This is a genomic window from Alicycliphilus sp. T452, assembly GCF_054512775.1.
The window spans coordinates 1-55507 of the sequence record NZ_JBTNEH010000007.1; the positions used below are offsets into that span (position 1 = coordinate 1).

Genomic DNA, 55507 nt, shown 5'->3' on the forward strand with positions numbered 1-55507 from the left:
ACGCCACGAATCGCAGATTTGAAAGTGAACAGGAAAGTCAATGAAATCAACGATCTACCAACACCACCTCCGCGCCAGTGCTAGCTTTTCGTACCGTCACTTATTGCACTGAAAACGAGGAGACCCCGTGCTCGAGGCCGTCCACCAGCTTCGCCAGGAGGCCGGTCGAAGGCAGTTGCCCAAGGCCCGGACCGCATTGGTCCACGCACCCGGCATGGTGTTCTCGGCCAACACCTCCATGATCCTCGGAGTCCAATGATGAGCAGCCCCATGAACGCGCCCGCACCGCGCCCTCTTCCCGCCGCCACCGACCTCACCGCGCCCTACTGGGCTGCCGCCAGGCGCGGCCAGCTCGTCATCCAGCGCTGCGCGCACTGCCAGCGCCACCAGTTCTATCCGCGCGGCTTCTGCATGCATTGCATGAGCGAAACGCTGGACTGGGTGCAGGCGTCCGGGCTGGGCCGCATCTACACCTTCACCGTCAACCGCCGAGGCGCCAACGCCTTCATGGCCGGGCGCACGCCGTACGCCGTGGCCATCGTCGAGCTGGAGGAAGGCGTGCGCCTGATGGCCAACATCGTCGATTCGCGCCTGGAGGACATCGCCATCGGCAAGCCCGTGAAGGTGGTCTTCGAGGCCGCGGGCGACGACGTCACGCTGCCCCAGTTCCAGCTCGTGGACGCGCCCGCCTCATGAGCGGCCGGAACAAGGGGCCGCTCGCAGGCGTGCGGGTGGCCGATCTCAGCACTGTCCTCTTCGGCCCGTACTGCACGCAACTGCTCGGCGACCTGGGTGCCGAGGTCATCAAGGTGGAAAGCCTGGACGGGGACACCTTCCGATCCGCAGGCGCAGCGCACCACCCCGGCATGGCGGGCGCCTTCGTGAGCACGAACCGCAACAAGCGCAGCCTGGCCATCGACATCAAGGCCCGCGAGGGGCGCGAGGTCCTGCACCGCCTGCTCGCCCGCTCGGACGTGCTGGTCACCAACATCCGCCGCAAGTCCCTCGCGCAACTGGGGCTGGACCATGCGAGCCTGGAACCGGCCTTCCCCAGGCTGATCCATTGCTCGGCCACGGGCTACGGCCAGGGCGGCCCCTATGAGGACGACCCGGCGTTCGACGACACGACGCAGGCCATGTGCGGCCTCGCCTCGCTGCAGACCGCCTTTTGCGGCGAGCCGCGGTATGTCGCCTCCGCCGTGGCCGACAAGATATCGGGCCTGACGCTGGCGCTTGCCGTCGTCGCCGCGATCCGCCACCGCGACGTCACCGGCCAGGCCCAGAGCGTGGATGTGTCCATGTACGAAACCATGGTCGCGTTCACCATGCTGGAGCACCTGTCCGGCGCGGCATTCGATCCCCCCGCCGGTCCCATGATCTACCCCCGGACGACCTCGCCGCACCGCCGCCCGTACCGCACCCGGGACGGATACCTGTCCGTCATGCCCTACACCGACCGCCACTGGGCGAGTTTCTTCCGGACCATCGCTCGGCCCGGGCTGGCCCATGACGCCCGCTTCAGCTCCATGGCCGCCCGAACGGCGAACATCGACGAACTCTACGGCCTGCTCGCGCAGGAAATGGCGCTGCACACGAGCGACTGGTGGCTGCAGACGCTCAAGGCCAACGACATTCCCGCCGTGAAGGTCCAGACGCCCCAGGACCTGCTGCACGACAGGCACCTGCTGGACACGGGTTTCATCCGCCGTGACCCGCACCCCACCGAAGGCACCGTCGTCGGTTTCGAGTCGCCCATGCGCTTTGGCCAGAGCCCGGCCCGGCCCACCCGGCTGGCGCCCAATCTGGGCGAGCATTCGGCCGAGATACTCGCGGAGCTTGGATACAATGAATCGGATATCGATGCATTTTCCCACCGGGGAATCATCAAACAGTTTTCCGCATAATAGCCATTGCATTTTCAGGTCAATCGGAGACGGCTGCAAAACCTCATCAATAATCGATTCTCCTGGAATTCCAATCAGAGTAGAGAATGAGCGAGCATTCATACAGCAATCATGGCGACTTTTCCACTCATGGCGTGATTGATTCAAAAAGACTACTCTATTTCGCCTGTGTTGCGCGCGTGGGAAGTTTCACCGTGGCAGAGGCCCAGCTGGGCGTCAACCAATCGACGCTGACGCGCAATGTCCAGCAGCTCGAGGCCGATCTGGGCGTTGCGCTCATGGAAAGAAACGGCCGCGGCGTCTCGCTCACGGTCGTCGGCAAGGTTTTTCTGGAGCATGCCGAGCGCATCCTGGGCGATATGCGCGACGCCATGGAGCAGCTCGCCCGGCTTCAGCGCAGCCCGGGCGGCGAAATATCCATTGCGGCGCCCAATATGTTCGCGACGATGTACCTGCCCCAGGTGATTCGCCGGATGGTCTTGAAGTACCCCAACCTGCGCATGAACATCATGGAGGGATCGACCGGCCACGTGCACGAGCGCCTGGCGTCGGGCGACGTCGATGTGGCCGTGCTGGTCGTTCCGCCCAAAACACCGAAAATCGTCGCCAAGAAAATCCTGGAGGAACCCCTCGTTCTCATCGTCCGTTCGGATCACGCAATGGCAGGCAGAAAATCCGTGGTGCGCGAAGACGTCAGAGACCTCGAACTGGTCTTGCCCGCCTCGGCCCACGGCTCCAGAAAACGCATCGACGAGTATTTTGAAGAAACCGACATACGCCTCGACATCAAGATAAATGCCGACAGCCTGGCCGTGACCAAAGCCCTCGTGTGCGAGTCGGACCTCTATTGCACTATTCTGCCTCCGCGTGCCTGCGAGCAGGAGATTGCAGCAGGGCAACTGATCAGCATTCCATTCACCCCCTCTTTGCAGCGTTCGGTTTTTATTGCGCGATCACGCGATCAAGGTCTCAGCCCGTACACGATGGATGTCATGCAGGAAATAGAGATGGCGGTTTGTGACGGACATGGCCATAGATCCGCCAAATCGTAGGAATGCCCTGAGGCCATTTTGGCGAGACGGGGAAAATCGCGCCGCATTCCATGGCGCAAATTCTCAGAACAGGGCGGCAACCGCAGGCATTTCCGCCCATCCGGAGCCGCCTGCGCCGGTCACCCCAGGTTCGGCGCCAGCCTGCGGCGCAGTTCCTCGACGTCCATGCCGCGGCGCGCGGCCATGTCCTGCACCTGGTCGTCGCCGATCTGCCCGACCACGAAGTAGGTCGCCTGCGGGTGCGCCAGGTAGAAGCCGCTGACGCTGGACGCCGGGAACATGGCCATGCTCTCCGTCAAGTCCATGCCGATCTCGCGCGCCTGCAGGGTGTCGAACAGGGCGATCTTGGCCGTGTGGTCCGGGCAGGCCGGGTAGCCGGGCGCGGGGCGTATGCCCTGGTATTTTTCCTTGATGAGGTCTTCGTTGCTCAGGCTCTCATCGGCGCCGTAGCCCCACAGGTCCTTGCGCACGCGCTCGTGCAGGCATTCGGCGAAGGCTTCGGCCAGGCGGTCGGCCAGGCCCTTGAAGAGGATGTTGCTGTAGTCGTCCAGCGCGTCCAGGAATTCCTTTTCCTTCTTCTCGGCGCCAATGCCGGCGGTGACGGCGAACATGCCGGCGTAGTCGGCAATGCCCGACTCCTTGGGCGCGACGAAGTCGGCCAGGCACCGGCTGGGGCGCAGCCGGCCTTCGGCATCCACCTGTTTTTCGGTCTGCTGGCGCAGGCCGTACCAGGTCATCAGGACCTCGGTGCGTGATTCGTCGGCATAGAACTCGACGTCGTCGCCCACGCGGTTCGCGGGGAACAGGCCCATCACGCCATTGGCCGTGAGCCAGCGGCCTTCGATGATTTTCTTGAGCATGGCCTGGCCGTCGGCGTAGACCTTGCGCGCCTCCTCGCCCACCACCGCGTCGTCGAGGATGGCGGGGAAGGGCCCGGCCAGGTCCCAGGTCTGGAAGAACGGCCCCCAGTCGAGGTACTTGGCGATTTCGGCCAGGTCGAAGTTGCTGAACACGCGCCGGCCCAGGGCGCGCGGCGCCACCGGCGCGTAGTCGAGCCGCGTGGCGTTGGCGCGCGCCTTGTCTATCGTCCACATGGGCAGCTTCTTGCGTTTGGCGTGCAGCTCGCGCACGTGGTCGTAGTCGGCCTGCACCTCGGCGAGATACGCGTTCTTGCCCTCGCCCAGCAGGCTTTGCGCCACGCTCACGCTGCGCGAGGCGTCGGGCACGTAGACCACGGGGCCTTCGTACTGCGGCGCGATCTTCACGGCGGTGTGCACGCGCGAGCAGGTGGCGCCACCGATCAGGAGCGGGATCTTCTTGATGCGGAAGTAGTCGTCCTTGTGCATCTCGCCCGCCACGTACTGCATCTCTTCCAGGCTGGGGGTGATGAGGCCGGACAGTCCCACGATGTCCGCGCCCTCGGCCTTGGCGCGCGCCAGGATCTCGTGGCAGGGCACCATCACGCCCATGTTGATGACCTCGAAGTTGTTGCACTGCAGGACCACGGTGACGATGTTCTTGCCGATGTCGTGCACGTCGCCCTTGACGGTGGCGATGACGATCTTGCCCTTGCTCGTCACGTCCAGGCCCGCGGCCTCCTGCTGGCGCTTTTCCTCCTCGATGTAGGGGATCAGGTGGGCCACGGCCTGCTTCATCACGCGCGCGCTCTTGACCACCTGGGGCAGGAACATCTTGCCGGCGCCGAACAGGTCGCCGACGATGTTCATGCCGTCCATGAGCGGGCCCTCGATCACGTGCAGCGGGCGGCCGCCGCCTTGCACCACGATCTGCTGGTAGGCCTCCTCGGTGTCCAGGGTGATGAAGTCGGTGATGCCGTGCACCAGCGCGTGCGACAGGCGCTCGCCCACGGGCCTGGGCGCCTCGGGCGTGCCGCGCCATTCGAGCTTCTTGCTGTCGTCCTTGGCCGCGCCCTTGGCAGCCTCGGCGATCTCCAGCAGGCGCTCGGCCGCGTCCGGGCGGCGGTTGAGCACCACGTCCTCCACGCGCTCGCGCAAGGTCGGCTCCAGGTCGTCGTACACACCCACCATGCCGGCGTTGACGATGCCCATGTCCATGCCCGCCGCAATGGCGTGGTACAGGAACACGGTGTGGATGGCCTCGCGCACCGGGTCGTTGCCGCGGAAGCTGAAGCTCACGTTGGACACGCCGCCCGAAACCTTGGCGCCCGGCAGGTGCTGCTTGATCCAGCGCGTGGCCTCGATGAAGTCCACGGCGTAGTTGGCGTGCTCCTCGATGCCGGTGGCGATGGCGAAGATGTTGGGGTCGAAGATGATGTCCTCGGGCGCGAAGCCCACCTCATCCACCAGGATGCGGTATGCGCGCGCGCAGATCTCGGTCTTGCGCGCGAAGGTGTCGGCCTGGCCCTGCTCGTCGAAGGCCATGACCACGGCGGCGGCGCCGTACCGCCTGATGAGTTTTGCCTGGCGCTTGAACTCCTCCACGCCCTCCTTCATGCTGATGGAGTTGACGATGCCCTTGCCCTGCAGGCAGCGCAGGCCGGCCTCAATGACCTCCCACTTGGAGCTGTCCACCATGACCGGCACCCTGGCGATGTCGGGCTCCGACGCGATCAGGTTGAGGAAGCGCACCATGGCGGCCTTGCTGTCGAGCATGGCCTCGTCCATGTTCACGTCGATGACCTGGGCGCCGTTCTCCACCTGCTGGCGCGCCACCGACAGGGCCTGCTCGTACTGCTCGCCCAGGATCATGCGCGCGAAGGCCTTGGAGCCGGTGACATTGGTGCGCTCGCCGACGTTGACGAACAAGGAGCCTTCGCCAATCAATACCGGCTCCAGGCCGGAAAGCTTCATGGGGGGGACGGAGACAGCGGGCATCGGACTCACCTGTGCAAACGGTTCGGGGGTACAGGTGAGCGTCGTTGCGAAGGGAAATGCGGCCCCAAGCCTGACGGTCCGCTGGCCGGCCCGCTGCAACGCTCCTTGGGGGAAAGGCGTGGATTTTACTGATTTGCCTTATCGCCTCGCGCCGCAGGGCCAAGCGCGGGGCCTTTTTCCCGGCGCCGGCGCGGGGGACTCGCCTCAGAACGTGTCCACGATCTCAGGCGCCTTGCCTTGGTGAGTGCGCCGCCCTCTTTCCGGGCGGGCAGCGGCTACCGCACCGGCAGGAACTGCATGAACGTGCCGCCCACCAGCCCCTGCACGTAGCCGATGACGGCGCGGCGGTATTTCTCGGTGGTGACCTGCGCCAGCAGGTCCACGCGCGCGATGATCTTGCCGAACTCGCGCTCGTAGCTCAGGTTGCGCTCGGCGGCGCTGATCTCGTCGGCCAGCAGCAAGGGCGCGCCCGTGGGGGTGCGCCGCTGCGCGAGCATCCACACGGCCACTTCCAGGTTGCGCGCGGCGTTGTGGAGGTGCTGCGCGTCCTGGCCGTCGACCAGGTAGAACTCGGTCTTGCCGCCGTGGGCGGCGATGAGCATGTCGGCCACGGCGTAGATGAAGCCCGCGACGCGGTCGCCCGCGTAGCCGGGCGACAGGGCCAGCGCCAGCGCGTCGATGTCGCGGCGCTGCTGCAGCGCGGGCCAGCCGCTGCGCTGGTCGATGGCGGCGCGCAGCCGCGCCACGGCGTCCTCGCGGCTGGCGGCTCCGCCCTTGCGCCACTCGGACGGGTTGCGGCGGTAGAGCTTGTCGGCCAGGCGAAGCAGGCCTTCCAGGTTCTCGCGCATGGCCACGGAGGCCACGCGATTCATGTCGGACTGGCCCCATTCCTGCACGCTGGCGTCCGCTCCCTGGACTTCGCCCTTGGGCGCGGGCGCGGGCGCCGCGCAGGCGGCCAGCAGCACCAGCGCCAGCACGGTGCTGGCGGCATGAATGGGGGTGCTCAGGCGGCGGCGGGGCATGGGCGCCATTATCGGCAAAAACCGGCCCCAGCCCTTTGCTGGCAAGCGCTGGCAGCTATCAGGGCTGCAGCGCGCGCAGCTTGCGGTACAGGGTGCGCGGGCTGATGCCCAGGTCCTGGGCCAGTTCGCGGCGCGTGCGGCCCGGGGTGTGCAGCGCGGTGCGCAGGGCGGCCGCCTCCAGGCTGCGCAGGTCGGTGCCGGGAGGGCCGTCGCCGCCGGCCTGGGGGGCGCGGGCGTCCTGGTCGAACGAGAGCGCGCGCGCCACGGCGGCGGCCGTGAGGGTGTCGCCGTCGGTCAGCAGCGCGGCGCGCTCCAGCACGTTGCGCAGTTCGCGCACGTTGCCCGGGAACGGGTGCTGCGCCAGGCAGCGCAGCGCGGCGGGCGCGAGGGCGAGGCGGCGCCCGGGCGCAACGCGCTGCAGCAGCGATTCGGCCAGCAGCGGAATGTCCTGCACGCGCTCGCGCAGCGCGGGCAGGCGGATGGGGAAGGTGCTGAGGCGGTAGTACAGGTCCTGGCGGAAGCGCCCCTCGCGCACCAGGGCGCGCAGGTCGCGGTGCGTGGCGGCCACCAGTCGGATGTCGGCGCGGCGCAGCTCGGTGTGGCCCACGCGGCGGTAGGTACCGCTTTCGAGCAGGCGCAGCAGCTTGACCTGCATGGTCAGCGGGATGTCGCCCACCTCGTCCAGGAACAGCGTGCCGCCGTGCGCCGCTTCCACCAAGCCGGCGCGGGCGGCGTGGGCCCCGGTGAAGGCGCCTCTCTCGTGGCCGAAGACTTCGCTCTCGAACAGCGTCTCCGGCAGGCTGGCGCAGTCCACCACCACCAGGGGATGGGCGGCGCGGGGGCTGGCCTGGTGCACGGCGCGCGCGGCCAGTTCCTTGCCCGTACCCGATTCGCCCAGCAGCAGCACGCTGGCCTGCGACGGGCCCACGCGGGCGATCAGCTCCAGCAGGGCCTTGAAGGGCGCGGCCCGCCCGATCATGCCCTGGGCGCCGGATTGGCCCTGGGCGATGCGCAGCGGCTCCATCTTTTCCAGGAAGAACATGGGCTGGCCGGACTCGCCGCGCAGCGGAACGAGCTCGATCTGCACGTATTCCTCGCCCGCCGGCGTGTGGTGCAGGTGCAGCACGCGCTCGCGCTGGCCGCTTTGCAGCGAGCGCGCCAGCGGGCAGGTCTCGCCCGCCTGGTCGCAGGGCACGGCCGAGTGGTGCGACACCGCATGGCAGGTGCGCCCCACGACCTGCGCGCCCCGGCCGAACTGGCGCCGGTACGCGGCATTGGCGGCCACGATGCGGTAGTCGCGGTCGAACAGGATGTGCGGCTCCGGCAAGGCCTCCAGCCAGGAGGCCAGCAGTGCCGGCTGCGCGGGCGGGGCTGCGTCGTCGAGGGCTTCGGTCATGGTGACGGATGGTGCCATATATGACACATGCTGGCAGCAAAACTTGCCATCCATGGCGCATGGCCCGGCGGCGCAGGCCGCTAACTACCTGCCAGCACGGCATTTTTTCTTCCGGGCAGGCTGGCACGAGTCTTGATTCATGACAAGCAACAAAGTCCTCCGCGCCGCAACACCTGCCCACGCACACAACCATGTCCACACCCCCGCCCCCGTCCACGCCCGCCAAGTACATCCGGCTGTACGCTGCCAAGCAGAAGGTCTACCCGCGCGCCATCGACGGGGCGTTCAACCGCTGGCGCTGGGCGCTGCTGATCGCCACCCAGCTGGTGTTCTACGGCCTGCCCTGGCTGCAGTGGGGCCAACGGCAGATGGTGCTGTTCGACCTGGGGGCGCGGCGCTTTTACCTGTTCGGCCTGGTGCTGTACCCGCAGGACTTCATCTACCTGACCGGCCTGCTGATCATCTCGGCGCTGTCGCTGTTCCTGTTCACCGCCGTGGCCGGGCGCCTGTGGTGCGGTTTTGCCTGCCCGCAGACGGTGTACACCAAGCTCTTCATGTGGCTGGAGACCCGTATCGAGGGCGACCGCAGCAGCCGCATGCGCCTGGACAAGGCGCCCTGGACCTCGTGGGAAAAAATCTGGCGCAAGGGCCTCAAGCAAGTCACCTGGATCGGCGTGGCGCTGTGGACGGGCTTCACCTTCGTGGGCTTCTTCGTGCCGATCCGCCAGCTGGGCGCGCAGCTGCTGGCCCTTGCCAGCACCTGGCAGCTGTTCTGGGTGGGGCTGTACAGCCTGGCCACCTATGGCTTTGCCGGCCACATGCGCGAGCAGGTGTGCAAGTACATGTGTCCCTATGCGCGCTTCCAGAGCGCCATGTTCGACAAGGACACGCTCATCGTCACCTACGACAGCCAGCGCGGCGAGCCGCGCGGCGCGCGCAGCAAGAAGGTCGTGGACTACAAGGCCGCCGGCCTGGGCGACTGCATCGACTGCTCGCTGTGCGTGCAGGTCTGCCCCACGGGCATCGACATCCGCAACGGCCTGCAGTACGAATGCATAGGCTGCGGCCTGTGCGTGGACGCCTGCAACTCGGTCATGGACAAGGTGCAGTACCCGCGCGGGCTGATCCTCTTCGCCACGCAAAACGGCATCACCAACCGCTGGAGCAGCGCGCAGATGCTGCGCCGCGTGCTGCGTCCGCGCGTGCTGCTGTACGGCAGCGTGCTGCTGGCGCTGTGCGTGGCCATGCTCTTCAGCCTGGTCACGCGCACGCCGCTGAAAGTGGACGTGGTGCGCGACCGCGCCGCTCTGTCGCGCCTGGTGGCCGGCGGCCAGCTGGAGAACATCTACCGCCTGCAGATCATGAACGCCACCGAAAGCACGCAACGCTACCGCATACAGGCACGCGGCCTGGAGGGCCTGCACATCGCATCCGAGAACGAGGTCGAGATAGGCCCCGCCGAATCGCGCTGGGTGCCGGTGCGGCTGCAGCTGCCCTACGGCTCGGTGCCCGAGGGCTCGCACCCCGTGCACTTCGACGTGCAGGCGCTGGGCGACAAGGCGCAGGTGTCGGAAAAGTCGGTGTTCCTGGTGCCGCGATAAAAACCAAAAACGGCTCCAGCGCTTGTCCATCAAGCGCTGGCAGCTATCAAAATCCTAAACCGGCTGCGCCGATGCCGGCAGGCCGAAAACCAGGTCGAACACCCAGTTGAAGACGTAGGTGTAGACGAGGAAGAACAGCAACAGCCCCGCCTCCATCAGCGTGGCCTGCCACAGGCCCACGCCGAACCACCAGGCCATGAGCGGAATCAGCACCAGGGCCAGGCCGCCCTCGAAGCCGATGGCGTGCGCCACGCGGCGCAGCACCGAGCGCCCCTTGACGCCCTGGCGCGCCTCCCATTTCTCGAACAGGTGGTTGAAGGTCACATTCCAGGTGATCGCCAGCGCGGACGCCACCACCGCCATGACGCCGGAGGCAGCGGCCTCCAGGCCGATGGCCATGAACAGCAGGCTGGAGACGATGATGGCGATCAGTTCGTAGAGGCAGACAAAGACCAGGCGGCGCCAGGGGCCCTGCAGGCCGCGCGCCGTACGCGTTGCATTCATGGCGCGGCAGTATAGGCGCGCAGGCCCACCCCGTGCCCGCCCGGGGTCTTGCCCGCCGCGGCATATGCCGGGGATCGCCACATGGTCTATGCATCGCCTGCATCGCAGGCATACAGATACGTGTTGGACAGCGCGCCGGCACGGGCATAAGCTCTCGCCTCCCGATTTGTTTCACAAGGACACAATCCATGACGGCCCCCTCTGGCACCCATCCCCTGCCTTCCTACCTCGACCCCAACCACCTCGGCCCCTGGGGGGTGTACCTGCAGCAAGTCGATCGCGTCACGCCCTACCTGGGCAGCCTGGCGCGCTGGGTGGAGACCCTCAAGCGCCCCAAGCGCGCGCTGATCGTGGACGTGCCCATCGAGCTGGACAACGGCACCATCGCCCACTTCGAGGGCTACCGCGTGCAGCACAACGTCAGCCGCGGACCGGGCAAGGGCGGCGTGCGCTTCCACCAGGACGTGACCCTGTCCGAGGTGATGGCCCTGTCGGCCTGGATGTCGATCAAGAACGCTGCCGTCAACGTGCCCTACGGCGGCGCCAAGGGCGGCATCCGCGTCGATCCCAAGAAGCTGTCGCGCGGCGAACTGGAGCGCCTGACGCGCCGCTACACCAGCGAGATCGGCATCATCATCGGCCCGTCCAAGGACATTCCCGCGCCCGACGTGAACACCAACGCCCAGGTCATGGCCTGGATGATGGACACCTATTCCATGAACGTGGGCACCACCGCCACCGGCGTGGTCACGGGCAAGCCCGTGGACCTGGGCGGCTCGCTGGGCCGCGTGGAAGCCACCGGCCGCGGCGTGTTCACCGTGGGCGTGGAGGCCGCGCGCCTGACCGGCATGCCCATCGAGGGCGCGCGCGTGGCCGTGCAGGGCTTCGGCAACGTGGGCGGCACGGCCGGCAAGCTGTTTTCCGAGGCCGGCGCCAAGGTGGTGGCGGTGCAGGACCACACGGGCAGCATCCACAACGACAAGGGCCTGGACGTACCCGCGCTGCTGGCCCACGTGCAGCAGACCGGCGGCGTGGCCGGTTTCGCCGGCGCCGAGCCCATGGCCGACGACGCCTTCTGGGGCGTGGCCTGCGACATCCTCATCCCCGCCGCGCTCGAAAGCCAGATCACCAAGGACAACGCCGGCAGGATCCAGGCCAAGCTGGTCATCGAGGGCGCCAACGGCCCCACCACCCCCGAGGCCGACGACATCCTGCACGACAAGGGCGTGCTGGTGCTGCCCGACGTGATCGCCAACGCCGGCGGCGTGACGGTGAGCTACTTCGAGTGGGTGCAGGACTTCTCCAGCTTCTTCTGGACCGAGGACGAGATCAACGCCCGCCTGGTGCGCATCATGAAGGAGGCCTTCGCGGGCGTGTGGCACGTGGCGCAGGAGAACAAGGTCAGCCTGCGCACCGCCACCTTCATCGTGGCCTGCAAGCGCATCCTGCATGCGCGCGAGATGCGCGGGCTGTATCCCTGATCGCTGGCCCGCGTACCGGCCAGGCATGCACTGATGTGGCGCCGTTGCAGGCGCCACTTTTTTTTGCGGCTACCGGCGCGCGATCAGCTCTCGCATCTGCCGCGCGACGAGCTCTTGCCGCTCCCTGCCCATGCGTGACTTGATGGAGGCGACGCTCACGCCGCCAATGATGCTGCCCATGGGGTCGCGCAAAGCCACCCCCACGCCCACCACGCCGGACACGGCGTGGTTGCCGATCACCGCATAGCCATCCGAACGGGCCTGCGCAACCATGCCGCGCAAGGCGGCCATGGTGAGATTGCGGTAGTAGGGGAGCCGCTCGCGGTTGGCGCGGATGAGTGCGTCCGCATCCCGCGCCGGCATTTCCGCCAGCATCGCCAATCCCCCCGCCCCCACGCCAATGGGCTGGCGATGCCCCACGCTGACGGCCAGCGCCTGGATCACGTAGGTGCCGATGGCACGAGCGATGCACAGCGTGTCGAAGCCGCTTTGCACCACGAGGAAAGTGGCATCGCCCGTCACCTGGGCGATTTCCTCCAGCAGCGGGCCATAGGTCTCCTGGATCGGCGCTTCATTGCCAGCGGCCTTCGCAAGCTGCTGGCAGTACTGCCCCAGCGCATAGAGCTTGCCCACCTCATGCTGCATCACCAGGCCTTCGCGCACGAGGCTACCCAGCAAGCGGTGAACCGTCGGGCGCTCCAGACCACTGAGCTCGGCGAGGTCCGTCAGCCGTATGCCCGACGGGTGGTGCGCGGCGACGAGCTTGAGCAGCTCGATCCCGCGTTCCAGCGTTTGCGTACCGTGTGCCATTTTTCCAACATATGGAAATATATGAATCGTCCTTCTGCGAATTTTATCCTTTCTGGCAAGAGATTATTTTCGCAGCACCCAAAAAATTTCCATATGTTGGAAATTCAGGCAATTGATTCAAAGGAAGTGGCATGGACGTTTTCATCGCTGGTATCGCACACACCAAACTCGGCCGGCATGCCGACCGGTCCGTCAAGGACTTGACGCGGGAAGCCGTCGAAGGCGCCCTGCGGGACGCGGGCCTTGCCCTGGGAGACATCGAAGCGGCCTGGTTCGCCAACGTGCGCCAGGGACAGATGGAGGGGCAGAACTCCATTCGCGGGCAATGCGCCCTGACCGCCATGGGCCTGGGCGGCATTCCGATATTCAATGTCGAGAACGCCTGTGCCAGCTCCAGCTCTGCGCTGTACCAGGCGTACGCGGCCGTCAAGGCGGGGCTGCATGACATCGTGCTCGTGGCGGGCACGGAGAAGATGTATTACCCCGAGAAGCGCCAGGCCATGATGGAGGCGTTCTTCGGAGGCACGGACGTGCACGAGATGCAGAGCACCTGGGAAGGACTGCAGCACATCGGCGCCGGGATCGGCCCGCAGCGGGCGGCCGGCGGAGACTGGCGCCAGCAGAGCTTCTTCATGGATGTCTATGCCTCGCTCGCGCGCATGCACATGAAGATGTACGGCACGACGCAGGAGCACTTCGCGCACGCCGCCGCGAAGAACCACACCCATTCGGCCTTGAACCCGCTCGCGCAATACCAGATCCCCATGAGCGTGGAGGATGTGCTGCAGACGCCGCTCATCGCCTGGCCTCTGACGCGCGCCATGTGCGCCCCCATCTCCGACGGCGCCGCGGCGGCCGTGGTGTGCAGCGAGAAGGCGCTGGCGAGGATCGGCCGCGCCCGCGCCGTCCGCATCCGCGGCATGGGCGTCTCCAGCACGGTGCGCCGGGCGCCCGAGGCGCTGGAGTCCCATTGCGTTGCGCTCGCAGCCGAGCGCGCCTACGGCGCCGCAGGCATCTCGGCCAGGAACATCGACGTGGCGGAAGTGCATGACGCTTCGAGCTTCGCCGAGGTACTGCAGATCGAGAACCTGGGACTGTGCGCGCGCGGCGAGGGCGGACCCTACACGGCCAGCGGGGCCACGACGCTCGGAGGGGAATGCCCGGTCAACGTATCCGGCGGCCTGGTCTCCAAGGGGCATCCGATCGCCGCCACGGGAATCATCCAGCTGCACGAACTGGCCACGCAGTTGCGCGGCGAAGCAGGCAGGCGCCAGGTGCAAGGCGCCCGGATCGCCGTCGCCGAAAACGGCGGAGGCTTCCTCCGCATCGAGGATGCCGCCGCCGTAGTCACCGTCCTGGATCGCGCATAGCCCGCATATGACACCGATCGATTTCTTCTGGGCTTCCGTCCGCAGCCACCCGCATGCCGATGCAGCCATCGAAGTGGCCGAGGATGGGAGGATCGTGCACCGCCTGGACTACGAGGCTCTGGCACGGCAGGTGAATGCGGCGGCCTGTGCATTCCAGCAACTCTCGGGCCGGCGGCGGCCGCGGGTGGTGCTGGCAAGCCGCAACAGCATCGCGATGCTGGTGTGCATCCTCGCCACCTACCAATGCCGGGGCATGCTGATCCCGCTGACACCGAAGAACCCGCAAGCCGAACTGCGCCAGCAGATCGAAGTGGCGCGCCCCGATCTGATTGCGCTCGACGACTCCGCCGACGCGCTCGCCAGCGGACAGGCCGTGCCGGTCATCCGCATCGGCCACGAAGCCAACAACGCGCCCCTGTTCGAGCCGGCGCTCACCATGGACCGGAGCCCGGACATTGAGGAAGCCAGCGGAGAGGACATCTTCGCGCTGAAGTTCACCGGAGGTTCGTCCGGGCGGCCCAAGGCCGTGCTGCAGTCGGCGCGCTGCTTGAACATCATGATCGCGTCGCTCATGCGCGTCTACGAACTATCGGAGATGGACCGCTTCCTGATCAACCCTCCAATGACGCATGGTGCCGGCACGTTCGTCGTGCCCGTCCTGGCGGCAGGCGGCTGCCTGGTGATCATGGACGGCGCCAAGGCAGACCCGCTGCTCGATGCCATGAGCCGCCTTGAGGTCACGTGCGCGTGGATGCCGCCAACGCTGCTCTACCAGCTGCTGGACCGGCAGGCGAGCCGCCCCAGGCCGCTTGCCAGGCTGCGCAACCTGCTCTACGGCGGTGCGGGCGCCACGCTGGAGAGGCTACACCAGGCCCGAGCCCTGTTGGGCCCCGTGGTGGGCGTGACCTATGGCTTGACCGAGGCGCCCACCATCATCGCCGGGATGCCGGGCCGAGCCAGCGCTATCGACGCCAACCTGGGCAGCGCGGGCCGTGCCGGGCCGCTCATGCAGCTGGCCGTCATGGGCCAGGGCAACCAGCTCTGCGCGCCGCATGAGCTGGGTGAGATCGTGGCCCGGGGCGACCTGCTGATGAGCGGCTACCTGGACATGCCCGCCGAAACCGAGGCTGCCATGTCCGGGGGCTGGCTGCGCACCGGCGACGTGGGATACCTGGACGACAGGGGCTATCTGTTCATCAAGGGCCGCTCCAAGGACGTCGTCATCTCCGGCGGGTTCAACGTCTACCCCTCGGACGTGGAGGATGCGCTTGCACAGCACGACGACGTTGCCGAAAGCGTCGTGTTCGGCATCCCTGACGCCCATTGGGGCGAGCGCGTCGAAGCGGCGGTGGAGCTCAAGCAAGGGCGCCACGTGACGGCCGAGGCGCTGCGCGAGCACGCGCGCGAGAAGCTGGGCGCGGTGCGCACGCCCAAGGCCATCCACATCATGGCGCAGCTCCCCCGCAACTCCCTGGGCAAGGTGCAAAAGCGCCAGCTCAGGGACGAGCTGATACAGAAATTCAGCCGGCCCTGAGCCGTCCCCAACGACCACTACAAGGAGATGACAGCATGAACAAGCGAACATTCGTCCAGGCAGCACTGGCCACGATAGCCACCGGCCTGCTGGCGGGCAGCCCCGCGCACGCGCAGAGCTACCCTTCCAAGCCCATCAAGTTCATCGTGGGTTTCCCGCCGGGCGGCTCCACGGACCTGGTCACACGCATAGTTGCCGCCCAGATGGCCGAGGAGCTCAAGCAGCCCATCGTCGTGGAGAACAAGCCCGGTGCGGGCGGCAACATCGCGTCGCAGTTCGTCGCGAGCTCCGCGCCGGACGGCTACACCATTTTTCTGGGCACCCTGGCCACCCACGGCATCAACCCCGTGCTGCAGAAAAACCTGCCGTTCGATCACGTCAAGGACTTCGCCATGATCAGCCAGATCGGCTACTACACCAATCTGGTGCTGGTGAATCCGGCGACGCCCGTCAAGACGCTGGGCGAATGGATAGGCTACGCGAAGAAGATGTCCCGGCCCCTGAACTTCGGCTCGCCGGGCTCGGGCACGTCGCCGCACCTCACCGGGGAGTATTTCAAGATCCTCACCGGCGTGGACCTCTTGCACGTACCCTACAAGGGCAGCGGCCCGGCGCTGACCGACCTCGTCGGCGGGCAGATCGACGTGATGTTCGACAACCTGCCCTCGGCGCTGGGGCTGGTGCAGGCCGGCAAGCTCCGTCCGCTGGCCATCACGTCGCGCGAGCGCGTCAAGCAGCTGCCCGACGTGCCGACTGCCGTGGAATCCGGCCTGCCCGAGATGGTCGTCGATGCCTGGGTGGGCGTGATGGCGCCCGCCGGGCTGCCCAAGCCCATCCTGGACAGCCTGCACAAGGCCATCGTGGCCAGCGTGCACGCTCCCCAGGTGCGCAGCAAGCTCGAAGAACGCGGCGTAACCATCCGCACCTCGCAGCCCGACGAGTTCCTCGCCTACGTCAAGTCGGAAAACGAGAAATGGGCCAAGGTGGTCAAGCTCTCGGGAGCGCAACCGAACTGAATACGGAGCCCATGGCAAGGCCCCTCTTTTTCGACCAGATCAAAGCACGCCCTTGGCGCGCAGCTCCTGCAGCCGCGCCGCATCCAGACCCAGGCGCTCACGCAGCACCTCGTCCGTGTGCTGGCCCAGGGCCGGCGGGGCATGGCGCAGGGTCACGGGGGTATCGGACAGGCGCAGCGGGCTGGCCGTGGTCACCACGCGGTTGACGGCCTCGCCGGCGGGCGGCTGGGCGCCCGGGTAGCGGTCCTGCTCGATACGCAGGCCGCGCGCGCGCACCTGCTCGTCGTCGAAGGCCTGGCCGATGTGGTTGATGGGGCCGCAGGGCACGGCCTTGTCCTCCAGCAGCGCAACCCAGTCGGCCGTGCTGCGCGTGCGCGTGAGCGCGGCCATCATCGGGATCAGCGCCTCGCGGTGGATGACGCGGCCGGCGTTCAGGGTGAAGCGCTCGTCGCTCGCCCAGTCCACGCCGGCGGCGTCGCAGAAGCGCGCGAACTGGCCGTCGTTGCCGATCGCCAGGAGCATGTTGCCGTCCTGCGTGGGAAAGTCCTGGTACGGCACCACGCTGGGATGGGTGTTGCCCTGGCGCTGGGGGACGTTGCCGGCATTCAGGAAACCCGCGCCCTGGTTGGCCAGCACGGCCATGGCCACGTCCAGCAGCGCCATGTCGATGTGCTGGCCGCGGCCCGTGCGGTGGCGCGCCTCGAGCGCGCCCAGTATGGCGGTGGTGGCGTACATGCCGGTAAACAGGTCGATCACCGCCACGCCCACGCGCATCGGGCCGCCGCCGGGCTCGCCGTCGGCGCGGCCGGTGATGCTCATCAGCCCGCTCATGGCCTGGATCAGCAGGTCGTAGCCGGCGCGCGGCGCGTAGGGGCCGGTGTGGCCGAAACCGGTGACCGAGCAGTAGATCAGGCGCGGGTTCAGCGCCGACAGGCTTGCATAGTCCAGGCCGTAGCGCTTGAGGCCCCCGGTCTTGAAGTTCTCCACCACCACGTCGCTCTGCCGGGCCAGCTCGCGGATCAGCTCCTGGCCCTCGGGCGTGGCCATGTCCACGGTCACGGAGCGCTTGTTGCGGTTGCAGGCGGCGAAGTAGCAGGCGTTGTCGGTGGGTTTGTCGTCCGCATCCGGGAAGAAGGGCGGGCCCCAGTGGCGCGTGTCGTCGCCGTCGCCGGGTTTTTCGATCTTGATCACGTCGGCGCCCAGGTCGGCCAGGTTCTGCGTGCACCAGGGGCCGGCCAGCACGCGCGACAGATCGAGCACGCGCAGGTGGCTCAGGGCGCCGGCGGGGGTGGATGGGTCGGAGTGGGTCATGGACTGATGGTGTTGGAAGGGCGAAGGCGCGATGGTAAGGCGCAGCCCGCCGCCATGGCTTTGCTTTTGTGAAAGCTGACGTTCATGCGCACGGCGCGCAGGCCGCACTTTCTACAATGCCGCCATGGCCATGCATTTCGATCTTGTGGACCTGCGCCTGATGGTGCACATCGCCGACGCCAACAGCATGACGCGCGGCGCCGAGCTGTCCTTCATCTCCCTGCCCGCCGCCAGCACGCGCATCAAGAACCTGGAGGAGAGCATAGGCACCAAGCTGCTGTACCGCACCAGCCAGGGCGTGACGCTGACGCCGCCGGGCCAGGCCTTCGTGACGCATGCGCGCATGGTGCTGGGCCAGATCGAGCACCTGCGCGGCGACATGCAGGAGTACGTGCGCGGCATCAAGGGCCATGTGCGGGTGTTCGCCAATACCACCTCGCTGGGCGAATTTTTGCCGCCCGTGCTGCGCCACTTCCTGCGCCGCAACCCGGACGTGAACATCGACCTGCGCGAGCGCTCGTCACACGACATCGTGCGCGCCGTGACCGAGGGGCAGACCGACATCGGCATCGTCGCCGGCCTGGTGCGCACCGAGAACCTGGAGACCCTGCCCTACCACCGCGACCGCCTGGTGCTGGTGGTGCCGCGCGGCCACGCGCTGGCCGGCCAGATGCAGATCGACTTCGCCGATACGCTGGAGCTGGACCACGTGGGGCTGCACGAGGCCACCGCCATCCACGCCTTCCTGCGCCAGGCCAGCGACCAGCTGCACCGCCCGATCAAGCAGCGCATCCAGGTCGGCAACTTCGAGACCGCCTGCCGCATGATCGAGGCTGGCGTGGGCGTGGGCGTACTGCCCGAATCGGCCGCCAGCCGCCATGCGCACGCGATGGACATCGCCATTGTGCCGCTGTCCGACGCCTGGTCGGTGCGCGAGATGCAGATCTGCGTGCGCAGCCTGGAGGCACTGCCCAGCTTCGCGCAGGAGCTGGTGGAGCTGCTGGTGGCGGATGCGCAGGGGCGGCTGCGGCTGGAGTGATGCGCTCCTGAAAAAAGAGCTTATAGCGAACGCACCTGGCGCGCATTGCAGACGCACTCATGCCATGAGACGCCGGCGTGCCAGGTAGATGTCGGCCAGGTTCAGGGCTACAAACGAGCGCATGACGCTCTTGAGCAGGCCGCTGAAAGGCCCTGCGACTCGGCAGTCTGGGCCGGGCCTATTCCTTCAGCGCAATTTCCTTGGCCAACGCACGGAACTGCACAAAACTCTCCTGGTAGAACTTTTCGGCCTCCGCACTCGACAGCAGCCTGGGCACCTTCTGTCCCTGCGCCTCGAGGCTTTCACGGACGCTGGGCGCATGCAGGACTTCGGAGATCGCCAGATGGAGCTTTTTCACGACTGGCTCCGGCGTGTCCTTCCTGACGAAGTATGCGCTCCAGATCGAGAAGTTGAAATCCTTGAGGACCTTTCCTTCGTTGACGCTTGGGATCGGCTGTAGCGCCGGGATGCGCTCCTTGGACAGGGACCCGAGAATCTTCACCTGCCGCTGCGCCGCGAACTCTGCCAGGCTCTTGCTGTAAGGCAGCATGGCAAAGTCCACGCGCTGGCCGATCAAATCCTGCATGAGCGGCGTGATGCCCTTGTAGGGCACGTGAACCGTCTGGGCGCCGATGACCTTGGAGAAGCGGTTGCCGATCAGGTGATGGAACGAACCCGTCCCGATGCTGCCGTAGCTGAGTGGCTGCTTCACCCCGTTGGCGCGTGCCAGTGCAGCGAGATCGTCCGCCGTCGTGACGGGCAGGTCCTGGCGCGCGACGAGCAGGAAGTCCGATTCAACGACAACCTGCAGCATGCGCAGGTCATCGCTCTTGTACTTGATTGCCGGATTGACCAAGGGCGAAAGCACCAGCGAGCTCGGCGAGCCCTGCAGCACGTAGTAGCCGTCCGCCGGCGAGGCCAGCACTTTCTGCACGCCAATGGCGCCCGCGGCCCCGCCGCTGTTCTCCACCACCACCGGTTGCCCCAGTCGGTCGCCCAGCGGCTTGGCTACGATCCGCGCCACGACGTCGGAGAGCCCTCCTGCCGGGTAGGGCACCAGTATCGTCACAGGCTTGCTCGGATACGCATCGGCTCCGAACGCTGCACAGGCCAAGGTCAGGCCGGCCATGAAACAAAGGAGATGCTTGGGTTTGTAGAGGCGCAGCATAAAGGTCCTTCTGAGTTCCGGAATCTTCGAATCGAAAAGGGGAGTGGCTGTATTCAGGCCAGGAATCGCTCGGTCAGGCAGGCCCAGTAAGCCGCACCGCGCACCAGCACCTCATCGTTGAAGTCATAGCGCGGGTTGTGCAGCATCGGGGTGCTCTTTCCTGTGCCGTTGCCGATGAACAGATAGCAGCCTGGGCATTCCTCGAGCATGTAGGCGAAGTCCTCGCTGCCGGACCGGCCCGCACCCTGTTCGATCACCTCGTCGGGGCCGAGCAGTGCCAGCGCCGTCTCGCGCGCGAACTGCGTTTCCCGGGGGGTATTGACCAGCACCGGGTAGCCTCGCCGGTATTCCACCTCGGCCTGCACGCCAAAGCTGCGGGACTGGCCGTCGATCAGTTCCTTGATCCGCTGTTCCAGCAGCGCGCGCACCTCGGCAGACATGGCGCGCACGCTGATCTCAAGCGTGACCTTTTCGGGGATCACGTTGCTTGCAGCGCCGCCGTGGATGGCCCCCACCGTGACCACGCCCAGGTCAAACGGATTGACGTTGCGCGACACGAGCGTTTGCAGTGCCATCACGATTGATGCTGCCGCCACCACCGGGTCCCGGCCATGGTGCGGCGAGCTGCCGTGTCCGCCGACGCCGGTTACCGTGACGGTGACGTAGTCGGAGGACGCCATCATGGCTCCGTCACGGAACACCAGTTTCCCCGTTGGGTATCCGGGCATGTTGTGCATGGCAAACACCGAATCGCAGGGATAGCGCTCGAACAGCCCCTCGTCGAGCATGCGCCTGGCGCCACCGAAGTTCTCTTCGGCAGGCTGGAAGATCAGATTCAAAGTGCCGTTGAACCTGCGCGTTTGCGCCAGGTACCGGGCCGCTCCCAGCAGCATGGCCGTGTGCCCGTCGTGCCCACAGGCATGCATGACGCCAGGATGGCAGCTGCTGTGCGGCACGCTGGTGCGCTCTTCGATCGGCAGTGCGTCCATGTCTGCACGCAGGCCCAGGCGCTTGGGCCCGTCGCCGCACCGCAACCGGCCAACGAGGCCGGTCTTCCCGATACCGCGTTCAACCTGAAAGCCCCAGGCCTCGAGCCTTTCGGCCACCAGATCGCTGGTGCGGTCTTCTGCAAAACCCAGTTCCGGGTGATGGTGGATGTCACGCCGTATGGCCACCAAATCGGCAGCGTAGCGTTGTATTGCGTCCAGATAGTGTTGAGTATCGGTTTGCATAGGTATGACGGTCAGGCAAGCTGTGACGAGATCAGGCTCCTTCGATGGCATCTCCCATCCGCGCCTGAAGAACAACGATTCCGAGCAGTCGCCAGCGAAGCGCAAGCACACTGATCGATCGTCAGCCGCGAAGCCATACGCTGCCCGCGCAGCGCTTCTTCATCTACGGGGATGCGTCTCGCCACCGACATCGGAATCTCCTGACCGATCAGTCCAATTCAAGATACTACTGAGTATCCTACAATTGGAATGGTACTCGGTCAAGGGGGCTGGATGCGATGGTCGGTGCATTTCCGATGTCAACCGTCGCGATCCTCGGCGGGTGACCTTGGTCGGGCAGCACCAGGCAACGCTTGCCCATGGAATGCTCCCGATTGGTTGCCAAGCACTCCGCAGCCGCCGAGAAAAGTTGCACGACTCGCCGCTCAACGGACGAACGAACAGGTGAGGTATTCGGATTCAGCGATCTGCCGCTGGCAGGTTGCACGAAGCGACAAGCAGTGGTCGCAGCAGCGCGACTGAGGTCTGCATAGGGACAGCCTTGCAGCCGCGCATCGCAGGCGCACTCATGCCATGAGCCGCTGGCGTGCCAAGTAGATGCCGGCCAAGCCCAGGGCCATGAACGAGCGCGTAGCGTTCTTGCGCAGGCAGCAGCACCTTGGTGAAGCCCACAGCCGCTTGACCAGGGCGAAGATGCTCAACGCGGGCGCACCCTGGACTCGTTGCGGTTCTTCGAGCGTTCGGCGTCGTCGATCTCGCCGCCCTTGCGTACCCGCTGGTCCGTGAAGTCGTGCGCCCGCGTGGCCTTAAATGATGGCGCGCTCGCGCAGCCCGGCCAGCTCGCCCGCAGACAGGCCCAGCACCTGCGCCAGGACCTCCTCGCTGTCCTCGCCCAGCATCGGCGCCGCGCTGTAGCGCATGGGCGTGGCCGAGTAGCGGATGGGGTTGCGCAGGCTGGGCACCTCGGCACCGCGGCTGTGGGGCAGGGTGAAGGCGAGCTCGCGGTGGCGCGTCTGGGGGTCCTCGAACACCTGCGCCATGTCGTTGATCGGCCCGCAGGGCACACCGGCCTGCTCGAAGGCAGCCAGCAGCCCGGGGCGCGCGCGCCCGTGCAGCATCGGCGCCAGCAGTTCGCGCAGCTCGGCGCGGTGGGCCACGCGCAGGGCATTGGTGCGAAAGCGCTCGTCCTGCGCCAGCTGCGGACAGCCCAGCACGCCGCACAGGGCCTGGAACTGGCCGTTGTTGCCGACGGCGACGATGAGCTGGCCGTCGGCGCAGTCGAACACCTCCGAGGGCGAGGCGATGGGGTTGGTGTTGCCCACGCGCGCCGGCACCTTGCCCGTCATCAGGTAGCCCAGCGCCAGGTGGCCGTTCAGCGCCACCGAGGCGTCCAGCATCGCCGCGTCGATGTGCTGGCCCTCGCCCGTGGCGCGCCGGTGGTGCAGCGCGCCGAGCACGCCGATGGCGGCGTACAGGCCGGTGACGACGTCGGCGATCGGGATGGCGGTGCGCATGGCGCCGGCGCCGGGCGCGCCGTCGGGCTGGCCGCAGGTGCTCATCACGCCGGCCAGGCCCTGCAGGATGAAGTCGTAGGCCGGGCGTGCCGCATAGGGGCCGTCCTGGCCGAAGCCGGTGACCGAGCAGTACACGATGTCGGGCCGCAGCGCGCGGATGCTGGCCTCGTCCAGGCCGTACTTGGCGAGCGAACCGACCTTGTAGTTCTCCACCACCACGTCGCAGCGCGCCGCCAGCCGGCGGGCCAGCTCGGCGCCCTCGGGCGTGGCGATGTCCAGGGTGACGGAGTGCTTGCCCCGGTTGTAGGCCAGGTACAGGGCCGAGTCGTTGCTGTCCTTGCCGGTATCGGCATCGGGCAGGAAGGGGCCCATGCGCCGTGTGTCGTCGCCCTCGCCGGGTTTCTCGATCTTGTAGACCGTGGCGCCCATGTCCGCCAGGATCTGCGTGCACAGCGGGCCGGCGATGACGCGCGTCAGGTCCAGTACCTTCACGCCTTCGAGGATGGAAGCCATGGCGTGCTCACTCCAGGTGGATGTTGGCCTTCTTCACCACCTCCGCCCAGCGCTTGGCCTCGGCGTGGATGAAGGTGTCGAACTGCTCGGGCGTGCCGCCCACCGGGTCGATGCCGTACTCGATCAGCTTGGCGTGGATCTCGGGCGAGTCGATCACCTTCTGCATCTCGGACGACAGCTTGCGCACGATGTCGTTCGGCACCTTGGCGGGTGCCAGCAGGCCGATCCAGCTGCCGCCCGTGAGGCTGGGGTAGCCCTGCTCGGCCATGGTCGGCACCTCCGGCGCGGCGGGCCAGCGCTTGGCGCTGGTCATGGCCAGCGCATGCAGCTTGCCGGAGCGCACATGGGGCATCATGGTCTGCACCGAGTCGAAGGCCATGGCCACCTGGCCCGAGAACAGGTCCGGCAGCGCCGGCGCCATGCCCTTGTAGGGCACGTGCGTCATGCCGACACCGGCGGTCTGGGCGAAGAGCTCGGCCGACAGCTGCGCACCCGAGCCCGTGCCGCTGGAGGCGAATGTCGCCCTGTCCGGGTTGGCCTTGGCCCAGGCCACGAACTCCTTCAGAGTCTTGGGCGGCAGCGCGGCGCTGGACACCATCAGCAGCGGAATGGCGCCGAACTCGCTGACGCCGCGCAGGTCGGTGAGCGGCGCATACGTCATCTTCGTGTACAGGCTGGGGTTGATGGCATGCGCCGCCACCACGACCAGCAGCGTGTAGCCGTCGGGCGCGGAGCGCGTGACCATGGCCGAGCCGATCTGCCCGTTGGCGCCGCCCTGGTTGTCCACGATCACCGGCGTCTTGAGCCGGTCGCTGAGCTTTTGCATTACCAGGCGGGTGACGGTGTCGGACACGCCGCCCGGCGTGTAGGGCACCACCACGCGGATGGGCTTGGAGGGGTAGTTGTCCTGCGCCCACGCGGGCATGGTGGCGAGCGCAAGCGCGCCCAGGCCGGCGGCGCACAGGCAACGGCGGATCATCGATGGCATGGTTTGTCTCCTGGAGTTGGTTGTCAGAGGGAAGGGAAGTGGTGGGGCGCCAGCAGGCCGTCATCGGCCCAGCGCCGGGGCACGCGCACGGGCAGGTCCAGCAGCATCTGCGCGAAGGACTTGCCCAGCGGGTCGGAACGCAGGCTGGCGACGCCGCCGCCGGCCAGCGCCTGGTGCAGCACCAGGTTCAGCGCATGCAGGCCGGGCACCTCGAAGCGCTCGACCTCGCCGCGCACCAGGTGCACGAACCAGGTTTTCACGCGCTCGGGCGTGAGCTGCGCGCGCAGCAGCGGCAAAAACTCGGGCCGCCGCGCGATCACGCCGATGTTCTCGTCGTCGCCCTTGTCGCCGCTGCGCGCCCAGGCCAATGCCACCAGGGGCACATCGATGCCGTCGTCCACGGCGGGCGCGGCATCGGGCGGCGCGGGCAGGGGTGCAGCGGCCACGGCGGGCGCGGCGGCGGGCAGGGCCACGGGCTCGGCCCGTTCGCCCAGCGCCACCTGCAGCGCCACCTGGTCCTTGGACACCAGGAACGAGAACACCTTGATCACCGGCTGCACGTCGGCGCGCCCGGCGAAGGACGAGCGCGTGCCCGGCCCCATGGAGGTGCCGGCCGAGGCGCATTCGCGCTGCAGGAAGGCCAGCGCCTTCGGGTCCGCATGGCGCGCTCCGATGCGCAGCACCACCTCGCGCGTGGGCAGCGCCCTGGCATGGGGGCCGTACAGCGCCTCGCAGCCCAGCAGCTCGACGCAGGTCGCGCTGTAGTCGGCCAGGCCGCGCTGGCGCAGCTGGGCGCGGGTGCGCTCCAGCAGCGCGTCGGCGGTCTTGCGTGCCTTGGCGGGCGCGTCGATGCCGCGGATGGCCATCATCAGCTGCAGCTGGTAGCCGTCGCGCCAGGTGCCGTTGGCCTTGTAGCTATCGGTAGGCGGGCGCCCGCGCGCGCCGCTCACGTGCACGTGGCCGGCGTCCAGCGCCTGCACCTGCACCTGGCGGAAGTCGCAGGTCACGTCAGGCATCAGGTAGTTGGCCGGGTCGCCCACTTCGTACAGCACCTGCTCGGACACCGCGCCCGGGTGGATCAGGCCGCCCGTACCCTCGGGCTTGGAGAGCACGAAGCTGCCGTCCGGCGCGCAGTCGATCACCGGGTAGCCCATGTCGGCCCAGCCGGGCACCTGCTGCCAGTCGGTGAACAGGCCGCCCGTGGCCTGCGCGCCGCACTCGACCACGTGGCCGGCCAGGGTGCCGGCGGCGATGCGGTCCCAGTCGTCCCAGCGCCAGCCGAATTCGTGGGCCAGCGCGCCCACCACCACGGCGCTGTCCACGCAGCGGCCGGTGATGACGATGTCGGCGCCCAGGGCCAGGGCCTGGGCGATGCCGCGCGCGCCCACGTAGGCATTGGCCGAGTACAGCTCGGCCGGCGGCGCCTCGCCCGTGTGCAGGTCGCGCAGGCCGGCGGCACGCAGCTGCTCGAACTGCGGCATGACGTCATCGCCCGTCACCACGGCGATGCGCGGCGCCAGCCCCTGCTGCGCGGCCACCGCCGCGAGCGCGTCGCGGCAGGCCTGCGGGTTCAGGCCGCCGGCGTTGGCGATCACGCGCACGCCCCGCTCGCAGATGGCGCGCAGATTCGGCGCCATGGCGGCGTGGACGAAGTCGGTCGCGTAGCCGAGCGATGCGTCCTTGGCGCGGGCGCGCGCCAGGATCGACATCGTGGTCTCGGCCAGGTAGTCGTAGACCAGGTACTGCAGGCCGGGAACCTGCAGCAGCTGCGGGGTGGCGATGGCCGAGTCGCCCCAGAAGCCGCTGGCGCCGCCGATACGGATCGTCTTCATGCCACAACCTCGATGCGCAGCAGCAGCGCGCCCTTGGCGGACTGGCCGCCGGCCTGTGCACAGAGCTCGACGACCACGCCGGACAGCGGGGCGGTGAGCGTGTGCTCCATCTTCATGGCCTCCAGCACCAGCAGCCGCTGGCCGGCCTGCACCGTGTCCCCCTGGCGCACGGCCACGTCGGCGATGCGGCCGGTGAGCGGCGCCGTCACCGCGCCGTCTCCGCACTCGGCGCTGCGGCCCTTGCGCTCGCTCACGCGCTCGAAGCTCCAGGCGCGGCCTGCGTGAAAGATCTGCAGCATGTCGTCCTGGCAGGCGACGACGATGCGCTCGCTGACACCGTCGCATTCCACGCGCAGCGTGCTGCACGCATCGTCGTCCCAGGCGGCGTCGCGCAGGGCGAAGGGAGGCGCGGCGGGTTCGCCCGGCATCAACAGCTGCCAGCCGGCATCGTCGGCCGCGAGCCTCATGTCCCAGCGCGCCTGGCCTTGCGCCAGGCTGATGCGTGCCGCCTGCCGGCCCAGCGTGGAGGGGCGGATGCGGCCACCCTGCTGCGGCATGGCGAGCGCCAGCGCCGCGAAGGCGGCCAGCGCCAGGGTGCGCGCCGGCGGCTGCGCCCGCTCGGCCAGGCGCGGGCCGAAGCGCTCCTGCACGAAGCCGGTGTGCACCGCTGCTCCTTGAGCGAACACCGGGTCCGCCAGGCAGTCGGCCAGGAAGCCCTGGTTGCTCGGCAGCCCCAGCAGCACGCATTGCTGCACGGCGCGCAGCAGCTTGCGCCGGGCCTCGTCGCGCGTGCGGCCATGGGCCACCAGCTTGGCGATCATCGAGTCGTAGTGCGGGGACACCGCGCCGCCTTCAGCCAGGCCATGGTCCACGCGCACGCCCAGGCCTTCCGGCGGCGGGCGCCAGCGCAGCACCGGGCCGGTCTGCGGCAGGAAGCCGGCCGGCACGTCCTCGGCCGTCAGCCGCACCTCGATGGCGTGGCCATCGAGCCGCACGTCCTGCTGCGCCAGCGCCAGCGGCTCGCCCGCGGCCACGCGCAGCTGCCACTCCACCAGGTCCAGGCCGGTGATGGCCTCGGTCACCGCATGCTCCACCTGCAGCCGGGTGTTCATCTCCATGAAGTAGAAGCGCCCCTCGCGGTCGAGCAGGAATTCCATGGTGCCCGCGCCGATGTAGCCGATGGCCCTGGCCGCCTGCACCGCCGCCTCGCCCATGCGCTCGCGCAGGGCGGCATCGACGGCGGGCGAAGGCGCTTCCTCGATCACCTTCTGGTGGCGCCGCTGCACCGAGCAGTCGCGCTCGCCCAGGTGGATGACATTGCCGTGGCTGTCGGCCAGCACCTGGATCTCCACGTGCCGGGGCGCGACCACGGCCCGCTCCAGGATCAGCTCGCCGCTGCCGAAGGCGACCTCGGCCTCCGAGCGCGCCGAGGCCAGGGCCGGCGCCAGGGCTGCCGCGTCCTGCACCAGCCGCATGCCGCGCCCGCCGCCGCCGGCGGCGGCCTTCACCATCACCGGAAAGCCGATGTCCGCCGCCGCCCGGAGGAAGGCGGCCTCGCTCTGGTCCTCGCCCTGGTAGCCGGGAATGCAGGGCATGCCCGCCGCGATCACCAGCCGCTTGGCCTGGGCCTTGTTGCCCATGGCGCGGATCGCCTCGCCCGCGGGGCCGATGAACACCAGGCCGGCGGCGTCCACCGCATCGGCGAAGTCCTCGTTCTCGGCCAGGAAGCCGTAGCCCGGGTGGATGGCGTCGGCGCCGGCCGCGCGGGCGGCGGCAACGATGGCCTCGATGTTCAGGTAGCTCTCGCGCGGCGCGGCGCCGCCGATGCACACCGCCCGGTCGGCGGCGCGCACGTGGGGGCTGTCGCGATCGGCTTCGGAGTACACCGCCACGGTGCCGTAGCCCAGGCGGCTGGCACTGCGCATGATGCGGATGGCGATCTCGCCGCGGTTGGCGACGAGCACGGTGTGGAAGGGACGGATCTGTTTTTGGGGTGTCATGGAACGGGTCTCCTCAGGGGCGCACGGCATCGGCGGTGAATTCGCGGCGCCAGGCGGCCGGCCGTTTGGCACGGAAGGCGGCGATGCCTTCGGCGCCTTCGTGGCGCATGCAGGCGGCGAACAGGCGCGCGGCATCGTCGAGCAGCGCGCCGTCGTCTTCCCGGCCGCAGCGGCGCAGCAGGGGCTTGAGGGCGCGGTTGGCGCCCGGGGCGCAGGCGCACAGGCGCGTCAGCCACTGGGCCAGCAGGGCATCGAGCCCGGCGCCATCGGCGGCCAGCTCGTCCACCAGGCCCAGCGCCTGCGCCGCACCGCCGGCCACGCGCTCGCCGAACAGGCCCAGCCGCAGCGCCGCGCGCCGTCCCAGCCGCGCGGCGACGAAGGGCGCGATCTGCGCCGGAATGATGCCCAGCGAGGTCTCGCTGAGCGCGAACTTCGCGTCCTGCGTGGCCAGCACCAGGTCGGCCGCGCAGGCCAGGCCCATGCCGCCGCCCATGGCCGCGCCCTCGACGACGGCGATGACCGGCACGGGCAGCGCGGCCAGGCGCTGCATGAAGCGGCCGAACTCGCGGTTGCGCGCGGCCACGGGGTCTTCGCCGGCCGCATCGGCATCGAGACGCGCCTGGAAGTTGCCGACGTTGCCGCCGGCACAGAAGAAGCCGCCCGCGCCGCGCAGCACCAGGGCGCGCACGGCGGCGTCGGACTCGGCCTGGGCCACGGCCTGCATGAGCGCGGCCACCACTTCGGGCGCGAGCGCGTTGCGTGTTTCGGGACGGTTGAGCGTGGCGAACAGCACGTCGTGTTCGCGGCGCAGCAGCAGGGCTGGGGTGTCGTTCATGGTGGAGATGCGTTGCGGTTCAAGGTGTACTGGTCAGGCCCAGGCGCTTCACGAGCTGGCCCTGCGTGGCGTGGTGCTCGCGCGCGAAGGCGTCGTAGGCGGCGCTATCGAGATAGGCGGCCTCCTGGTCGAGCCGCTCAAGGGTGGCGCGCACGGCAGGGTCTTCGAGCGCTGCGCGGAAGGCGGCGCTGAGCTGCCGCACCACCTTCGCATCCATGCCGCGCGGACCGGCCACGCCCACGGGCGAGGTGGCGTCCATGTCGATGCCCACGTCGCGCAGCGTGGGCACGTCGGGCCAGCGCCTGGAGCGCTGGTTGAGCCACAGCACCAGCCAGCGCGCCTTGCCGCCGTCCACGAAGGTGCCGATGGAGGCTGCCGTGATCCCCATGTCCAGGTGGCCGCCCATCAGCGCGGCGATGATTTCGCTCTCGCCCTTGTAGGGGACGTGGTTGAGCTTGATGCCCAGGCGCTGGCAGATGTCTTCCATCGTCACGTGGATGGTGCCGTTCACGCCCGTGCTGCCGTAGCTGATGGCGCCGGGGCGCCTGCGCGCATCGGCCACGAAGTCGCCCCAGGTCTTCCAGGGCGCATCGGCGCGCACGGCCGCGCCGAGCAGGTAGCCGAACAGGCGCGCGACGTAGGTGAAGTCCTTGAGCGGGTCGAAGGCCGTCTTCTGCAGGTAGGGCATGCGGAAGGTGGCCTCGGGCATGATGGTCAGCGTATGGCCATCGGGCACCGCGCGCATCACCGTGTTGGCGCCCAGCACGCCTGCGGCGCCGGGTCGGTTTTCCACCACTATGCGCTGGCCCAGCACCTTGGCCGCGGCCTCGGCAATGGCGCGCACCAGCACATCGGTGGCGCCGCCGGCGGAATACGGCACGATCAGCGTGACGGGCTGGCTCAGGAAGTCGGCGGCCCGCGCCAGGCGCGGCGCGCACAGCACGGCGAGCATGCCGGCGAGCCAGGTGCGGCGCGGCGATGCGTTCATGACCCCATCTCCATCAGGCCCATCTTGCGCGCAATGACCATCATCATCACCTCGTCGGCGCCGCCGCCGATGGAGCCCAGGCGGTAGTCGCGGTAGGCGCGCGAGACGCGGTTGTCCCAGGTGTAGCCCATGCCGCCCTGGAACTGCATGCACCAGTCGGCGATCTCGCGGCCCAGGCGGCCGGCCTTGAGCTTGGCCATGGACGCGAGCTCGATCACGTCCTCGCCGTTGATGTAGGCCAGCGTGGCGCGGTAGGTGAGCGAGCGCAGCGCCTCCAGCTCGGTCTTGAGTTCGGCCAGCTTGTACTGGATGAACTGGTTGTCCAGGAGCGGCCTGCCGAAGGCGATGCGCTGGCGCAGGTAGTCCGCGGTCTCGTTGATCAGCTCGATGCTGGCCAGGCGCCGCGCCGCGCCGTCCAGGCGCTCTTCCTGGAACTGCTTCATCTGGTAGATGAAGCCCATGCCTTCCTCGCCGATGCGGTGGCGCACCGGCACGCGCACCTCGTCGAAGAAGATCTGCGCGGTGTCGGACGACCACATGCCGAACTTCTTGATCTTCTGCACCTCCACGCCCTTGGCGCGCTTTCCGTTCTCCTTGAGCGGCACGATGATCAGCGACTTGTTCTTGTGCACCGGGCCATCGGAGGTGTTGCACAGCAGGCAGATCCAGTCGGCCTGCGTGCCGTTGGTGATCCACATCTTGCTGCCGCTGATGACGTAGTCGTCGCCGTCGCGGCGCGCGCGGGTCTTGAGCGAGGACACGTCCGAGCCCGCGCCCTGTTCGGAGACGCCGATGGAAACCACCACGTCGCCGGCGATGGCCGGCGCGAGGAACTCGCGCTTGAGCTCGTCCGAGCCGAAGGCGGCGAGCGCCGGCGTGGCCATGTTCGACTGCACGCCGATGCCCATGCCCACGCCCTGTGCCCTCGCCGAGCCGATGGCCTCGGCCGCGGCCAGGGCGTAGGAAAAATCGAGCCCCATGCCGCCATAGGCCTCGGGCTTGGTGATGCCGAGAAAGCCGAGGTTGCCCATCTTCTTGAACAGCTCGTGGGCCGGAAAGATCTCGTTGGCTTCCCATTCGTCGATGAAGGGATCGATCTCCGCCGCGATGAAGCGGCGGATGCTGGCCATCAGCTCGTGGTGTTCCTGGGTGTAAAGCATGGGTGTCTCCTTGAGAATTGGGTTAGGGGCAGGCCCTAGAAGCGGGCCACGCCGAACTGCACGGCGTGCGGGCGGCGCTGCGCGGCCTCGCGCACGGTGGCCAGCACGAAGGCCAGCACCTCGCGGGTGTCGCGCGGGTCGATCACGCCGTCGTCCAGCAGGTGGCCGCTGGTGTAGAAGGCGCTGGACTGGCTTTCGAAGTGGGCGATGATTTCGGCCTTCTGCGCGGCCAGGCGCGCCTCGTCCACGGGCGCGCCCTTGCGCTCGGCCTGGCGGCGCGCCACGATTTCCAGCGTGGTGGCGGCCTGCTCGCCGCCCATCACGGCGGTGCGCGCATTCGGCCATGAGAAGCAGAAATTCGGCCGGAAGGCGCGCCCGCACATGCCGTAGTTGCCGGCGCCGAAGGAGGCTCCGCAGTAGATCGTGATCTGAGGCACCTGTGCGTTGGCCAGCGCCTGGATCAGCTTGCTGCCGTGCTTGATCATGCCGGCCTCCTCCGAGGCGCGGCCGACGATGAAGCCGGTGGTGTTCTGCAGGAACACGAGCGGCGTGCCCGACTGGCTGCACAGCTGGATGAACTGGGCCGCCTTGGTGGCGCCGGCCGGGTCGATGGGGCCGTTGTTGCTGATGAAGCCCACGGCATGCCCCTCGATGCGCCCGTGGCCGCAGACGGTGGCGGCGCCGTAGTCGGGCTTGAAGTCCATCCAGCACGAATCATCCACCAGGCGGGCAATGACCTCGCGCATGTCCACCGGCTTCCTGTGCTCCAGCACCATCACGCCGGCCAGTTCGTCCGGGACCAGCCGCGGCGGCTGGAAGGTGGGCGCCAGCGCGTGCGCGGCGGCGTTCCAGTCCAGGTTGGCCAGGATGTCGCGCGCCAGGGCGATGGCGTGCGCGTCGTCCTCGGCCACGTATTCGGCCAGGCCGCTCACGCTGGCGTGCATGTCGGTGCCGCCAAGCTCCTCGTCGGTGGCGATCTCGCCGGTGGCGGCCTTGAGCAGCGGCGGGCCGGCCAGGAAGGCCTTGGCCTGGCCGCGCACCATCACCACGTAGTCCGACAGGCCCGGCATGTAGGCGCCACCGGCGGTGGAGGAGCCATGCACCACCGTCACCACCGGCAGCCCGGCTGCCGACAGGCGCGCCAAGTTGTAGAACATGCCGCCGCCGCGGATGAACTTGTCCACCCGGTACTTGCGCAGGTTGGAGCCGGCCGACTCCACCAGGTGCACGAAGGGCAGGCGGTTCTCCAGCGCCAGCTCCTGGCAGCGCATCAGCTTCTGGTTGCCGGCCTCGGTCAGCGCGCCGGCGTCGATGCCCGAGTCGGTGGCCACCACCATGCAGCGCACGCCGCTGACGAAGCCGATGCCGGCGATCTGCGAGCCGCCGGGCACGCAGGCGTCCAGGTCGGGGTTGTCCATGCCGTAGCCCGCGAGGTTGGCGATGGGCAGGAAGGGACGGCCCGGGTCGAGCAGCCGCGCCATGCGCTCGCGCGGCAGCAGCGCGCCGCGGCGCTCGAAACTCCCCGCGGCACGCGCGGACAGCTGCTGCGCGCGCTGCTCGAGCGCATGCAGCTCGTCGACCAGCGCCAGCATGCCGGCGCGCTGGGATTGGAAGCCTTCGGAGGCAGGATGGATGCGTGTCTGAAACGGAGTCATGGATGAAGTCTTGGGGTTGGGCACGCCGATTCGGGGTTGGCGCAGGGGGTCTTTTGGCGCGGCATGGTGTGCAATCGGTGGGAGGGCAGGGCCCGGTCAGATGCCGATGCGCTTGGCGATGAGGTCCTTCATGACCTCCTCGGACCCGCCGCCGATCATCATGACCTTGACCTCGCGGTACAGGCGTTCCACGCGGGTGCCGCGCATGAAGCCCATGCCCCCCAGGATCTGGACCGCCTGGTCGGCGCAGAACTGGAAGGTCTGCGTGGCGAAGTTCTTGGCCATGGCGATCTGGGCGGCGGGCGACTGGCCATCGTCCAGCCGGGCAGCCAGGTCGTCCAGCATGGCGCGGGTGGCTTCGATGCGGGTAGCCATGTCCACCAGCTTGTGGCGTATCACCTGCCGCTCGGACAGCGGCGCGCCAAAGGTGCGCCGCTCGCGTGCCCAGGCCACGGCATCGTGCAGGCAGACCTGGGCATAACCGCAGGCCGCGGCCGACAGCGCCAGGCGCTCGTGGTTGAAGTTGCGCATGATGACCGCGAAGCCGCGCCCCTCCTCGCCGATCAGGTTGCCCACCGGGACGCGGCAATCCGTGAAGCCGATCTCGGCAGTGTCGGATGCCCACCAGCCCATCTTGCGCAGCGGGCTGCGCGTGATGCCCGGCGTGTCGCCTTCGATCAACAGCAGCGACACGCCGCCGGCGCCGGCGCCGCCGGTGCGCACGGCCACCGTGAAGTAGTCGGCTCGCATGCCGGAGGTGATGAAGATCTTGCTGCCGTTGACGACGTAGTGCTCGCCGTCGCGGCGCGCCGTCGTCGTCAAGTGGGCCACGTCGGAGCCACCGCCGGGCTCGGTGATGGCCAGCGCGGCGATCTTCTCGCCAGCCAGCACGCTGGGCAGCACGCGTGCCTTGAGCGCCTCGCTGCCGGCGTTCGCGATGTGCGGCGCACCGATCGTGTGCGAGAACAGGCCCGAGGCCACGCCGCCCGAGCCGCCCCAGGCGCGCTCTTCGCAGAGAATCAGGCGATAGAAGGCATCGCACTCGACGCCACCGTAGGCCTCAGGGAATCCGACCTGCAGCAGCCCGGCGTCGGCCGCCTTGCGGTAGAGAGCGCGCGGGAATTCGCCGGCCTCGTCCCAGGCATCGGCATGGGGCGCGACCTCGGTGTCGAAGAAGCGCCGCACGCTGCGACGGAAGGCTTCGTGGTCGGCGCTGTAGTAGCGTGGGTTGGGGGCTTGCAGCATGGGCAGCGACTCAGTGTGAGGTCAGGAAATCCGGCGTGCGCGACAACGCGAAGCCCTCGTAGGGTTGCGACCGGCCGTGTTCGGGCAGGGCCCAGGTGTGCTTGGCATTGGGCACGCCGCCGTCGACGCGCAGCGTGCTGCCGGTGATGAAGGCGGCCGCCTCGCTGAGCAGGAAGACCACCGCCGCGGACACCTCGGCCTCGTTGCCCAGGCGCTGCAACGGCACCTTGCGCGCCAGCAGCCGGATGCGGGCTTTCATCTCGTCGGGGTAGGTGTCGAGCCCGCTGGAAGCGATCCAGCCCGGCGCCACCGCATTCACGCGTACGCCGCTGGCAGCCCACTCGCAGGCCGCCGTTTCGGTCAGGTTGAGCATGCCCGCGCGCGCCGCGCCCGAGTGGCCCATGCCCGGCATGCCGTTCCACATGTCGGCAATGATGTTGACGATGGCCCCGCCATGCGCCTCCAGCCATTGCGTGAAGCACTCGCGCGCCATCAGGAAGCCGCCGGTCAGGTTGTTGCGCACCACCGCCTCCCAGCCCTTCTGGGTGATGTTGCGCAGGTGCGATGGATACTGGCCGCCCGCGTTGTTGAAGAGCCCGTCGATGCGCCCATGGAACGCCAGCACGTCGCGCACGGCGCTGCGCACCGCCGCTTCCTCGCGGATGTCGCAGGCGTGGATGCTGATACGGCCTTCGGCCTGCGGCACCGCCTGGCCGATCTCCTGCCGCACCGCCTCCAGCTTCTCGGGCGTGCGGCCGATCAGGGCCAGGCGGGCGCCCAGGCTGGCCAGCTCATGCGCCGTGCAGCGGCCGATGCCGCTGCCGCCGCCCGTGACGACCACCACCTGCCCCTCGAAGAGACCAGGACGGAACACCGATCGGTAATGCATGTCGGCCCCGCTCATTGGTTTGGCACCGTGCCCATGCGCTCGACCTGCTTGCGCGACAGCTCGAAGCGCTCATGCGCGAACGCCGTGTAGGCCTTGCTGTCGAGGTAGGCGCTCTCCTGGTTCAGCTCTTCCAGCCGCTTTTGCGTGCCGGGGCTGAGCAGCGCCTTGTGGAAGGCGTCGTGCAGCGTCTTGACCACGGCCGGCGGCATGCCCTTGGGGCCGGCCACGCCAAAGGGCGAGTTGGCCACCATGTCCAGGCCGATCTCGCGCAGGGTGGGCACGTCCGGCCAGCGCGGAACGCGCTTTTCCGTCCACACGACCAGCACGCGAGCCTTGCCGGCTTCCGCCATGGGGGCGATGGAGCCCGCGGTGACGGCCAGGTCGATATGTCCGCCCATGAGGGCGGAGATGATTTCCGCCTCGCCCTTGTAGGGCACGTGGTTGAGCTTGATGCCCTCGCGTTGCGCCATCTCCTCGACCGTGACGTGCATGGTGCCGTTCACGCCGGTCGTGCCATAGCTGATCTGGCCCGGCCTCTTTTTGGCCTCGGCCACCACGGCCTTCCAGCTGCGCCAGGGCGAGCCGGCCAGGGTAGCGATGCCCAGCGCGTAACCGGACAGGTGGATGACGTAGGTGAAGTCGCGCAGCGGATCGTATTGGACTTTTTGCAGGTGCGGCACGCGGAATACCGACTCCGGCAGGATGGACAGCGTGTAGCCGTCGGGCGCCGCGCGCACGAGCTGGTTGGCGCCGAGCACCCCCGCCGCGCCGGGCTTGTTCTCGATCACCAGGGGCTGGCCGAGTTCCCGGCCCGCGAGGTCGGCGATGGTGCGCACCAGCGAGTCGGTGGCGCCGCCGGCGGGAAAGGGCACGATGAGGGTGATCGGCCGGGCCGGGAAGTCGGCCGCAAAGGCCAGGCTCCAGCCTGGCAGTGTGGCGCCTGCGGCCAAGAGCGAGAGCAGGCGCCGGCGTGGAAGGGATGAATGCATGTGAATGTCTCCTGGGTTGACGGTGTGGCGCCCCCCTTCTACCGGATGGGTCGCACATATGCATTGAATTTCAAGCCGGAACGCGTCGCAAACACCAAGTGCTCATGTGCTCATAATATGCACATGTCATCCTCGCCATCCACCTCGGGCACCCAGAGCATCGACCGCGCAGCCGCCATGCTGCGGCGCATCGCGGCGCGCCACGAACATGGCGTGGCCCTGCGCGAACTGGTCGAAGGCATGGGGCTGGACCGCACCACGGCCTGGCGCATCGCGTCCAGCCTGGAGCGGCAGGGGCTGGTGGCCCGGGATGCACGCACGCGCCTGTATCACCTGGGCATCGAAGCGCTCGCCCTGGGCGCGGCGGGCATGGTGCGCTCACCGCTGGTGGATCTGTGCCGGCCGGCCATGAAGGCGATGGCCCGGCTGACCGACGAGAGCGTTTTTCTGGTGCTGCGCTCGGGCGACCACAGCCATTGCGTCCACCTGGAGGAGAGCGGGCGCCCTGTGCGCTCGTTCGCGCTGAACGTCGGCGCCACCCGGCTGATGGGCCTGGGGGTGGCCAGCATCGCGCTGCTGGCCACGCTCGACGCACACGAGCTGGCAGAGCACTTCCAGCGCAACGAGGCGGAATACCGCATGCATGAGGTGGGCCTGGCCAAGCTGCAGCGCTGGGTCGCGCAGACCCGGTCCGTCGGGTTCTCGCACGTCACCGCCACCGGCATGGCAGGCGTGGGCCTTCAGTTCCGCATGGGCTCATGCGGCAACGCGGCGGTGAGCATCGTGGCGCCGCGCGCGCGCCTGCCCCGCACCCGCGTGGGCGAGATCATCCAGGTGATGCAGGGCCAGATGGCCCGGGTGCTCCCGCAGCTCGCCGTGCCCATGCCGTGAGCGCGGGGACTCAATCCTGGCGCCGGCTGACGGAACTACTCCGCCGCATCCAGCGTGGTTGGCGCCAGCCAGTACTTGAAGGTGCCGCTGGCGCTGGCCACCAGACGCCCCTGCTCGTCCAGCAGCTGGGCCGTGCAGCTGCACAGGCTGCGCGTGGTATGCACCACCCAGCCCTCGGCCAGCAGCGCGCCGCGTGCGGGGCGGTGGAAGCGGCTGCTCATCTCCACCGTCACGGCAGTCCGCGAGGGCGCGCCGGGCAACTCGCCCGCGGCACGCGACATCACCGAGTCCAGCAGGGCCATGAGCACGCCGCCATGCGCGGCGGGCAGCTGGTTGAGCAGTTCCTCGCGCATCTGCGGCAGGCGCACGTGCACCTTGCCGGGCGGAGCCGGCACCTGGGCCGCGCCGATCAGGCGCATGAAGGCGCTGCGGTCGGGCGGCACCTGCGCTTCGCTCATGCCTTGCGCCCCCACGCTCGGCACAGCGTGTCCTTCGCTGCCCCCCAAGGGGGCGTTCGCTTGCTTGGGACGGCCCGGCGCTTCGCTCATGCGCCGCGCGCCGCGCGCACCATGTTGCGCGCGATGATGATCTGCTGGATCTGCGTCGTGCCCTCGTACAGGCGGAACAGGCGCACGTCGCGGTAGAAGCGCTCGATGCCGTACTCGGCCATGTAGCCGGCGCCGCCCAGGATCTGCACCGCGCGGTCGGCCACGCGGCCGCACATCTCGGTGGCGAACATCTTGGCGCACGAGGCCTCGGTGGACACGTTCTGCCCATCGTCGCGCCGGCGCGCGGCGTCGATGGTCATGCACTCGGCGGCGTACAGCTCGGCCTGGCTGTCGGCCAGCATGGCCTGCACCAGCTGGAAGTCGCAAATGGCCTGGCCGAACTGCTTGCGCTCCAGCGCGTAGGCCAGCGCGTCGCGCAGGATGCGCTGGGCCACGCCCACGGCCACGGCGGCGATGTGGATGCGGCCCTTCTCCAGCACTTTCATCGCCGTCTTGAAGCCGCGCCCCTCCTGCAGGCCGATCAGGTTGGCGGCCGGTACCCGGACGTTGTCGAAGATCACGTCGCAGGTGTGGGCCCCGCGCTGGCCCATCTTCTTGTCGTACTTGCCGAAACTGATGCCGGGTGACTTGGCATCGACGATGAAGGAGGACACTCCGCCCGCGCCCTTGTCCTGCGGATTGGTGCGCGCCATCAGCGTGAACATGCCGGCGTGCGGCGCGTTGGTGATGAAGCGCTTGGTACCGTTGACCACGTAATGGTCGCCGTCCCGTATGGCCGTGGTGCGCAGCGAGGCGGCATCCGACCCCGCCTCGGGCTCGGTGAGCGCGAACGAGGCGATGACCTCGCCCGTGGCCAGCTTGGGCAGCCACTGGGCCTGCTGTTCGGGCGTGCCGTCCATCAGGATGCCCTGCGAGCCAATGCCCACCGTGGTGCCGATCACCGAGCGGAACGCGGGCGCGGTCTGGCACAGCTCGAAGAGCACACGGGATTCCTCCTCCATGGTCAGCTCCAGGCCGCCGAAGCGCTCGGGAACGGTCATGCCGAACAGGCCAAGCTCGCGCATCTCCTGCACGATGGATTCGGGGATCTCGTCGGTCTCGGCCACTTCGTTTTCGGCCGGCACCAGGCGCTCGCGCACGAAGCGGCGCACGCTGTCGAGCAGGGCTTCCAGGGTTTCAGGGTCGCGGATCATCGTTCGCTCTTTCTACAGGGTTTCGGCCGTGCCGAGCACGGCGGTGGATTGGCTCGACAGCGTGCCGCCGTTGCCGTGCACTACGGCCGTGCGGTGGCGCGCGAGCTGGCGCTGCCCGGCCTGGCCGCGCAGCTGGCGCACGGCCTCGATGAGCGCGAAGATGCCGTACATGCCCGGGTGCACGCACGACAGGCCGCCGCCGTTGGTGTTCACGGCCAGGCGCCCGCCGGGGGCGATGCCGCCGTTCTGGACGAAGGCGCCGCCCTCGCCCTTGGCGCAAAAGCCCAGGTCCTCCAGGAACAGCAGGGTGTTGATGGTGAAGGCGTCGTAGACCTGGGCCATGTCCATGTCGGCCGCCTTCAGGCCCGCCATGGCGAAGGCCTGGGCGCCGGACTGCGCGGCGGCGGTGGTGGTCAGGTCGGGCATGCACGAGATCTGGCGGTGCCAGATGGCCGTGGCGCTGCCGAGCACGTAGACCGGTGGCTGGGGCAGCTCGCGCGCACGCTCGGCGCGCACCAGCACCAGGGCGCCGCCGCCGTCGGTGACCAGGCAGCAGTCGCGCACGCCCAGGGGGCTGGCGATGGTGCGGGCCGAGAGCACGTCCTCGATGGACAGCGGGTCGCGCATGAAGGCCTCGGGATTTTGCTGCGCCCAGGCGCGCGCGGCCACGGCCACCTCGGCCAGCTGCTCGCGCGTGGTGCCGAACTCGTGCATGTGGCGCGCCGCCGCCAGCGCATAGGCGGTGACCGGCAGCACGGGCTCGTACGGGTGCTCGTAGGGCTGCGGGTCGAGGAAGCGCCGCGCGGCCACGCTTTCCTTGCGCCCGAAGGTGGCCGAACGCTGCGCGCTGCCGTAGCACACCAGCACGGCCTGGCACTGCCCGGCCTCGAGCGCGCGGATCGCCGGCAGCAGATGGGCGATGAAGCTCGAGCCGCCGATCATGGTGCCGTCCACGTAGGTCGGGTTGATGCCGAGGTGCTCGATCACCGGCATGGTCCACATGCTGGCGTTGACGCTGCAGGTGGCCAGGCCGTCGATGTCCTGCATGGTCAGGCCCGCATCGGCCACGGCCGCATGCGCGGCGCGCACCAGCAGGGTCATGTCGTCCATGCCGGGCGCCTCGCCGCAGCCGTAGGTGGCGGCGCCGGCGATGGCCACTCGGCCGCGCAGCGGGCGGTTCACGGCGGCGGCGTCCAGGCGGGATTCGGGAACGCGGCTCATGCGGCACCTCCTTGCGCCTGCGCCGGGGTGAACAGCACCAGGCCGCGACCGTCCTTGTGCGCCACGTGGGCCTGCACGCGCTGGCCGATGGCCACGGACTCGGGCGCCACGCCCTCCACGCGGCTCATCATGCGAACGCCTTCGTCCAGGTCGATCAGGGCCACGTTGTAGTTGCCGCCGGCATCCTGCTTGCGCAGGATCGTGCTGGTGGAATAGACCGTGCCCAGGCCGCTGGGACGCACCCAGCGCAGGGGGCTGGCGCCGCAGTGCGGACACAGCTCGCGCGGGGTGAACACGTGTGTCTGGCACTGAGGGCAGTGCTGTATGCAGAAGCGGCCAGCGTCGAGCTCGGCCTGATAGTGGGTGTGTGCGCTCAGATGCATGGCTGCCAGCATGCCTGCACAGGCCCGGCGCTTCAATTCGCCAATCTGGAAGGGTGTCTTCAGGGACGATGGGGCTCGTACTGCGTGAAAACCCGGCTTCGCGCGGATGGAACCCCAGCTTTCACAAACGCGCATAGGCGCTCGTACGGGGGCTTCATAGCATGCGTCGCAGTGCTCATGCCATGTCGCACGCCGCCGTGCGAGCCTCTTTTCCAACAGGTTCACGACCAAGGAGTGTCTCAATGGGTTACTTCCCCCTGCGATTTTTGCTGCCCCTTGCTGGGGCTCTCTGGGCCGGCAGCGGTACCGCCCACTCCCAGGTGATTTCCGACGACGTGGTGCGCATCGGGGTGCTGAGCGACATGTCGGGCCTGTACGCCGACACGGCGGGCAAGGGCTCAGTCGAGTCCGCCCGCATGGCCGTGCAGGACTTCGGCGGCCAGGTGCTCGGCAAGAAGATCGAGGTGGTCTGGGCCGACCACCAGAACAAGGCCGACATCGGCTCCACCCGCGCGCGCGAGTGGTTCGACCGCGAGGGCGTGGACCTGATCATCGACATCAACAACACCTCGGTGGCCGTGGCCGTGAACAACCTCGCGCGCGAGCGCAACAAGCTCGTGATCAACACGGGCGGGGCCTCCGACATCCTCACCAACGAGCACTGCGCGCCCACGGCCATCCACTACACCTATGACAGCTACGCGCTGGCCAACGGCGCGGTGCGCGGCATCCTGGCCCAGGGCAAGAAGGACTGGTTCATCGTCGGCGTGGACTATGCCTTCGGCAAGGCCATGACGGCCAACCTCACCGAATTCGTGCAAGCCGGGGGCGGCAGGATCGTGGGCAGCACCTTCCACCCGCTCAACGCAAGCGACTTCTCCTCGTTCCTGCTGCAGGCCCAGTCGTCCAAGGCCCCGGTGATCGCGCTGGCCAATGCGACATCGGACACGGTCAACACCGTCAAGGCGGCCAATGAGTTCGGCATCACGCGCAAGCAGACCATGGTGCCCAGCCTCATGTTCATCAACGACATCCACGCGCTGGGCCTCAGGCACGGCCAGGGCATGGTGTTCACCACGGGTTTCTACTGGGACCGGACCGACGAGACGCGGCAGTGGGCGCGCCGGTTCTTCGAGAAGATGAAGAAGATGCCCTCGATGATCCACGCGGGCGCCTACTCGGCCGTGACGCAGTACCTCAAGGCCGTGCGGGCGGCGGGCACCGACGACGGCCTTGCCGTGGCGCGCCAGCTCAAGGCCGCTCCGCTCAAGGACTTCTTCGCGCAGAACGGCCGGGTGCGCGAGGACGGGCGCATGGTGCACGACATGTTCCTCGTCGAGGTGAAGAAGCCCGACGAGTCCAAGTACCCCTGGGACTACTACAAGGTGCTGTCCACCATCCCCGGCGACCAGGCGTTCCGCCCCCTGTCCAAGAGCACCTGCAAGCTGGTGAAGGCACCATGAAGACGCGCGCCGCCGTACTCACGCGCACGGGCGCGCCCGCGCCCTACGCGCAAAGCCGGCCCCTGGAGATCTGGGAGGTGGACCTCGCGCCCCCCGGCCCCGGCGAGGTGCTCGTGCAGGTGGCCGCAGCGGGCATCTGCCACTCCGACCTGTCCATCATCAACGGCGACCGCCCGCGCGACACGCCCATCGTGCTCGGCCACGAGGCCTCGGGCGTGGTCCAGGCGCTGGGCGAGGGCGTGGACGACCTCGCGGTGGGCGACCACGTGGTGCTGCTGTTCGTGCCCGGCTGCGGCAGCTGCCTGCCCTGCGCCGAGGGCCGCCCCGTGCTGTGCGAGCCCGCCGCCCAGGCCGGCGTGGCGGGCACGCTGCTGTCGGGCGCGCGGCGCCTGTCGCGCGGTGGGCAGCCCATCGCGCACTTCGTGGGCGTTTCGGCCTTCGCCGAGCACGCGGTGCTCTCGCGCCGGGGCGTGCAGAAGATCGACAAGCGCATACCGCTGGACGTCGCGGCCCTGTTCGGCTGCGCCGTGATGACCGGCGTGGGCGCCGTGGCCAACACCGCGCGCGTGCAGCCGGGGCAGAGCGTGGCCGTGGTGGGGCTGGGCGGCGTGGGCCTGTCGGGCATCATGGGCGCGGTGGCTGCGGGCGCCGCGCGGGTGGTGGCGGTGGACCTGAGCGACGAGAAGCTGACGCTGGCCCGCCGCTTCGGCGCCACCGACACGGTCAATGCCGCCGACCCCGACGCGGTGCAGACGCTGCGCGACCTCACGGGCGGCGGCGTGGACCATGCGTTCGAAATGGTGGGTTCGGCCAAGGCGCTCGAACTGGCCTACCGCGTCACGCGGCGCGGCGGCAGCACGGTCACCGTGGGCCTGCCGGCCAACGCCCAGGCGGTGAGCCTGCCCGTGTGGCACCTGGTGGCCGAGGAGCGCACACTCAAGGGCAGCTACATGGGCAGCTGCATCCCGCGGCGCGACGTGGCGCGCTACATCGCGCTGTACGAGGCGGGGCGCCTGCCCGTGGACCGGCTCGTCACCGGCACGCTGGCGCTGGACGAGATCAACGAAGGCTTCGACCGCCTCGCGCGCGGCGAGGCCATCCGCCAGATCATCCGCATGGGGGCTTGAACGATGCAACACGAATCCGCCGACACGCCGGCCTATGCCCAGCCGCAGCTCTACATCGACGGCCGCTGGCTCGACGCCGGCGGCCGCGCCACCGGGGAAGTGCTGAACCCCGCCACCGGCCAGGCGCTGGCGCGGCTGCCCCACGCCACGCGCGCGGACCTGGACGAAGCGCTGGGTGCCGCCCGCCGCGCCTTCCCCGGCTGGCGCGCGACCGCGCCGCTGGAGCGCTCGCGCATCCTGCGCGCCGCCGCCGCGCTGGTGCGCGAGCGCGCCGACGCCATCGCGCGCACCATGACGCTGGAGCAGGGCAAGCCGCTGCGCGAGGCGCGCCTGGAGGCGCTGGCCAGCGCCGACACCTTCGACTGGTACGCCGAGGAGGGCCGGCGCAACTACGGCCGCGTGGTGCCGGGGCGCACGCTCGCGCAGCGCATCACCGTGCTGCACGAGCCCGTGGGCGTGTGCGCGGCGTTCACCCCGTGGAACTTCCCGGCCGTCACGCCCGCGCGCAAGATCGCCGGGGCGCTGGCCGCGGGCTGCACGCTGATCCTCAAGCTCGCCGAGGAGACGCCCGGCACAGGGCTGGCGCTCGTGCGCGCGCTGCACGACGCGGGCCTGCCGCCCGGCGTGCTCAACGCCGTGTTCGGCGTGCCGGCCGAGGTATCGTCCTACCTGCTCGACAGCCCCATCGTCGCCAAGTTCTCGTTCACGGGCTCGACGGCCGTGGGCAAGCTGCTGGCGCAGCAGGCGGCCAAGGGGCTCAAGCGCGCAACCATGGAGCTGGGCGGCCACGCGCCGGCCATCGTCTGCGCCGACGCCGACGTGGAGCAGGCGGCCAGCCTGCTGGTGGCCGGCAAGTACCGCAACGCGGGGCAGATCTGCATCGCGCCCACGCGCTTCTACGTGCATGCGCAGGTGTACGACGCCTTCGTGCAGGCTTTCGTGGAACGCACGCGCCGGCTGGTGCCCGGCGACGGCCTGCAGGAGTCGAGCAGCATGGGCCCGCTGGCCAACCCGCGCCGGCTGCAGGCCATGCGCGCGCTGATCGACGACGCCGTGCGGCGCGGCGCGCGCGTGGAGTGCGGCGGCCAGGCCATCGAAGGGCCGGGCTTCTTCTGGCAGCCCACGGTGCTCACGGGCGTGCCCGAGGACGCGCGGCTCATGAACGAGGAACCCTTCGGCCCGCTCGCACTCATCAACCGCGTGGACAGCGTGGAGGAGGCGATCGAGCGCTCCAACCGCCTGCCCTACGGCCTGGCGAGCTACGCCTTCACGCAGCACAGCGCCACGCGCATGCAGCTCGCGCGCGGGCTGCAGACCGGCATGCTGGGCATCAACAGCCTCAACGTCTCGATGCCCGAGGCGCCGTTCGGCGGCGTCAAGGAAAGCGGCTGGGGCTCGGAATGCGGCATCGAGGGCCTGCAGGCGTATTGCGACGTCAAGCTCGTCAGCGAGGATTGAACGGCCACCAAGAACATTGCTTTCAGCGCTTACAACGAACTGTCGCCACACCCATGGATTCATTGGTATCTACTGCATTGCTGCACGCCATGCGCGCCCTGTCGCCGGAGTTCATCGCCATCCGCCGCGACCTTCATGCACACCCGGAACTGGCCTTCGAGGAACGCCGCACCAGCGACCTTGTCGCCGAGCGGCTGGCCGCCTGGGGCTACCAGGTACATCGCGGCCTGGGCGGCACCGGTGTCGTCGGTACGCTGCGCAAAGGCGGCGGCAGCCGCCGCCTGGGCATCCGCGCCGACATGGATGCGCTGCCCATCCAAGAAAAGACCGGCCTGGATTACGCCAGCCGCCACGCGGGCAAGATGCACGCCTGTGGCCATGACGGACATACGGCCATGCTGCTGTGCGCCGCCCGCTACCTGGCCGAGTCGGCCAACTTCAGCGGCACCCTGCACCTGATCTTCCAGCCTGCCGAGGAGAACGAGGGCGGCGCGCTGCGCATGGTGGATGAGGGCCTGTTCACGCTGTTTCCCTGCGACGAGGTCTATGCGCTGCACAACTCGCCGGGTTTGCCTGTAGGCCAGATGGCCATCAGTCCCGGCCCGCTGATGGCGTCCTTCGACCGCGCCACGGTGACGCTGCGCGGGCGCGGCGCCCATGGCGCCATGCCCCACCACGGCATAGATCCCATGCAATGCGCAGCCAGCATCACGCTGGGCCTGCAATCCATCGTCTCGCGCGAGATCGATGCGCTCAAGTCGGCAGTGATCACCGTGGGTTCGATACAGGCCGGCGAGGCCTACAACGTGGTGCCCGAGAGCGCGCAGCTCAAGATCGGCGTGCGCACGCTCGATCCCAGGGTACGCACGCTCGTGGAACAGCGCATCCGTGAGTTCATCGCCGCACAGGCGCAAAGTTATCAACTGCAGGCCGAAGTGGTCTACGAGCGCAAATACCCGGTGCTGGTCAACCACGCCGCGCAGACGGAGGTACTGCGCCAGGCCGCCATGCGCCTGGTGGGCGCCGACAACGTCGTGGACCGTCCTCCCGTCATGGGCAGCGAAGACTTCGCCTACATGCTGGAGCACCGCCCCGGCGCCTACATACGCCTGGGCAATGGCACCGGCGAAGACGGGGGCTGCAACGTGCACAACCCGCTGTACGACTTCAACGACGACGCCTTGCCGATAGGCGCGGCGCTTTGGGTGCATCTGGCTCAAAGCAGCCTTGTCTGATCTTTGAACCAGGAGACCTCATGCGTACTTTCACCCGCCGTCATTTTCTGCAGTCGGCCGGCGCCACTTGCACCCTGGCAGGGCTGCCGGCCTGGGCCGCCGACACCTTTCCCGCCAAGCCGCTGACCCTGGTGGTGCCCTACCCCGCCGGAGGTGCCAGCGACGCGTCGGCGCGCATCTTTGCCGAGTCCTTCACCCACAGCCTGAACCAGCAGGTGATCGTGGAGAACTACGGCGGCGGCACCGGGCTGATCGGCGCCAACAAGGTATTGAGCGCACCGGCCGACGGCTACACCTTTCTGCACGGTTCCCCCAACGAGGTGATCCTGCCGCCCATGCTCAACCCGGCGGCACGCTACAAGCCCTGGGACTTCGTCTTCGCAGCGCCCATCACGACGGCGTCCATCGTGCTGCTGGTGCGCAACGGCATCCCCGTGAACACCATGGACGAATTCCTGGACTATGCCCGCCAGCAAAAGGACAAGCCGCTAACCTACGCATCGGTGGGCATCGACTCGCTCTACCACCTGATGGGCGATGCGCTGGCGACGCGCTTGAGCCTGCCGTTCCTGCACGTGCCCTATAAAGGGGCGGCGCCCGCATTGCAGGATCTGGCCGGCGGGCAGGTGGACTTTGCCATCCTGGCCTACCAGACAAGTTTTGATGGCATGCGGGAACAGGGCCGATTGAAGATCATCTCCAGTTTCTCCAAGGACATGGCACCGGGCCTGAAGCACCTTGCCCCCATCACCCAGAGCAAGCAGATACCCGATTTCGTGCACGAGATCGGTGGCGGCTACTTCATGCGCAAGGGCACACCGGCCGACCGCGTCGCCGCCCTGCGCAAAGCCATCGGAGAGGCCGTGGTCAAGCCCGAAATCCGCGGCCGCCTGGAGGCCGAGGGACGCAAGGTCGCCCAGCCCACGGAGACCCAGGCCCAGGCGGACGCGGCCTTCCAGGAAATGACCGACCGCGTCGCCGCCTTGCTGAAAGTGCTGGGGCGCAAGAATCTGGCGGTTTGACAAAAACCGGCTTCCCGCCCCGTTTGACTGCTTCCAAGAAAAGAGCTGCCGACGCCTGAAATACGGGCCTCAGCAGCCTTTTCTACTCACCCCGCCGTGATTCCCGCCGTCTTGATCACCTTGGCCCACTTGGCAATCTCGGCGCGCAGGAACTGGCGCATCTCCTGCTGTGTGCCGGGGGCCGCCTCGGCGCCTGCGTCCAGCAGGCGCTGGCGTATCGCGGGGTCCTTGAAGGCGGTGTTGAAGTCGGCGTTGATCTTGTCCAGCACGGCCTGGGGCGTCCTGGCGGGGGCGAACAGCGCGGTCCACGAATAGGCCTCGTAGCCGGGCAGGCCGGCCTCGGCCGCGGCGGGCACGTCGGGCAGCATGGCCGAGCGCTTGCGGCTGGCCACGGCCAGCACCTTGATGCGGCCGCTCTTGATGTGCGGTAGCGCGGTGGGTGCGTCGCTGAACATGAGCTGCACCTGGCCTCCCAGCAGATCGTTCATGGCCGGCGCGCTGCCCTTGTAGGGCACGTGCTGCAGGCGGGTAGAGGCCTCCATGTTGAACAGCTCGCCCGCCAGGTGGGTGCCGCCGCCGTTGCCCGAGGAGCCATAGCTCAGGTTGCTGCCCGGCTTCTTGGCCAGGGCGATAAGCTCCTGCAGGGTGTTGGCCGGAACCGACTGGTGCGCCACGATGAACACGGGGAACATGGCGGCGAAGCTGACGGGTGCGAAGTCCTTCTCGATGTCGTAGGGCAGGTTGCCCATCAGCGTGGGGTTGACCGAGTGGTGGATGGCTCCCATGAACAGCGTGTAGCCGTCGGGCGCCTCGCGCGCCGCGGCCTGGGCGCCGACCACGCCGCCGGCGCCGGCGCGGTTGTCGATGACGGTGGGCGTCTTCCAGATCTCGGACAGCTTCACGCTCGCGGCGCGGGCCGTGGTGTCCACGGGGCCACCCGGCGGAAAGGGCACGATGAAGCGCACGGGCTTGGCGGGCCATGCATCGGAGGCCAGTGCGGCGAAGGGCTGCGTGGCAGCGGCCAGCAGGCCACCTGCGACCAGGCTGCGGCGTGTCATTTGGATGGGCATGGTGTGTCTTCCTTGATTCAAAGTTTGGCGGCCTGCTCTTGCAGTCGGCGCTTGAGCACCTTGCCGTTGTGGCTGGTGGGCAGCTCGGCCACGACGGCGATGCGGCTGGGCTGCTTGTAGGGCGCGAGCTGCTCGCGCAGCCGCTCGCGCGCGGCGGCCTCGTCGAAGGTGGCGCCGGCGCTCAGCTCGACGAAGGCGATGACCTCCTCGTTGCCGTCTTCTATGGGGCGGCCGACGACGGCGCTGCGCTGCACGCCGGGCAGCTGGTTGAGCGCCAGCTCGACCTCGGCCGGATAGACGTTGAAGCCGGAGCGGATGATCATTTCCTTCAGGCGCCCGACGACGAACAGCGCGCCGTCGGCACGCAGTTCGCCCAGGTCGCCGCTGGCGTACCAGCCGCCCGCGCGCATCACGGCCGCAGTGGCCTGCGGGTCGCGGAAGTAGCCGCGCATCAGGCCGCGCCCGCGCAGCCACAGCTCGCCGCGCTGGCCTACGGGCATGGGCTGGCCGGTGACGGGATCGGTGACCTGCACCTCGGCGTCCGGCACCACGTAGCCCACGCTGGTGTCGGGGCGCTGCTCGCCCAGGCGCGTGAGGTGGATCGAGCCGGCGTATTCCGACAGGCCGTAGCCGTGGTGCAGCGCCTGGCCGAAGGCCGCCTCCACACGCTGTTTCAGCGTCAGATCGAGCGGCCCCGCGCCGGTGTAGACGTAGCGCAGCACCGGCGCCTCGGGGCGTGCGATGCCCTGCGCGTGCAGATGGGCCAGCAGGCGCGAGAACAGCGCCGGCGGGCCCTGCAGCTGCGTCACGCCGTGGTGCGCCAGGGCGTCGAGCAGGTCGGCCGGGTCGAACTGCGGGCGCAGCACCAGCTGCGCGCCGGCGTGCAGCGAGGTCAGCAGCACCGTGGCCAAGCCGAAGATGTGCGTCATGGGCACGAAGGCGTAGCAGCGGTCCTGCGGGCCCAGGCCGCGCGATGCGGCGGACACGCGGGCGAAGTGGATCAGCGCCTCGTGCGTGACCATCACGCCCTTGGGTGCGCCCGTGGTGCCCGAGGTGAAGATGAGCGCCGCCACGTCGCCCTGCAGCGGCGGCGGCTCCACGGTGGCCTGCGCGCGCACGGCGCCGCGGCGCATGCCGGGCAGCACGCTGGCGACGGCGGCATGGCGGTCGGCATGGGCGGCGGCGGCGCGCGAGCTGCTGGCGGTGAAGTAGAGCACGCGCACGTCGGCCTTGGCGGCAAAGGCATCGACCTCGCCCGGCGCCATGCGCGCATTCACGCCGCACGACCAGGCGCCGACGCGGCTGCAGGCCAGGATCAGCGCGGCGTGCTCGGGGCAGTTCTCGGCCGCCACCAGCACGCGGTCGCCGGCGCGCACGTCCAGCCGGCGCAGCTCGGCCTCGGCGGCGTCGGTGAGCGCGCCCAGGTCGACAAAGCTCAGGCTGCGGCCGTCCGGCAGGTGGATGAAGGGCTGGCCGGGCGCCTCGGCCAGCCAGCGCTCCAGCAGTTGGTGGATGCGTTCTGCCATGCGGCCCGGCTCAATCGACCACGATGCCCTGGGTCACCGTGGCCCACATGGCGCGCTCCTTGGCGGCGCGCTCGGCCAGCTTCTGGGGGCTGCCCGTCCATTCGTCGTAGCCCAGCTCCTTGTAGCGCTTCTTCAGGTCGGGCTGCGCCAGGGCGGCATTGATGGCCTTGTTGAGCTTGGCCACCAGTTCAGGGCTCATGCCCTTGGGACCGTAGACGCCGTACCAGCCGCCCACGTCGAAGCCCTTCAGGCCCTCGATGCCCGACTCGGCGAAAGTGGGCACGTCGGGCAGCGAGGCATTGCGCTGCGGCGAGGTCACGGCGATGGCGCGCACCTTGCCGCTGTGGATGTAGTTGCTGGCGGTGCTGATGATGTCCAGCATCATGTTGAGCTGGCCGCCGATGACGTCGGTCATCGCCGGTGCGTTGCCCTTGTAGGGGATGTGGTTCATCTCGATGCCGCTGCGCTTGGCGAACAGCAGCGCGCCCAGGTGGTTGGAACCGCCCACGCCGGCCGAGCCGTAGGCCAGCTTGCCGGGGTTGGCCTTGGCGTAGGCCACCAGATCCTGCACGGTTTTGTAGGGTTCGTTGTTGTTCACCACCAGCGCGTTGTAGTAGCTCAGCACCGGCGCCACCGGAGTCAGGTCCCTGGCCGGGTCGAACGGCATCTTGCTCATCACGTTGGGGCTGATGGTGATGGTGGGGCTGGCGGCGTACCACAGCGTCAGCCCGTCGGGCTTGGAGCGCACGACCTCGTTGCCGGCAATGGTGGCGTTGGCGCCGGTCTTGTTTTCCACCATCACCGGCTGGCCCAGCTCCTTGGCCAGCACCGGGGCGAACAGGCGCGCGCCCTGATCCACGGGGCCGCCGGCGGCATAGCCCACGATGAGGCGCACGGGCTGCGCGTCCTGCGCGGCGGCGGGCAGCGCCGCAAGCAGCGACGGGGTGATGGCCAGGGCGGCAAGGGCCAGGCGGCGGGTGGGTGTGGACATGGGCATATCTCCTGCAAAGACTCTCGGGAAACAGCGCGGCACCGCCACGAAGGCAGACGTGCCCGCATGGCGCGAGATGGTGCGGCTTTGCCCGCCCCCTGGGAATCTCCTTTTGCCGAAGCGGGGGTTTTGGTGCCGTTAGAGAGGGTTTACCCGGGGGTGCGGCTGACGACCCCTGCGTCAACACAGGAACCGCTGCGCCAGCTGGCTCCAGAAGGCCGCGCCGTAGGGCAGGTTGCAGTCGTTGAAGTCGTACTTCGGGTTGTGCAGGCCGCGTCCGCCATCGGCGGGGCCATTGCCGATGCGCACGAGCGCGCCGGGGCAGCGCTGCAGCATGTAGGCGAAGTCCTCGCTACCCATGAGCCGGGGGTGTTCGAGGACCACGGCGTCGGCGCCCACCAGGTCGGTGGCCACCTGCGCCGCGAGCGCCACGGCCTCGGGGTCGTTCACCAGCACCGGGTAGCCCTCGACGTAGTCGATCTCCGCGCGCGTGCCGTGCGCCTGCGCAATGCCGTCTGCGAGCGCCGTGATGCGCTCCTTGAGCAGGGCCCGCACCTGCGGCGTGAAGGAGCGCACGCTGATGCCGATCTCGGCGTCGGCGGGTATGACGTTCAAGGCGTCGCCGGCGCGCAGGCGCCCCACCGTGACCACGGCCGATTCGGCCGGGTCCACGTTGCGCGCCACCACCGTCTGCAGGCCCGTGACGATGGCCGCGGCAGCCACCAGGGGGTCTGCCGCCAGGTGCGGCCGCGCCGCATGCCCGCCCACCCCCACGACCTTGATGAACACGCGGTCGCCCGCGGCCATGAAGGCGCCGCTGCGCAGGAGAAAGCGCCCCTGGGGCACGCCCGGGTGGTTGTGCATGGCGTACACCGCGTCGCAGGGGAAGCGCTCGAAAAGGCCATCGTCCACCATCGCCTTGCCGCCGCTGTCGAAGCCGCGCTCCTCGGCGGGCTGGAAGATCAGGTGCAGCGTGCCGCAGAAGTTGCGCTGGCGCGCCAGGTACTTGGCGGCGCCCAGCAGCATGGTCATGTGCCCGTCGTGCCCGCAGGCGTGCATCAGCCCCGGCGTGCGGCTGGCATGCGCCGCGCCGGTGGCCTCCTGGATGGGCAGCGCATCCATGTCGGCGCGGATGCCCAGGCGGCGGCTGCCGCGCCCCTGGCGCAGGGTACCCACCAGGCCGGTGCCGCCGATGCCCTGCGCCACCTCGTAGCCCCACTCCTGCAGCTTGCCCGCGACGAAGTCGGCCGTGCCATGCTCGGCAAAGGCGAGCTCCGGGTTCTGGTGCAGGTGGCGGCGTATGGCCACCAGTTCCTGCTCATAGGGCAGGAACTGGTCGATCCGGGCATACGCCGCCCGGCGGTCTGGGGTATCGCTCATTCGATGACGATGTTGTTGGCCTTGGCGATGCGTTGATAGAACTTGATGCGCTCCACGATCTCCGCCTGGTAGGCCTGCGGTTTCACGTCTTCCGGCACCATCATGCCCTTCTCCACCCAGGTGGCCTGCGTGGCCGGGTCCTGCAGCACCTTGCGCACGGCCGAGTACAGGCGCCCGACGATGATGTCGGGGGTGTGGGCGGGCGCCGCCAGGCCGGTCCAGGACGTGAGGTTCAGGTCGGGCAGCTTCAGCTCGGCGAACGTCGGCACGTCGGGCAGCTGCGGCACGCGCTGGGGAGCGGCCACGGCCAGCGCACGCAGCTTGCCGTTGCGGATGTTGGACAGGTTCGAGGACAGGTTGTTCCAGGCCAGATGGACCTGGCCGGCGAGCAGGTCCGTCAGGGCCACGCCGGCGCCGCGGTACGGAATGTGGGTCACGTGTATCCGGGCCTGGGTCTTCAGCAGCTCCATGCTCAGGTGCGACACGGAGCCGACCCCCGCGCTGGCGTAGTTCAGCTTGCCGGGGTGGGCCTGGGCGTACTTCACCAGGTCGGCGAACGTCTGCACGGGCACGCTGGCGTTCACCAACAGCACGTTCGCCAGGCGGTCGATCAGGGTGATGGGCATGAAGTCCTTCACCGCGTCATAAGGCAGGTTGGGGTTCACGGCGGGGTTCACCACATGCGTGCTCTGCGAGGCCACGACGAGGGTGTAGCCATCGGGCTTGGCCTTGGCGACGAAGGCCGACCCCAGGGTGCCGCCGGCCCCGCCCTTGTTGTCCACCACCACGGGCACGCCCAGCTCGCGGCTCAGGCGGTCCGCCATCAGGCGGCCGGAATTGTCCACCGAGCCGCCGGGCGTGAACGGCACCACGAGCATGATGGGCTTGGACGGATATGCGTCCGCGGCATGGGCATGCACCCAGGGGGCCAGGCTGCCGGCGGCAGCCAGGCCAACGAATTCGCGTCGGTTGATTTGCATCTCTTGTCTCGGTGAAAAGCGGGGGAAAGCCAAAGATTACGGACGCAGGGCACCGCTGACAAACGACAATTTCGTCCTTCGCGATAACACGGTGTAATACCCCCCGGCATGAAGATCCTCTCCCCGTCACTGATCGAGCTGCACGCCTTCCTGGCCGTCTGCCGGCAGGGCAGCTTCCGCCGCGCGGCGGACGACCTGTGCGTGACCCAGGCCGCCGTGAGCCGCGCGGTGCAGCGCCTGGAAGAACACCTGGCCGCCGGGCGGCTGTTCGAGCGCTCCCCCGCCGGGGTGGTGCTCACGCCGCGCGGGGCGCAGTGGCGCAAGCTGGTCGAGCGGCATGTGCTGGCGCTGGAATCGGCGGCGGAAACGCTGGGCCGGGCATCGCGGCCCCAGCTCGTGCGCCTGAGCGCCATTCCCACGCTGAGCATCCAATGGCTCATGCCGCGGCTGCCCGGGTTCCACGAGCGCAGCCCCGGCGTGAAGGTGGAGCTCAGGCAGTTCAGGCACGACGAGGACTTCACGCGCGACGACGTCGACCTGTGGCTCGACGTGAAGCGCCCCAGCCGCCGCTGGCCCGACCGCATACAGACCCGCTACCTGGTCGGCCGCGAACTCATCCCCGTGTGCACCGCGCGCCTGGCCAAGGCGTACCGCACGCCGCGCGACCTGCAGGACGCAACCCTGTTGCACCACACGAACTTCCCGGACAACTGGGCGCGCTGGTTCGCCAAGGCCGGCGCGCCCTGCACGCCGCGCCTGGGGCCCGGCTTCGACCTGACGATGCATCTCATCGTCGCCGCCAAGGCCGAGATGGGCGTGGCCGTGGTTCCCGCCTGCCTGGTGGAGCGCGAACTGCAGGCCGGCGAGCTGGTCATGCCGTTCGACATTGAGGTGTCATCCGGGCGCGGCTACTTCTTATGCTGGAAGCGCGACGTCGCCGCCTTCTCGGCGCGGGAAGAATTCTCCAGCTGGCTCCTGGAGCAGGCACACGCCGATGGCGGCCCGGGGCCAGGCTGACAGGGGCTTCGAACTTGAAAAGGAGGGCTCCTAGTCCGCCTTGGCGCCGGACAGCCGCACGATCTCGGCCCACTTCTTCTCTTCGGATTTCATGTAGGCCTCAAACTCCTGAGGGCTGGAGCCCACGGGCTCGGCCCCCATGCGCTGGTACTGCGCCGCGATCTCGGGTTTCCTGAGCGCCTCCTGCGCTGCCTTCGCCAGTATTCCCACCACGTCCGCAGGCGTGTTCCTCGGCGCCCACAGCCCGTACCAGGTGCTGGTTTCGAAGCCGGCGACCCCCGCCTCCTGCATGGTCGGTACCTGTGGCAATGAGCTGGAGCGTTTTTTGGTCGTGACGGCAAGCGCCTTGAGTTTTCCCGACGTGATGAACGGCATGGCCGAAGGCATGGAGTCGAACATCAGCTGCACCTGCCCGCCCATCAGGTCGGTGAGCGCGGGCGAGCTTCCCTTGTAGGGCACGTGCTGCATCGCAATGCCCGTCCGTATCTTGAACAGCTCGCCCGAGAGGTGCTGCGACGAGGCGTTGCCCGCCGACGCGAAGTTCACCGCGCCCTTGCTCTGCTTCAGGTAGGCGATCAGCTCCTGCACGCTGGACACGGGCATGTCGCTCTTGACGACCAGCACCAGGGGCACGTCGACGATCTGGGTGATGGGCGCGAAGTCGTTGAACGCGTCGTACGGCACCTTGTCGTACACGGCGGGGTTGATGACGTGCAGCGAGGCGTTGCTCAGCAGCGTGTACCCGTCCGCCGGGGCTTTCGCCACCATGGCCGAGCCCACCATGCCGCTGGCTCCGGGCTTGTTGTCGACGAAGATGCTCTGCTTCAGTATGTCGCCCATCGCGGCCGCCACCACGCGCCCCACCAGGTCCGTGGGGCCGCCCGGGGGATAGGGCACGACCAGCCTGATCGGCGCCTTGGGATAGTCCGTCGCCGCCCGTGCCACCGCCGGCGCCAGGGCCGCCGCGCCGAGCGCCGCCGCAGACGCCAGTGCCTGCAACGCCTTGCGCCTGCTGCCATGCCACGCGGGGGTGGCGTGATGGGGGTGCTGCTTCATGGTATGTCTCCTTTGATTGCGAGTGCGACTTTCCCCACCACGTTGCGGCCGTGCAAAGCACTCAATGCCTGGCAGAGTTGGTCCATGGGAAAAACCTGGGTGACGGCCGGATGGATGGCCCCGCGCCGGGCCAGCGCGAAGAGCTCGGCCATCATGGCCTGCATCTGCGCCGCGTATTTCGCGCGCTCGTTGGCCGGTGTCCAGCCTATGTATTGGCCATAGAAGAAGCCGAACACGGTGAGGTTCTTGACCAGCAGGATGTTCATGGGAACCTGGGGGATCGTTCCGCTGGCAAAGCCTATGCTGACGATCTTTCCGTTCTGCGCGGTGCAGCGCAGCGCCTGCAGCAGCAGGTCGCCGCCAACGGGGTCGAACACCAGGTCCGCGCCCCGCCCCTGCGTGAGCTGCTTGACCTGCCCGGTCAGGCCGTCCGGCCCGACTGCATGGTGCGCCCCGCCCTGCAGCGCGGCCTGGCGCTTCTGCGCGCTGCTGGCGCAGGCGATGACCGTGACGCCTTCGACAAGCCGTGCCAGCTCGACCGCCGCGGCGCCGACCCCTGAGCCCGCGCCCAGCACCAGGACGGTGTCGCCCTGGCGCAGCTGCGCCCGCCAGTGCAGCGCCGCATAGGCCGTTCCGTAGGAGATCGGCACGGCGAGCGCCTGCAGCGCATCGAGCCCGGCGGCGACGGGATACACGGTGGCGCCATGCACCACGATCTGCTCGCCGTAAGCCCCCCAGTCGCAGATGAAGGCCACCAGGTCCCCCGGCCTGACGTGGCCGACGTTGCCGCCGCAGGCAAGCACCCGGCCCACGCCTTCCGTGCCGGGCACGAAGGGAAGCGGCGGGGTCTTTTGATAGCGGCCCTCGATCAGCAGCCCGGTGGCGTGGCTCACCGTGGCGTAGTGCACTTCGACCAGCACTTCGTCCATGCCGGCCCGGGGGGCTGGCGCGACATCCTGCAGCGCGACCACGTCCTGCGGCGGGCCGAATTCCCGGCAGACGAGAGCTTTCATGGTGTTCATCCCTGACCTCCGGTTCAAACCGCGACGACCTGCTGCGCGACAAGCGCAGCGATTTCCTGT

Annotated in this window: 48 protein-coding genes, 1 pseudogene and 1 riboswitch (1 of these 50 cut by a window edge); of the genes and pseudogenes, 17 read left to right on the forward strand and 32 right to left on the reverse strand. The window is 68.7% G+C overall.

The features are described 5' to 3' along the window. The first annotated feature begins 127 nt into the window (after positions 1–127). The 4 genes from ACX12L_RS07960 (at position 128) to ACX12L_RS07975 (ending at position 2956) form a co-directional block, all read left to right on the forward strand. On the forward strand, positions 128–259 hold the full coding sequence (locus ACX12L_RS07960; protein ID WP_459262135.1) for a thiolase C-terminal domain-containing protein: 132 nt from the start codon (positions 128–130) through the stop codon (positions 257–259). An 11-nt stretch (positions 260–270) separates the two neighbouring features. Next, a complete protein-coding gene (locus ACX12L_RS07965; protein ID WP_459262137.1) occupies positions 271–696 on the forward strand; it encodes a Zn-ribbon domain-containing OB-fold protein in 426 nt (141 codons plus the stop codon). Then, positions 693–1904, forward strand: a complete 1212-nt coding sequence (locus ACX12L_RS07970; protein ID WP_459262138.1) for a CaiB/BaiF CoA transferase family protein — start codon at positions 693–695, stop codon at positions 1902–1904. The genes ACX12L_RS07965 and ACX12L_RS07970 overlap by 4 nt, the downstream gene beginning before the upstream one ends. An 86-nt stretch (positions 1905–1990) precedes the next feature. After that, positions 1991–2956, forward strand: coding sequence for a LysR family transcriptional regulator (locus ACX12L_RS07975; RefSeq protein WP_459262139.1), 966 nt, complete (start codon positions 1991–1993; stop codon positions 2954–2956). Positions 2957–3075: 119 nt separating this feature from the next. Here ACX12L_RS07975 and metH read toward each other — a convergent pair whose 3' ends face one another. The 3 genes from metH to ACX12L_RS07990 all read right to left on the reverse strand — a co-directional run bounded on the left by metH (position 3076) and on the right by ACX12L_RS07990 (position 8229). Next, positions 3076–5811: a methionine synthase gene (gene metH / locus ACX12L_RS07980; protein WP_459262140.1), complete on the reverse strand. Its 2736-nt coding sequence runs from the start codon at positions 5809–5811 to the stop codon at positions 3076–3078. A gap of 29 nt (positions 5812–5840) precedes the next feature. Beyond that, a riboswitch (S-adenosyl-L-homocysteine riboswitch) is annotated at positions 5841–5924 on the reverse strand. Between the two features lie 162 nt (positions 5925–6086). Beyond that, positions 6087–6833: a hypothetical protein gene (locus ACX12L_RS07985; RefSeq protein WP_459262141.1), complete on the reverse strand. Its 747-nt coding sequence runs from the start codon at positions 6831–6833 to the stop codon at positions 6087–6089. Between the two features lie 58 nt (positions 6834–6891). Continuing rightward, on the reverse strand, positions 6892–8229 hold the full coding sequence (locus ACX12L_RS07990; RefSeq protein ID WP_459262143.1) for a sigma-54 interaction domain-containing protein: 1338 nt from the start codon (positions 8227–8229) through the stop codon (positions 6892–6894). A 191-nt stretch (positions 8230–8420) separates the two neighbouring features. On the opposite strand from ACX12L_RS07990, the gene ccoG reads away from it, so the two are divergent. Further along, positions 8421–9830: a cytochrome c oxidase accessory protein CcoG gene (gene ccoG / locus ACX12L_RS07995; RefSeq protein WP_459262144.1), complete on the forward strand. Its 1410-nt coding sequence runs from the start codon at positions 8421–8423 to the stop codon at positions 9828–9830. A 54-nt stretch (positions 9831–9884) separates the two neighbouring features. Here ccoG and ACX12L_RS08000 read toward each other — a convergent pair whose 3' ends face one another. Beyond that, on the reverse strand, positions 9885–10334 hold the full coding sequence (locus ACX12L_RS08000; protein WP_459262145.1) for a PACE efflux transporter: 450 nt from the start codon (positions 10332–10334) through the stop codon (positions 9885–9887). Positions 10335–10522: 188 nt separating this feature from the next. On the opposite strand from ACX12L_RS08000, the gene ACX12L_RS08005 reads away from it, so the two are divergent. Then, positions 10523–11815, forward strand: coding sequence for a Glu/Leu/Phe/Val family dehydrogenase (locus ACX12L_RS08005; RefSeq protein WP_459262146.1), 1293 nt, complete (start codon positions 10523–10525; stop codon positions 11813–11815). Positions 11816–11884: 69 nt separating this feature from the next. Here the strand turns inward: ACX12L_RS08005 and ACX12L_RS08010 are convergent, their stop codons facing one another. Next, a complete protein-coding gene (locus tag ACX12L_RS08010; RefSeq protein ID WP_459262147.1) occupies positions 11885–12625 on the reverse strand; it encodes an IclR family transcriptional regulator in 741 nt (246 codons plus the stop codon). A gap of 131 nt (positions 12626–12756) precedes the next feature. Here ACX12L_RS08010 and ACX12L_RS08015 point away from each other — a divergent pair, with 131 nt between their 5' ends. The 3 genes from ACX12L_RS08015 to ACX12L_RS08025 are packed head-to-tail and all read left to right on the forward strand — an operon-like array spanning position 12757 to position 16545. Beyond that, positions 12757–13995 (forward strand): thiolase family protein, encoded by a 1239-nt coding sequence (locus ACX12L_RS08015; RefSeq protein ID WP_459262148.1) that lies wholly within the window; start codon positions 12757–12759, stop codon positions 13993–13995. A gap of 7 nt (positions 13996–14002) precedes the next feature. Then, on the forward strand, positions 14003–15529 hold the full coding sequence (locus ACX12L_RS08020; RefSeq protein ID WP_459262149.1) for a class I adenylate-forming enzyme family protein: 1527 nt from the start codon (positions 14003–14005) through the stop codon (positions 15527–15529). A 35-nt stretch (positions 15530–15564) separates the two neighbouring features. Then, a complete protein-coding gene (locus ACX12L_RS08025) occupies positions 15565–16545 on the forward strand; it encodes a Bug family tripartite tricarboxylate transporter substrate binding protein (RefSeq protein WP_459262150.1) in 981 nt (326 codons plus the stop codon). 39 nt (positions 16546–16584) lie between these two features. Here ACX12L_RS08025 and ACX12L_RS08030 read toward each other — a convergent pair whose 3' ends face one another. Then, positions 16585–17856: a CaiB/BaiF CoA transferase family protein gene (locus tag ACX12L_RS08030; RefSeq protein ID WP_459262151.1), complete on the reverse strand. Its 1272-nt coding sequence runs from the start codon at positions 17854–17856 to the stop codon at positions 16585–16587. Between the two features lie 124 nt (positions 17857–17980). On the opposite strand from ACX12L_RS08030, the gene ACX12L_RS08035 reads away from it, so the two are divergent. Then, entirely contained in the window at positions 17981–18895 is a 915-nt protein-coding gene (locus ACX12L_RS08035; protein ID WP_459262152.1) for a LysR substrate-binding domain-containing protein, read from the forward strand. A 178-nt stretch (positions 18896–19073) separates the two neighbouring features. Here the strand turns inward: ACX12L_RS08035 and ACX12L_RS08040 are convergent, their stop codons facing one another. From ACX12L_RS08040 to ACX12L_RS08105, 14 genes and pseudogenes are all read right to left on the reverse strand, one after another. After that, entirely contained in the window at positions 19074–20063 is a 990-nt protein-coding gene (locus tag ACX12L_RS08040; protein WP_459262153.1) for a Bug family tripartite tricarboxylate transporter substrate binding protein, read from the reverse strand. Between the two features lie 53 nt (positions 20064–20116). Beyond that, positions 20117–21295 carry a M20 aminoacylase family protein gene (locus tag ACX12L_RS08045; RefSeq protein ID WP_459262154.1) on the reverse strand — a complete coding sequence of 393 codons (1179 nt, stop codon included), beginning with the start codon at positions 21293–21295 and terminating at the stop codon, positions 20117–20119. 566 nt (positions 21296–21861) lie between these two features. Next, a pseudogene (locus tag ACX12L_RS08050) lies at positions 21862–22103 on the reverse strand (IS5/IS1182 family transposase); the annotation flags it as partial. Then, positions 22102–23322: a CaiB/BaiF CoA transferase family protein gene (locus ACX12L_RS08055; protein WP_459262155.1), complete on the reverse strand. Its 1221-nt coding sequence runs from the start codon at positions 23320–23322 to the stop codon at positions 22102–22104. The gene ACX12L_RS08055 and the pseudogene ACX12L_RS08050, both read right to left, overlap by 2 nt. A 7-nt stretch (positions 23323–23329) precedes the next feature. Next, positions 23330–24310 (reverse strand): tripartite tricarboxylate transporter substrate binding protein, encoded by a 981-nt coding sequence (locus ACX12L_RS08060; protein ID WP_459262156.1) that lies wholly within the window; start codon positions 24308–24310, stop codon positions 23330–23332. Between the two features lie 23 nt (positions 24311–24333). After that, positions 24334–26142, reverse strand: a complete 1809-nt coding sequence (locus ACX12L_RS08065) for an acyclic terpene utilization AtuA family protein (protein ID WP_459262157.1) — start codon at positions 26140–26142, stop codon at positions 24334–24336. Continuing rightward, a complete protein-coding gene (locus tag ACX12L_RS08070) occupies positions 26139–28142 on the reverse strand; it encodes an acetyl/propionyl/methylcrotonyl-CoA carboxylase subunit alpha (protein WP_459262158.1) in 2004 nt (667 codons plus the stop codon). The genes ACX12L_RS08065 and ACX12L_RS08070 overlap by 4 nt, the downstream gene beginning before the upstream one ends. Positions 28143–28155: 13 nt before the next feature. Then, on the reverse strand, positions 28156–28977 hold the full coding sequence (locus ACX12L_RS08075) for an enoyl-CoA hydratase/isomerase family protein (protein WP_459262159.1): 822 nt from the start codon (positions 28975–28977) through the stop codon (positions 28156–28158). A gap of 19 nt (positions 28978–28996) precedes the next feature. Then, positions 28997–29965, reverse strand: a complete 969-nt coding sequence (locus tag ACX12L_RS08080) for a tripartite tricarboxylate transporter substrate binding protein (protein WP_459262160.1) — start codon at positions 29963–29965, stop codon at positions 28997–28999. After that, positions 29962–31125, reverse strand: a complete 1164-nt coding sequence (locus ACX12L_RS08085) for an acyl-CoA dehydrogenase family protein (RefSeq protein WP_459262161.1) — start codon at positions 31123–31125, stop codon at positions 29962–29964. Before ACX12L_RS08085 ends, ACX12L_RS08080 begins: the two co-directional genes overlap by 4 nt. Before the next feature lie 35 nt (positions 31126–31160). Further along, positions 31161–32780: an acyl-CoA carboxylase subunit beta gene (locus ACX12L_RS08090; RefSeq protein ID WP_459262162.1), complete on the reverse strand. Its 1620-nt coding sequence runs from the start codon at positions 32778–32780 to the stop codon at positions 31161–31163. 96 nt (positions 32781–32876) lie between these two features. After that, positions 32877–34025 (reverse strand): acyl-CoA dehydrogenase family protein, encoded by a 1149-nt coding sequence (locus tag ACX12L_RS08095; RefSeq protein ID WP_459262163.1) that lies wholly within the window; start codon positions 34023–34025, stop codon positions 32877–32879. Between the two features lie 10 nt (positions 34026–34035). Next, on the reverse strand, positions 34036–34914 hold the full coding sequence (locus ACX12L_RS08100) for an SDR family oxidoreductase (protein WP_459262164.1): 879 nt from the start codon (positions 34912–34914) through the stop codon (positions 34036–34038). 11 nt (positions 34915–34925) lie between these two features. After that, positions 34926–35903, reverse strand: a complete 978-nt coding sequence (locus ACX12L_RS08105) for a tripartite tricarboxylate transporter substrate binding protein (RefSeq protein ID WP_459262165.1) — start codon at positions 35901–35903, stop codon at positions 34926–34928. Between the two features lie 123 nt (positions 35904–36026). Here ACX12L_RS08105 and ACX12L_RS08110 point away from each other — a divergent pair, with 123 nt between their 5' ends. Continuing rightward, positions 36027–36794 carry an IclR family transcriptional regulator gene (locus ACX12L_RS08110; protein ID WP_459262166.1) on the forward strand — a complete coding sequence of 256 codons (768 nt, stop codon included), beginning with the start codon at positions 36027–36029 and terminating at the stop codon, positions 36792–36794. Positions 36795–36829: 35 nt separating this feature from the next. Here ACX12L_RS08110 and ACX12L_RS08115 read toward each other — a convergent pair whose 3' ends face one another. From ACX12L_RS08115 to ACX12L_RS08130, 4 genes are all read right to left on the reverse strand, one after another. Then, positions 36830–37252: a PaaI family thioesterase gene (locus ACX12L_RS08115; RefSeq protein WP_459262167.1), complete on the reverse strand. Its 423-nt coding sequence runs from the start codon at positions 37250–37252 to the stop codon at positions 36830–36832. Between the two features lie 86 nt (positions 37253–37338). Beyond that, a complete protein-coding gene (locus tag ACX12L_RS08120) occupies positions 37339–38496 on the reverse strand; it encodes an acyl-CoA dehydrogenase family protein (RefSeq protein ID WP_459262168.1) in 1158 nt (385 codons plus the stop codon). 12 nt (positions 38497–38508) lie between these two features. Next, a complete protein-coding gene (locus ACX12L_RS08125) occupies positions 38509–39717 on the reverse strand; it encodes a thiolase (protein ID WP_459262169.1) in 1209 nt (402 codons plus the stop codon). Continuing rightward, positions 39714–40100 (reverse strand): Zn-ribbon domain-containing OB-fold protein, encoded by a 387-nt coding sequence (locus ACX12L_RS08130; RefSeq protein ID WP_459262170.1) that lies wholly within the window; start codon positions 40098–40100, stop codon positions 39714–39716. Before ACX12L_RS08130 ends, ACX12L_RS08125 begins: the two co-directional genes overlap by 4 nt. A gap of 242 nt (positions 40101–40342) precedes the next feature. Between ACX12L_RS08130 and ACX12L_RS08135 the strand changes: the two genes are divergently transcribed. From ACX12L_RS08135 to ACX12L_RS08155, 5 genes are read left to right on the forward strand one after another with little or no spacing between them, the layout of a single operon-like run. Further along, positions 40343–41563 (forward strand): ABC transporter substrate-binding protein, encoded by a 1221-nt coding sequence (locus ACX12L_RS08135; protein WP_459262171.1) that lies wholly within the window; start codon positions 40343–40345, stop codon positions 41561–41563. Then, the gene (locus ACX12L_RS08140; RefSeq protein ID WP_459262172.1) at positions 41560–42690 is read left to right on the forward strand and encodes a zinc-dependent alcohol dehydrogenase family protein; all 1131 of its coding nucleotides are present in this window, start codon (positions 41560–41562) and stop codon (positions 42688–42690) included. Before ACX12L_RS08135 ends, ACX12L_RS08140 begins: the two co-directional genes overlap by 4 nt. Positions 42691–42693: 3 nt before the next feature. After that, positions 42694–44148 (forward strand): NAD-dependent succinate-semialdehyde dehydrogenase, encoded by a 1455-nt coding sequence (locus tag ACX12L_RS08145; protein WP_459262173.1) that lies wholly within the window; start codon positions 42694–42696, stop codon positions 44146–44148. A 53-nt stretch (positions 44149–44201) separates the two neighbouring features. Further along, the gene (locus tag ACX12L_RS08150; RefSeq protein ID WP_459262174.1) at positions 44202–45383 is read left to right on the forward strand and encodes a M20 aminoacylase family protein; all 1182 of its coding nucleotides are present in this window, start codon (positions 44202–44204) and stop codon (positions 45381–45383) included. A 20-nt stretch (positions 45384–45403) separates the two neighbouring features. Continuing rightward, positions 45404–46405: a Bug family tripartite tricarboxylate transporter substrate binding protein gene (locus ACX12L_RS08155; RefSeq protein WP_459262175.1), complete on the forward strand. Its 1002-nt coding sequence runs from the start codon at positions 45404–45406 to the stop codon at positions 46403–46405. Between the two features lie 86 nt (positions 46406–46491). Here the strand turns inward: ACX12L_RS08155 and ACX12L_RS08160 are convergent, their stop codons facing one another. The 5 genes from ACX12L_RS08160 to ACX12L_RS08180 all read right to left on the reverse strand — a co-directional run bounded on the left by ACX12L_RS08160 (position 46492) and on the right by ACX12L_RS08180 (position 52352). Then, positions 46492–47475, reverse strand: a complete 984-nt coding sequence (locus ACX12L_RS08160) for a tripartite tricarboxylate transporter substrate binding protein (protein WP_459262176.1) — start codon at positions 47473–47475, stop codon at positions 46492–46494. Between the two features lie 17 nt (positions 47476–47492). Beyond that, positions 47493–49001, reverse strand: coding sequence for a class I adenylate-forming enzyme family protein (locus ACX12L_RS08165; RefSeq protein WP_459262177.1), 1509 nt, complete (start codon positions 48999–49001; stop codon positions 47493–47495). A gap of 10 nt (positions 49002–49011) precedes the next feature. Next, entirely contained in the window at positions 49012–49992 is a 981-nt protein-coding gene (locus ACX12L_RS08170; protein WP_459262178.1) for a Bug family tripartite tricarboxylate transporter substrate binding protein, read from the reverse strand. Between the two features lie 180 nt (positions 49993–50172). After that, positions 50173–51372 carry a M20 aminoacylase family protein gene (locus ACX12L_RS08175; RefSeq protein ID WP_459262179.1) on the reverse strand — a complete coding sequence of 400 codons (1200 nt, stop codon included), beginning with the start codon at positions 51370–51372 and terminating at the stop codon, positions 50173–50175. Beyond that, complete coding sequence (locus ACX12L_RS08180) at positions 51369–52352, reverse strand: Bug family tripartite tricarboxylate transporter substrate binding protein (protein WP_459262180.1); 984 nt, start codon at positions 52350–52352, stop codon at positions 51369–51371. Before ACX12L_RS08180 ends, ACX12L_RS08175 begins: the two co-directional genes overlap by 4 nt. Before the next feature lie 108 nt (positions 52353–52460). Here ACX12L_RS08180 and ACX12L_RS08185 point away from each other — a divergent pair, with 108 nt between their 5' ends. Continuing rightward, on the forward strand, positions 52461–53369 hold the full coding sequence (locus tag ACX12L_RS08185) for a LysR substrate-binding domain-containing protein (protein ID WP_459262181.1): 909 nt from the start codon (positions 52461–52463) through the stop codon (positions 53367–53369). Positions 53370–53399: 30 nt separating this feature from the next. Here ACX12L_RS08185 and ACX12L_RS08190 read toward each other — a convergent pair whose 3' ends face one another. The 3 genes in view from ACX12L_RS08190 to ACX12L_RS08200 are tightly spaced (at most 14 nt apart) and all read right to left on the reverse strand, a layout consistent with a single transcriptional unit that may run on beyond the window. Continuing rightward, positions 53400–54425, reverse strand: a complete 1026-nt coding sequence (locus ACX12L_RS08190; RefSeq protein ID WP_459262182.1) for a tripartite tricarboxylate transporter substrate binding protein — start codon at positions 54423–54425, stop codon at positions 53400–53402. Next, the gene (locus tag ACX12L_RS08195) at positions 54422–55447 is read right to left on the reverse strand and encodes an NADPH:quinone oxidoreductase family protein (protein ID WP_459262183.1); all 1026 of its coding nucleotides are present in this window, start codon (positions 55445–55447) and stop codon (positions 54422–54424) included. The genes ACX12L_RS08190 and ACX12L_RS08195 overlap by 4 nt, the downstream gene beginning before the upstream one ends. A 14-nt stretch (positions 55448–55461) precedes the next feature. Beyond that, positions 55462–55507 carry the end of a CaiB/BaiF CoA transferase family protein gene (locus ACX12L_RS08200; protein WP_459262184.1) on the reverse strand. 1139 nt of this gene lie beyond the right edge of the window, so only the last 46 of its 1185 coding nucleotides appear in the window; the start codon falls outside the window, past its right edge; the stop codon is at positions 55462–55464.

What these genes read in the sequence shown, in the direction of transcription:
- ACX12L_RS07965 (WP_459262137.1), top strand. Translation starts at nt 271, where the DNA reads ATGAACGCGCCCGCACCGCGCCCTCTTCCCGCCGCCACCGACCTCACC.
- ACX12L_RS07970 (WP_459262138.1), top strand. Translation starts at nt 693, where the DNA reads ATGAGCGGCCGGAACAAGGGGCCGCTCGCAGGCGTGCGGGTGGCCGAT.
- ACX12L_RS07975 (WP_459262139.1), top strand. Translation starts at nt 1,991, where the DNA reads ATGAGCGAGCATTCATACAGCAATCATGGCGACTTTTCCACTCATGGC.
- metH (WP_459262140.1), bottom strand. Translation starts at nt 5,811, where the DNA reads ATGCCCGCTGTCTCCGTCCCCCCCATGAAGCTTTCCGGCCTGGAGCCG.
- ACX12L_RS07985 (WP_459262141.1), bottom strand. Translation starts at nt 6,833, where the DNA reads ATGCCCCGCCGCCGCCTGAGCACCCCCATTCATGCCGCCAGCACCGTG.
- ACX12L_RS07990 (WP_459262143.1), bottom strand. Translation starts at nt 8,229, where the DNA reads ATGACCGAAGCCCTCGACGACGCAGCCCCGCCCGCGCAGCCGGCACTG.
- ccoG (WP_459262144.1), top strand. Translation starts at nt 8,421, where the DNA reads ATGTCCACACCCCCGCCCCCGTCCACGCCCGCCAAGTACATCCGGCTG.
- ACX12L_RS08000 (WP_459262145.1), bottom strand. Translation starts at nt 10,334, where the DNA reads ATGAATGCAACGCGTACGGCGCGCGGCCTGCAGGGCCCCTGGCGCCGC.
- ACX12L_RS08005 (WP_459262146.1), top strand. Translation starts at nt 10,523, where the DNA reads ATGACGGCCCCCTCTGGCACCCATCCCCTGCCTTCCTACCTCGACCCC.
- ACX12L_RS08010 (WP_459262147.1), bottom strand. Translation starts at nt 12,625, where the DNA reads ATGGCACACGGTACGCAAACGCTGGAACGCGGGATCGAGCTGCTCAAG.
- ACX12L_RS08015 (WP_459262148.1), top strand. Translation starts at nt 12,757, where the DNA reads ATGGACGTTTTCATCGCTGGTATCGCACACACCAAACTCGGCCGGCAT.
- ACX12L_RS08020 (WP_459262149.1), top strand. Translation starts at nt 14,003, where the DNA reads ATGACACCGATCGATTTCTTCTGGGCTTCCGTCCGCAGCCACCCGCAT.
- ACX12L_RS08025 (WP_459262150.1), top strand. Translation starts at nt 15,565, where the DNA reads ATGAACAAGCGAACATTCGTCCAGGCAGCACTGGCCACGATAGCCACC.
- ACX12L_RS08030 (WP_459262151.1), bottom strand. Translation starts at nt 17,856, where the DNA reads ATGACCCACTCCGACCCATCCACCCCCGCCGGCGCCCTGAGCCACCTG.
- ACX12L_RS08035 (WP_459262152.1), top strand. Translation starts at nt 17,981, where the DNA reads ATGGCCATGCATTTCGATCTTGTGGACCTGCGCCTGATGGTGCACATC.
- ACX12L_RS08040 (WP_459262153.1), bottom strand. Translation starts at nt 20,063, where the DNA reads ATGCTGCGCCTCTACAAACCCAAGCATCTCCTTTGTTTCATGGCCGGC.
- ACX12L_RS08045 (WP_459262154.1), bottom strand. Translation starts at nt 21,295, where the DNA reads ATGCAAACCGATACTCAACACTATCTGGACGCAATACAACGCTACGCT.
- ACX12L_RS08055 (WP_459262155.1), bottom strand. Translation starts at nt 23,322, where the DNA reads ATGGCTTCCATCCTCGAAGGCGTGAAGGTACTGGACCTGACGCGCGTC.
- ACX12L_RS08060 (WP_459262156.1), bottom strand. Translation starts at nt 24,310, where the DNA reads ATGCCATCGATGATCCGCCGTTGCCTGTGCGCCGCCGGCCTGGGCGCG.
- ACX12L_RS08065 (WP_459262157.1), bottom strand. Translation starts at nt 26,142, where the DNA reads ATGAAGACGATCCGTATCGGCGGCGCCAGCGGCTTCTGGGGCGACTCG.
- ACX12L_RS08070 (WP_459262158.1), bottom strand. Translation starts at nt 28,142, where the DNA reads ATGACACCCCAAAAACAGATCCGTCCCTTCCACACCGTGCTCGTCGCC.
- ACX12L_RS08075 (WP_459262159.1), bottom strand. Translation starts at nt 28,977, where the DNA reads ATGAACGACACCCCAGCCCTGCTGCTGCGCCGCGAACACGACGTGCTG.
- ACX12L_RS08080 (WP_459262160.1), bottom strand. Translation starts at nt 29,965, where the DNA reads ATGAACGCATCGCCGCGCCGCACCTGGCTCGCCGGCATGCTCGCCGTG.
- ACX12L_RS08085 (WP_459262161.1), bottom strand. Translation starts at nt 31,125, where the DNA reads ATGCTTTACACCCAGGAACACCACGAGCTGATGGCCAGCATCCGCCGC.
- ACX12L_RS08090 (WP_459262162.1), bottom strand. Translation starts at nt 32,780, where the DNA reads ATGACTCCGTTTCAGACACGCATCCATCCTGCCTCCGAAGGCTTCCAA.
- ACX12L_RS08095 (WP_459262163.1), bottom strand. Translation starts at nt 34,025, where the DNA reads ATGCTGCAAGCCCCCAACCCACGCTACTACAGCGCCGACCACGAAGCC.
- ACX12L_RS08100 (WP_459262164.1), bottom strand. Translation starts at nt 34,914, where the DNA reads ATGCATTACCGATCGGTGTTCCGTCCTGGTCTCTTCGAGGGGCAGGTG.
- ACX12L_RS08105 (WP_459262165.1), bottom strand. Translation starts at nt 35,903, where the DNA reads ATGCATTCATCCCTTCCACGCCGGCGCCTGCTCTCGCTCTTGGCCGCA.
- ACX12L_RS08110 (WP_459262166.1), top strand. Translation starts at nt 36,027, where the DNA reads ATGTCATCCTCGCCATCCACCTCGGGCACCCAGAGCATCGACCGCGCA.
- ACX12L_RS08115 (WP_459262167.1), bottom strand. Translation starts at nt 37,252, where the DNA reads ATGAGCGAAGCGCAGGTGCCGCCCGACCGCAGCGCCTTCATGCGCCTG.
- ACX12L_RS08120 (WP_459262168.1), bottom strand. Translation starts at nt 38,496, where the DNA reads ATGATCCGCGACCCTGAAACCCTGGAAGCCCTGCTCGACAGCGTGCGC.
- ACX12L_RS08125 (WP_459262169.1), bottom strand. Translation starts at nt 39,717, where the DNA reads ATGAGCCGCGTTCCCGAATCCCGCCTGGACGCCGCCGCCGTGAACCGC.
- ACX12L_RS08130 (WP_459262170.1), bottom strand. Translation starts at nt 40,100, where the DNA reads ATGCATCTGAGCGCACACACCCACTATCAGGCCGAGCTCGACGCTGGC.
- ACX12L_RS08135 (WP_459262171.1), top strand. Translation starts at nt 40,343, where the DNA reads ATGGGTTACTTCCCCCTGCGATTTTTGCTGCCCCTTGCTGGGGCTCTC.
- ACX12L_RS08140 (WP_459262172.1), top strand. Translation starts at nt 41,560, where the DNA reads ATGAAGACGCGCGCCGCCGTACTCACGCGCACGGGCGCGCCCGCGCCC.
- ACX12L_RS08145 (WP_459262173.1), top strand. Translation starts at nt 42,694, where the DNA reads ATGCAACACGAATCCGCCGACACGCCGGCCTATGCCCAGCCGCAGCTC.
- ACX12L_RS08150 (WP_459262174.1), top strand. Translation starts at nt 44,202, where the DNA reads ATGGATTCATTGGTATCTACTGCATTGCTGCACGCCATGCGCGCCCTG.
- ACX12L_RS08155 (WP_459262175.1), top strand. Translation starts at nt 45,404, where the DNA reads ATGCGTACTTTCACCCGCCGTCATTTTCTGCAGTCGGCCGGCGCCACT.
- ACX12L_RS08160 (WP_459262176.1), bottom strand. Translation starts at nt 47,475, where the DNA reads ATGCCCATCCAAATGACACGCCGCAGCCTGGTCGCAGGTGGCCTGCTG.
- ACX12L_RS08165 (WP_459262177.1), bottom strand. Translation starts at nt 49,001, where the DNA reads ATGGCAGAACGCATCCACCAACTGCTGGAGCGCTGGCTGGCCGAGGCG.
- ACX12L_RS08170 (WP_459262178.1), bottom strand. Translation starts at nt 49,992, where the DNA reads ATGTCCACACCCACCCGCCGCCTGGCCCTTGCCGCCCTGGCCATCACC.
- ACX12L_RS08175 (WP_459262179.1), bottom strand. Translation starts at nt 51,372, where the DNA reads ATGAGCGATACCCCAGACCGCCGGGCGGCGTATGCCCGGATCGACCAG.
- ACX12L_RS08180 (WP_459262180.1), bottom strand. Translation starts at nt 52,352, where the DNA reads ATGCAAATCAACCGACGCGAATTCGTTGGCCTGGCTGCCGCCGGCAGC.
- ACX12L_RS08185 (WP_459262181.1), top strand. Translation starts at nt 52,461, where the DNA reads ATGAAGATCCTCTCCCCGTCACTGATCGAGCTGCACGCCTTCCTGGCC.
- ACX12L_RS08190 (WP_459262182.1), bottom strand. Translation starts at nt 54,425, where the DNA reads ATGAAGCAGCACCCCCATCACGCCACCCCCGCGTGGCATGGCAGCAGG.
- ACX12L_RS08195 (WP_459262183.1), bottom strand. Translation starts at nt 55,447, where the DNA reads ATGAACACCATGAAAGCTCTCGTCTGCCGGGAATTCGGCCCGCCGCAG.